This is a genomic window from Nesiotobacter zosterae, assembly GCF_033843645.1.
Lineage (GTDB): Bacteria > Pseudomonadota > Alphaproteobacteria > Rhizobiales > Stappiaceae > Pseudovibrio > Pseudovibrio zosterae.
On sequence record NZ_JAWXVZ010000001.1, the window covers coordinates 397436 to 453808 of the forward strand.

53 protein-coding genes (2 of these 53 only partly in view) are annotated in these 56373 nt (G+C 56.2%); 33 read left to right on the plus strand and 20 right to left on the minus strand.

Annotation, left to right across the window (positions count from 1 at the left end):
• Window positions 1-72 carry the final stretch of a peptide-methionine (S)-S-oxide reductase MsrA gene (gene msrA / locus Q3Y58_RS01890; protein ID WP_274218158.1) on the plus strand. It extends 435 nt beyond the left edge of the window, so 72 of the gene's 507 nt are visible here — the last part of the coding sequence; its start codon lies off the left edge, out of view; the stop codon is at window positions 70-72.
• 88 nt (window positions 73-160) lie between these two features.
• On the opposite strand, the gene Q3Y58_RS01895 is transcribed toward msrA, so the two are convergent.
• The 4 genes from Q3Y58_RS01895 to lepA all read right to left on the minus strand — a co-directional run bounded on the left by Q3Y58_RS01895 (window position 161) and on the right by lepA (window position 4876).
• Window positions 161-1618, minus strand: a complete 1458-nt coding sequence (locus Q3Y58_RS01895) for an Lcl C-terminal domain-containing protein (RefSeq protein ID WP_319620768.1) — start codon at window positions 1616-1618, stop codon at window positions 161-163.
• 192 nt (window positions 1619-1810) lie between these two features.
• Window positions 1811-2242 (minus strand): DCC1-like thiol-disulfide oxidoreductase family protein, encoded by a 432-nt coding sequence (locus Q3Y58_RS01900; RefSeq protein WP_319620769.1) that lies wholly within the window; start codon window positions 2240-2242, stop codon window positions 1811-1813.
• A 146-nt stretch (window positions 2243-2388) separates the two neighbouring features.
• Window positions 2389-2970, minus strand: a complete 582-nt coding sequence (locus Q3Y58_RS01905) for a PhnA domain-containing protein (RefSeq protein ID WP_319620770.1) — start codon at window positions 2968-2970, stop codon at window positions 2389-2391.
• A 100-nt stretch (window positions 2971-3070) separates the two neighbouring features.
• Window positions 3071-4876, minus strand: a complete 1806-nt coding sequence (lepA, locus tag Q3Y58_RS01910; protein WP_274218162.1) for a translation elongation factor 4 — start codon at window positions 4874-4876, stop codon at window positions 3071-3073.
• A gap of 379 nt (window positions 4877-5255) precedes the next feature.
• Between lepA and Q3Y58_RS01915 the strand changes: the two genes are divergently transcribed.
• Entirely contained in the window at window positions 5256-5789 is a 534-nt protein-coding gene (locus tag Q3Y58_RS01915) for a GNAT family N-acetyltransferase (RefSeq protein ID WP_319620771.1), read from the plus strand.
• A gap of 38 nt (window positions 5790-5827) precedes the next feature.
• On the opposite strand, the gene Q3Y58_RS01920 is transcribed toward Q3Y58_RS01915, so the two are convergent.
• The 3 genes from Q3Y58_RS01920 to Q3Y58_RS01930 form a co-directional block, all read right to left on the minus strand.
• Window positions 5828-6550, minus strand: coding sequence for a hypothetical protein (locus Q3Y58_RS01920; RefSeq protein WP_319620772.1), 723 nt, complete (start codon window positions 6548-6550; stop codon window positions 5828-5830).
• Window positions 6551-6829: 279 nt separating this feature from the next.
• Entirely contained in the window at window positions 6830-7804 is a 975-nt protein-coding gene (gene mepA, locus Q3Y58_RS01925; protein ID WP_413697770.1) for a penicillin-insensitive murein endopeptidase, read from the minus strand.
• An 82-nt stretch (window positions 7805-7886) separates the two neighbouring features.
• Window positions 7887-8942, minus strand: a complete 1056-nt coding sequence (locus Q3Y58_RS01930) for a patatin-like phospholipase family protein (RefSeq protein WP_319620774.1) — start codon at window positions 8940-8942, stop codon at window positions 7887-7889.
• Between the two features lie 347 nt (window positions 8943-9289).
• Here Q3Y58_RS01930 and Q3Y58_RS01935 point away from each other — a divergent pair, with 347 nt between their 5' ends.
• Complete coding sequence (locus tag Q3Y58_RS01935; protein WP_319620776.1) at window positions 9290-11119, plus strand: bifunctional metallophosphatase/5'-nucleotidase; 1830 nt, start codon at window positions 9290-9292, stop codon at window positions 11117-11119.
• 63 nt (window positions 11120-11182) lie between these two features.
• On the opposite strand, the gene Q3Y58_RS01940 is transcribed toward Q3Y58_RS01935, so the two are convergent.
• Window positions 11183-11977 carry an alpha/beta hydrolase gene (locus tag Q3Y58_RS01940; RefSeq protein ID WP_319620777.1) on the minus strand — a complete coding sequence of 265 codons (795 nt, stop codon included), beginning with the start codon at window positions 11975-11977 and terminating at the stop codon, window positions 11183-11185.
• A gap of 133 nt (window positions 11978-12110) precedes the next feature.
• Here Q3Y58_RS01940 and Q3Y58_RS01945 point away from each other — a divergent pair, with 133 nt between their 5' ends.
• From Q3Y58_RS01945 to Q3Y58_RS01965, 5 genes are all read left to right on the plus strand, one after another.
• Entirely contained in the window at window positions 12111-13262 is a 1152-nt protein-coding gene (locus Q3Y58_RS01945; RefSeq protein ID WP_319620778.1) for a glycosyltransferase family 4 protein, read from the plus strand.
• Between the two features lie 193 nt (window positions 13263-13455).
• Entirely contained in the window at window positions 13456-13998 is a 543-nt protein-coding gene (gene infC, locus Q3Y58_RS01950) for a translation initiation factor IF-3 (RefSeq protein WP_274218309.1), read from the plus strand.
• A 279-nt stretch (window positions 13999-14277) separates the two neighbouring features.
• Window positions 14278-14475, plus strand: coding sequence for a 50S ribosomal protein L35 (gene rpmI / locus Q3Y58_RS01955; RefSeq protein WP_274218170.1), 198 nt, complete (start codon window positions 14278-14280; stop codon window positions 14473-14475).
• A 30-nt stretch (window positions 14476-14505) separates the two neighbouring features.
• Window positions 14506-14862 (plus strand): 50S ribosomal protein L20, encoded by a 357-nt coding sequence (gene rplT, locus Q3Y58_RS01960; RefSeq protein WP_274218171.1) that lies wholly within the window; start codon window positions 14506-14508, stop codon window positions 14860-14862.
• Window positions 14863-15109: 247 nt separating this feature from the next.
• Window positions 15110-16597 (plus strand): methyl-accepting chemotaxis protein, encoded by a 1488-nt coding sequence (locus Q3Y58_RS01965; RefSeq protein ID WP_319620779.1) that lies wholly within the window; start codon window positions 15110-15112, stop codon window positions 16595-16597.
• A gap of 64 nt (window positions 16598-16661) precedes the next feature.
• Here Q3Y58_RS01965 and Q3Y58_RS01970 read toward each other — a convergent pair whose 3' ends face one another.
• Both Q3Y58_RS01970 and Q3Y58_RS01975 read right to left on the minus strand, forming a co-directional pair.
• Window positions 16662-17120: a YtoQ family protein gene (locus Q3Y58_RS01970; protein ID WP_274218173.1), complete on the minus strand. Its 459-nt coding sequence runs from the start codon at window positions 17118-17120 to the stop codon at window positions 16662-16664.
• Window positions 17121-17151: 31 nt separating this feature from the next.
• Window positions 17152-17805 (minus strand): DUF2799 domain-containing protein, encoded by a 654-nt coding sequence (locus tag Q3Y58_RS01975; RefSeq protein WP_319620780.1) that lies wholly within the window; start codon window positions 17803-17805, stop codon window positions 17152-17154.
• Window positions 17806-17946: 141 nt separating this feature from the next.
• Here Q3Y58_RS01975 and Q3Y58_RS01980 point away from each other — a divergent pair, with 141 nt between their 5' ends.
• Window positions 17947-18348 (plus strand): GFA family protein, encoded by a 402-nt coding sequence (locus Q3Y58_RS01980; RefSeq protein ID WP_319620781.1) that lies wholly within the window; start codon window positions 17947-17949, stop codon window positions 18346-18348.
• A gap of 15 nt (window positions 18349-18363) precedes the next feature.
• On the opposite strand, the gene Q3Y58_RS01985 is transcribed toward Q3Y58_RS01980, so the two are convergent.
• Genes Q3Y58_RS01985 through Q3Y58_RS01995 form a run of 3 tightly spaced genes read right to left on the minus strand, consistent with a single transcriptional unit; the run spans window position 18364 to window position 21041 of the window.
• Window positions 18364-19227 carry an SDR family oxidoreductase gene (locus Q3Y58_RS01985; RefSeq protein ID WP_319620783.1) on the minus strand — a complete coding sequence of 288 codons (864 nt, stop codon included), beginning with the start codon at window positions 19225-19227 and terminating at the stop codon, window positions 18364-18366.
• Window positions 19228-19251: 24 nt separating this feature from the next.
• Window positions 19252-20091 carry a TrmH family RNA methyltransferase gene (locus Q3Y58_RS01990; RefSeq protein WP_319620785.1) on the minus strand — a complete coding sequence of 280 codons (840 nt, stop codon included), beginning with the start codon at window positions 20089-20091 and terminating at the stop codon, window positions 19252-19254.
• The gene (locus Q3Y58_RS01995) at window positions 20091-21041 is read right to left on the minus strand and encodes a class I SAM-dependent methyltransferase (protein ID WP_274218178.1); all 951 of its coding nucleotides are present in this window, start codon (window positions 21039-21041) and stop codon (window positions 20091-20093) included. Before Q3Y58_RS01995 ends, Q3Y58_RS01990 begins: the two co-directional genes overlap by 1 nt.
• Before the next feature lie 319 nt (window positions 21042-21360).
• Here Q3Y58_RS01995 and Q3Y58_RS02000 point away from each other — a divergent pair, with 319 nt between their 5' ends.
• From Q3Y58_RS02000 to Q3Y58_RS02015, 4 genes are all read left to right on the plus strand, one after another.
• Window positions 21361-22041: an SRPBCC family protein gene (locus Q3Y58_RS02000; RefSeq protein ID WP_274218179.1), complete on the plus strand. Its 681-nt coding sequence runs from the start codon at window positions 21361-21363 to the stop codon at window positions 22039-22041.
• Between the two features lie 164 nt (window positions 22042-22205).
• Window positions 22206-22694, plus strand: a complete 489-nt coding sequence (locus Q3Y58_RS02005) for a (2Fe-2S)-binding protein (RefSeq protein ID WP_274218180.1) — start codon at window positions 22206-22208, stop codon at window positions 22692-22694.
• Window positions 22695-22789: 95 nt separating this feature from the next.
• A complete protein-coding gene (locus Q3Y58_RS02010) occupies window positions 22790-25153 on the plus strand; it encodes a xanthine dehydrogenase family protein molybdopterin-binding subunit (RefSeq protein ID WP_319620786.1) in 2364 nt (787 codons plus the stop codon).
• A gap of 88 nt (window positions 25154-25241) precedes the next feature.
• The gene (locus tag Q3Y58_RS02015) at window positions 25242-26042 is read left to right on the plus strand and encodes an FAD binding domain-containing protein (RefSeq protein WP_319620787.1); all 801 of its coding nucleotides are present in this window, start codon (window positions 25242-25244) and stop codon (window positions 26040-26042) included.
• A 64-nt stretch (window positions 26043-26106) separates the two neighbouring features.
• Here Q3Y58_RS02015 and Q3Y58_RS02020 read toward each other — a convergent pair whose 3' ends face one another.
• From Q3Y58_RS02020 to Q3Y58_RS02030, 3 genes are all read right to left on the minus strand, one after another.
• Window positions 26107-28068 carry a methyl-accepting chemotaxis protein gene (locus tag Q3Y58_RS02020; protein WP_319620788.1) on the minus strand — a complete coding sequence of 654 codons (1962 nt, stop codon included), beginning with the start codon at window positions 28066-28068 and terminating at the stop codon, window positions 26107-26109.
• Window positions 28069-28358: 290 nt separating this feature from the next.
• The gene (locus tag Q3Y58_RS02025) at window positions 28359-30794 is read right to left on the minus strand and encodes a methyl-accepting chemotaxis protein (RefSeq protein WP_319620789.1); all 2436 of its coding nucleotides are present in this window, start codon (window positions 30792-30794) and stop codon (window positions 28359-28361) included.
• 217 nt (window positions 30795-31011) lie between these two features.
• Window positions 31012-31773 carry an SDR family NAD(P)-dependent oxidoreductase gene (locus tag Q3Y58_RS02030; protein ID WP_274218185.1) on the minus strand — a complete coding sequence of 254 codons (762 nt, stop codon included), beginning with the start codon at window positions 31771-31773 and terminating at the stop codon, window positions 31012-31014.
• A gap of 114 nt (window positions 31774-31887) precedes the next feature.
• Here Q3Y58_RS02030 and Q3Y58_RS02035 point away from each other — a divergent pair, with 114 nt between their 5' ends.
• Both Q3Y58_RS02035 and bfr read left to right on the plus strand, forming a co-directional pair.
• Window positions 31888-32097 (plus strand): (2Fe-2S)-binding protein, encoded by a 210-nt coding sequence (locus Q3Y58_RS02035; RefSeq protein WP_274218310.1) that lies wholly within the window; start codon window positions 31888-31890, stop codon window positions 32095-32097.
• A gap of 55 nt (window positions 32098-32152) precedes the next feature.
• Window positions 32153-32638, plus strand: coding sequence for a bacterioferritin (gene bfr / locus Q3Y58_RS02040; protein ID WP_274218186.1), 486 nt, complete (start codon window positions 32153-32155; stop codon window positions 32636-32638).
• 48 nt (window positions 32639-32686) lie between these two features.
• On the opposite strand, the gene hrpB is transcribed toward bfr, so the two are convergent.
• The 4 genes from hrpB to Q3Y58_RS02060 all read right to left on the minus strand — a co-directional run bounded on the left by hrpB (window position 32687) and on the right by Q3Y58_RS02060 (window position 37606).
• A complete protein-coding gene (gene hrpB / locus Q3Y58_RS02045) occupies window positions 32687-35146 on the minus strand; it encodes an ATP-dependent helicase HrpB (RefSeq protein WP_319620791.1) in 2460 nt (819 codons plus the stop codon).
• A 61-nt stretch (window positions 35147-35207) separates the two neighbouring features.
• A complete protein-coding gene (gene glk / locus Q3Y58_RS02050; RefSeq protein ID WP_274218188.1) occupies window positions 35208-36218 on the minus strand; it encodes a glucokinase in 1011 nt (336 codons plus the stop codon).
• 21 nt (window positions 36219-36239) lie between these two features.
• The gene (locus tag Q3Y58_RS02055; RefSeq protein ID WP_274218189.1) at window positions 36240-36662 is read right to left on the minus strand and encodes a methylglyoxal synthase; all 423 of its coding nucleotides are present in this window, start codon (window positions 36660-36662) and stop codon (window positions 36240-36242) included.
• A gap of 131 nt (window positions 36663-36793) precedes the next feature.
• Entirely contained in the window at window positions 36794-37606 is an 813-nt protein-coding gene (locus Q3Y58_RS02060; RefSeq protein ID WP_319620792.1) for a DUF1194 domain-containing protein, read from the minus strand.
• A gap of 664 nt (window positions 37607-38270) precedes the next feature.
• Between Q3Y58_RS02060 and Q3Y58_RS02065 the strand changes: the two genes are divergently transcribed.
• The 18 genes from Q3Y58_RS02065 to Q3Y58_RS02150 form a co-directional block, all read left to right on the plus strand.
• Window positions 38271-39254 carry a sugar-binding transcriptional regulator gene (locus Q3Y58_RS02065; RefSeq protein ID WP_274218191.1) on the plus strand — a complete coding sequence of 328 codons (984 nt, stop codon included), beginning with the start codon at window positions 38271-38273 and terminating at the stop codon, window positions 39252-39254.
• A 100-nt stretch (window positions 39255-39354) separates the two neighbouring features.
• A complete protein-coding gene (locus Q3Y58_RS02070; protein WP_413697774.1) occupies window positions 39355-40308 on the plus strand; it encodes a BMP family lipoprotein in 954 nt (317 codons plus the stop codon).
• A gap of 183 nt (window positions 40309-40491) precedes the next feature.
• Window positions 40492-42066 carry an ABC transporter ATP-binding protein gene (locus tag Q3Y58_RS02075; RefSeq protein ID WP_319620793.1) on the plus strand — a complete coding sequence of 525 codons (1575 nt, stop codon included), beginning with the start codon at window positions 40492-40494 and terminating at the stop codon, window positions 42064-42066.
• 97 nt (window positions 42067-42163) lie between these two features.
• Window positions 42164-43267: an ABC transporter permease gene (locus Q3Y58_RS02080; protein WP_274218194.1), complete on the plus strand. Its 1104-nt coding sequence runs from the start codon at window positions 42164-42166 to the stop codon at window positions 43265-43267.
• 10 nt (window positions 43268-43277) lie between these two features.
• A complete protein-coding gene (locus Q3Y58_RS02085; protein ID WP_274218195.1) occupies window positions 43278-44246 on the plus strand; it encodes an ABC transporter permease in 969 nt (322 codons plus the stop codon).
• The gene (gene cdd, locus Q3Y58_RS02090; RefSeq protein WP_274218196.1) at window positions 44246-44641 is read left to right on the plus strand and encodes a cytidine deaminase; all 396 of its coding nucleotides are present in this window, start codon (window positions 44246-44248) and stop codon (window positions 44639-44641) included. The genes Q3Y58_RS02085 and cdd overlap by 1 nt, the downstream gene beginning before the upstream one ends.
• Before the next feature lie 10 nt (window positions 44642-44651).
• Window positions 44652-45458: a purine-nucleoside phosphorylase gene (locus tag Q3Y58_RS02095; protein WP_319620794.1), complete on the plus strand. Its 807-nt coding sequence runs from the start codon at window positions 44652-44654 to the stop codon at window positions 45456-45458.
• 13 nt (window positions 45459-45471) lie between these two features.
• On the plus strand, window positions 45472-46251 hold the full coding sequence (gene deoC, locus Q3Y58_RS02100; RefSeq protein ID WP_274218198.1) for a deoxyribose-phosphate aldolase: 780 nt from the start codon (window positions 45472-45474) through the stop codon (window positions 46249-46251).
• Window position 46252: 1 nt separating this feature from the next.
• A complete protein-coding gene (deoA, locus tag Q3Y58_RS02105; RefSeq protein WP_319620795.1) occupies window positions 46253-47569 on the plus strand; it encodes a thymidine phosphorylase in 1317 nt (438 codons plus the stop codon).
• Between the two features lie 108 nt (window positions 47570-47677).
• A complete protein-coding gene (locus Q3Y58_RS02110) occupies window positions 47678-48898 on the plus strand; it encodes a phosphopentomutase (RefSeq protein WP_319620796.1) in 1221 nt (406 codons plus the stop codon).
• Between the two features lie 171 nt (window positions 48899-49069).
• Window positions 49070-50074 carry an adenosine deaminase gene (locus Q3Y58_RS02115; protein WP_319620798.1) on the plus strand — a complete coding sequence of 335 codons (1005 nt, stop codon included), beginning with the start codon at window positions 49070-49072 and terminating at the stop codon, window positions 50072-50074.
• Window positions 50075-50161: 87 nt separating this feature from the next.
• The gene (locus Q3Y58_RS02120; protein WP_319620799.1) at window positions 50162-51424 is read left to right on the plus strand and encodes a GTP cyclohydrolase II; all 1263 of its coding nucleotides are present in this window, start codon (window positions 50162-50164) and stop codon (window positions 51422-51424) included.
• Window positions 51414-52655, plus strand: coding sequence for a URC4/urg3 family protein (locus tag Q3Y58_RS02125; protein ID WP_319620801.1), 1242 nt, complete (start codon window positions 51414-51416; stop codon window positions 52653-52655). Before Q3Y58_RS02120 ends, Q3Y58_RS02125 begins: the two co-directional genes overlap by 11 nt.
• 124 nt (window positions 52656-52779) lie before the next feature.
• Window positions 52780-53409, plus strand: a complete 630-nt coding sequence (upp, locus tag Q3Y58_RS02130) for a uracil phosphoribosyltransferase (protein ID WP_274218204.1) — start codon at window positions 52780-52782, stop codon at window positions 53407-53409.
• Between the two features lie 106 nt (window positions 53410-53515).
• A complete protein-coding gene (locus Q3Y58_RS02135) occupies window positions 53516-54181 on the plus strand; it encodes a phosphoribosylanthranilate isomerase (protein ID WP_319620802.1) in 666 nt (221 codons plus the stop codon).
• Window positions 54182-54311: 130 nt separating this feature from the next.
• Window positions 54312-55229: a ribokinase gene (locus Q3Y58_RS02140; RefSeq protein ID WP_274218206.1), complete on the plus strand. Its 918-nt coding sequence runs from the start codon at window positions 54312-54314 to the stop codon at window positions 55227-55229.
• 38 nt (window positions 55230-55267) lie between these two features.
• Window positions 55268-55795, plus strand: a complete 528-nt coding sequence (locus Q3Y58_RS02145) for a retropepsin-like aspartic protease family protein (RefSeq protein WP_319620803.1) — start codon at window positions 55268-55270, stop codon at window positions 55793-55795.
• 132 nt (window positions 55796-55927) lie between these two features.
• Window positions 55928-56373: the start of an aldose epimerase family protein gene (locus tag Q3Y58_RS02150; RefSeq protein WP_319620804.1), read on the plus strand. Its footprint extends 499 nt past the window's final position; 446 of the gene's 945 nt are visible here — the first part of the coding sequence; it begins with the start codon at window positions 55928-55930; its stop codon lies beyond the right edge, outside the window.

A 56373-nucleotide genomic window follows, 5' to 3' on the forward strand; every position in this document is an offset into this window, starting at 1 on the left:
ATCCCGAACGGGTATACCTGCCACTATCCGCGCAAAGACTGGGTGCTGCCAAAGCGGAAAGCAGCCGAGTAAGAGACACGGAAAAGAGGCCCGATAACCGCCAGGTAAGCGGCGTGACTACCGGGCCTCAAGGGTATCCAGGCCTCATGGGCGGCGCAGGTCAGTGCCAAAGTGGGCGTTTGCCTCTGGGCGCATCTGGCCGCTTATGGCCCGGAGGTGGAGGGCGTCGTCCCTCACCTGCATTCTGGGGCCGCTGCCTCTGAGCGCTCTGTGAGACCTCATAGGTTTCTGCAGGACGCCGCGTCTGTTTGGGCTGGGCAACAAGGATTGCGCCACCTGCAACGCAGCGGGCAAAGTTTTCAATGCGAATGGCATCCCCTTGCGGGCCAAAGCCCTGAGCGTAGTCCTTGGCGTTTCCGGTGATCGGGTCACTGCGCTGCGAACCTGCCCCATGTACATCCAGCCAGCTGCCGCGCATGTTTACAAGGGACCGGCCAAAGGCAACATACGCCCCACCGAATTTGCGTGACGTGGTGCGGTGAATGGTGCTGGACCAATATTGAGCAAAGTCCTGCTGCCCGGCTTCATTGCGGATAGGCGTTGCTTCAAAAACGGTATTGATGGCGGCACTGCGGCTGGTATCCGGAGAGCGGGAATAGTCCACGATTGATTGAAGCTCTTTGACGTTGGGAAGACGCCAGTCGTTGCGACCGCCAAGGCGCAAGCCTTCGCAGTAGGCCAGTGCTTCAGTCCACCTCAAGGCTTTGGTGCTGTCTTGCTGTTGCCACGTGAGGCCGGTGGCGCGATCCAGTACCGTACCATCTTTCTGATCCCTGAAGGCGTTGCGGCCATAGGTCGTCTTACCCCGCACCAGCAGCACATAGAATGTCTTCTCACCGCGCGGGGATGAGGTGCCATAGCCCTTGATGCGACCGTCGATGAAGTTCACACCAAAGTAGGTGGTGTCGCCGCGCATGGTGGTGGAGACATAGCGGCTGGAGGTGATGAACAGGCTGTCGATGAGGCGTTCTCCCGACTTCGTATCACCGGGCCCGAAACCGAACACGCGGCTGTCGATGAAGGGAATTGCGGAAAGGGTGCGGGACCGGCTGGGGCCGCTTACATCCTGACCATCAAACTGAATGAGAGAGTATAGCTCTTTGATGGTGGGCAAGCGCCAGTCTGAGTGACCGCCAATCGTTGCGGCATCAGCATAGCGTTTGGCCTCCGCAACAGTGAGCTTGTCGGAGGCGTTGATCGCGCCGTCGCCATTCAGGTCTGTTGTTTGGCTCCACATCAGTTGGGTCACGTTGTCGGTCACCGTGCCGCTACCTTTGGAATAGCTCGGGGCGTTGCCCTGATACTGCGCATCTTGACCAAAGGCGGTTTTGCCCACGCCAGGGCACGACGGCAACTCACCGTTTGTCCCGAAACACAGCGAGGCGCCGGTGTCCACGATTGGGTAGGACAGCGAGCCTTGCGTGGCCTCTGCGGCTTCAACGGGAAACAGCGTTAGCGAAAGGCTGGCGGCAAGAAGGTTGTTGATGAGCCATGCGCGGGGCTTCGAGCGAGGCTTCGGTCGGCTGTAGGGCAGCAAGGGCCGAATAGGGGCGGGCATAAGGGGTCCTCCTTGGGATAAAAGGAAGCGCCACCACCGTTGGTTCAGAGCAAATCAAAGGTGGTGCCGCCAATTCCTGAGGCAAACCCTAAGGAAGGCGCTGGGCCGATCCTATCGAAACCTTGTAAGAAAGTGCATCAACCAAAGCTGTGTCTGTTACAGTTTCAGAACGAGACGGGAACAAACCCAGCATTAACTGCGGATCTTGCGGTGCCCAAGCAGTTTCAAGGTGCCATTGCGAAGTGCACGCAGCACCGGGTAGGCCAGTCGTGCGCGCTGCTGCGAGCGAAACAACCAGCGGTTCAGGCGGTTGAAACCAGTAGAGCCGGTGGCCAAAAGCGCGATGAGATGGAGCGCGTCGCTGCCCGCATACTCCCGGCCCTGATAGTGAGCGACCATGGTTTGATCAATATCGATGCCTCTGGAGATGAGGTCTGCGACGACCTGCGGATGAGCGCGGGCATCAATCAGTGTGACCGTGCGCCCTTCCTCTCGCAGCTCAAGCAAAGTGGTGTAGCGCTGGCAAAACGGGCAGGCCCCGTCGTAAATCAGCGTGAGGGTGTCGGTGGCCCCGTCATGAAGCAAGCGGCTGTGCGTGTCTGGAATGCTCTTGCTGTTGCTCATAGAGGTTCTGCCCAACGCGCCCCAGGTGTTCTCAAATCCATACTGCGCTTGCACAGTGTTTCGCTTTCGGCTGGGTAAGCGTTGCAGCGAAAACTACGTTTGTAGTCCAAATATAGCGGCGGCCGCAGGGGCCGCCAGCTCTGTTCTTAGTTCTTCTTCACAAACTCGGTGAGGATGACAATGCGTTGGTCGTTGACACGGCCTTCAATGTGGCTTGCGTTGTCTGGCACGAGGGCAATATTGCGTACTGCGGTGCCGCGCTTGGCTGTAAAACCTGCGCCCTTTACTTTCAGATCCTTGATGAGAGTGACGGTGTCACCAGCGCTCAAAACGGCACCATGGGTGTCCTTGTGAACGATGGCGTCTTCGTCGTCACCTGCGGCCTCAAGACCTGCTTCCGCCCAGCTCTGGGTTTCTTCATCCAGATAGATCATCTCAAGAAGATCCTGTGCCCAAGTCTCTGCGGACAGCTTTTTCAGCATGCGCCATGCGGTGACCTGAACCGGTGCCTCTGTGCTCCAGGCGCTTTCGTTGAGGCAACGCCAATGAGTGCCGTCCAGCTCTGCTGCACCCGTCATCTGATCACTGCAGGTTTGGCACGCAAGAAGCGCACGGTCTGCCGTGTCGTCTGCGTCCGGTCCAACCGGAAACACGCTCAGGTTTTCGCTGGCGCCACACAATTCACACTTGTCTTCGGCGCGGGCGCGCAGGTCTGTTTCCAATGACATGGTCTAGGTACCTTTCCCGATCTCTCTGGGCTTGAAACGAAAAGACCGGCCTCTTTGCAGGCCGGTCTCTTTATGCTGTTAGCGGCGCAACGGCTGTTGCTCAGTCATCCATCTTCAGGGCCTGAATGAAGGCTTCCTGAGGGATTTCCACCTTGCCGAACTGGCGCATCTTCTTTTTACCCGCCTTCTGTTTTTCCAGAAGCTTGCGTTTACGGGTGGCGTCACCGCCATAACACTTGGCCGTCACGTCCTTACGCAGAGCCGCAATGGTTTCACGGGCGATCACCCGGCCGCCAATGGCTGCCTGAATAGGGATCTTGAACATGTGACGTGGGATCAGATCCTTCAGCTTCTCCACCATGGCACGGCCACGACGCTCTGCCTGAGAGCGGTGAACCAGAACGGAGAGCGCATCCACCGGCTCTTCGTTGACAAGAATGGACATCTTGACCAGATCGCCTTCGCGATAGTCGCTGATGGTGTAGTCAAAGGAAGCGTAGCCCTTGGAGATTGACTTGAGGCGGTCATAGAAGTCGAAGACCACTTCGTTGAGCGGCAGGTCGTAAACAACCATGGCGCGGCTGCCCACATAGGACAGATCAATCTGCAAGCCACGACGTTCCTGACAAAGTTTCAGGATCGGGCCGAGATACTCGTCCGGCGTCATGATGTTGGCGCGGATCCAAGGCTCACTGATGTCGCGGATCTTCACAATGTCAGGCATGTCTGCCGGGTTGTGAAGCTCAACATCCGTGCCGTCGGTCAGCGTCATCTGGTAGACCACCGAAGGCGCGGTCGCAATCAGGTCCAGATTGAACTCACGGGACAGGCGCTCCTGAATGATCTCAAGGTGCAGGAGACCGAGGAAGCCACAACGGAAACCAAAGCCAAGCGCAGCCGAGGTTTCCATTTCGAAGGAGAACGAGGCATCGTTCAGGCGCAGCTTGCCCATGGCAGCGCGCAGGTCTTCAAAGTCGTTGGCGTCAACCGGGAACAAGCCGCAGAACACCACCGGCTGGGCAGGTTTGAAACCTGGCAGAGCTTCGGTGCATCCCTTTTTGTCCGTGGTGATGGTGTCACCCACGCGCGTATCTGCCACTTCCTTGATGGAAGCCGTGAGCACGCCGATTTCACCCGGACCGAGGCGGTCCGTTGCCACGAAGGCCGGGGTCATGACACCGACCCGATCAACCGGGTACACGGCACCTGTGCCCATCATCTTGATGGTGTCGCCCTTTTTCAGCTCGCCATCAATGATGCGAACGAGCACCATGACGCCGAGATAGGTGTCGTACCAGCTGTCCACCAGCATGGCCTTGAGCGGTGCATCCGGATCACCCTGCGGTGCTGGAAGCTGGGTGACGATTGCTTCCAGAACATCTGGAATGCCAAGGCCCGTCTTTGCAGAAATCTCAACGGCGCTGGACGTATCGAGGCCGATGACGTCCTCAACCTGTTCCTTGATGCGCTCTGGCTCAGCGGCAGGAAGGTCTACCTTGTTCAGCACCGTGACGATCTCGTGATCGTTGTCGATTGCTTGATAAACGTTAGCGAGGGTCTGCGCTTCCACGCCCTGGGAGGCATCAACCACGAGCAGGGAGCCTTCAACCGCAGCGAGGGAGCGAGAAACTTCATAGGCAAAGTCCACGTGACCTGGTGTGTCGATCAGGTTCAACGTGTATTCAATGCCGTCATTCGCCTTGTAGATCAGGCGAACGGTCTGAGCTTTGATGGTGATGCCGCGCTCACGCTCGATATCCATGGAATCGAGCACCTGCTCCTTCATCTCACGCTGGGTGAGAGTGCCGGTGGACTGGATGAGGCGATCAGCCAAGGTAGATTTACCGTGGTCGATGTGCGCGACAATAGAGAAATTTCGAATATTGGACAGGGTTTTCGTCGTCATGGCCGCTCAATTACCACCGCTTGGCAGGAAGGCAAAGCGGATAATAGGAGGAAGCTGCGTTTTTTTGGCAGTTTTTCAAGAGCTCTGTATACGAATTCTTCGTCTTCGGGCAAACGAAAAAGGGGGGCAAGGATGCCACCCGTCGTCAAGTCTACACAAGCCGCGATCAGAAGTCGTCGCATAGTGCCTTCCCAACTGTGTGATCTTCGAGATCGGGGCTGCCCGAAATGCTGCTTGCAGTGCCACCATTGCTTGCTGGGGCCTTGATCTCGAAATCTATCGAGAGCGAGCAGCATCCGCAGAGGGTGCTGAAGTACCTCCCCTGCTTGCATGCCAATTGTGTCTCGCGGTAAGAGAAGAAAAACACGATGGGGATGCAATGAAAATTCGCTCAGCAACATATGACGACCTGCCAGCGCTGTTGATGATCCATAACGATGCGGTTCGCAACTCGGCCGCAATCTGGCTGGTACAGGAAGATACACTGGAGGAGCGCAAGGCTTGGCTAGAGGGGCGCTGGGCCAAAGGATATCCGGTGTATGTGGCTGAAAGCGATGACGGTACTTTCCTTGGCTACGCGTCCTTCGGGCCGTACAAGGAAAAGTCTGGCTATGACCTGACGGTGGAGCATTCCGTTTATGTGATGGCGGAAGCGCAAGGAAGCGGCGCGGGTTCAGCTTTGCTCAACGCGCTGATCGAAAAAGCAAAGGCCGATGGGTACCATGTGATGATCGCTGGCATCGACAGCGAGAACACCGGTTCGATCCGCTTTCACGAGCGTTTTGGCTTTCACACGTCGGGCGTCGTGCGAGAGGTCGGCTTCAAGTACAACCGCTGGCTCGATCTCGTGATCATGAGTCTCATTCTCGATGAGACAGCAAAGCCTCCCGTGCACAACTACGTCCAGCCCTGAACCAAGTTTGGAAAGGCACAATCCGAAGCCCGCGGTGCTTATTGCTCCGGGGCTTCTTCTGGGAGTTGCCAGGTGATGTAAAAATTCAAGTTCTTGGCGAGACTAAGATAGGTCGCCTGTTGGCCTGTGTACTTGTCAGTGCGCCTGCCGTCTGCACCGGCAACCGTAAGGTCGTTGAACAAATCATGCGCGTTAAAATAGTCGCCAACGTAGGAAATGTTGGATAGGCCGAATGCGTAACCTCCAAACCCATCGATGTATGTAATGTAGTTGGACTTCGTTTCGAGGCCGTAGTCGGCCATATCTTCGATCTTCAGAAGTCCAGCTTTCTGGGCTTCCAGCATCTCCTTAAAGAGCTCGGAGCCCGCCTCTGCTCCCTCAGTTAGCATCCGAGCCAGCTCGTCTTGGACGGCTGCGCTGTTTGGGTCAGTCCAGTCTTCTGCGACGTTGAAGAAACGCTCGACCGCTATGTCAAAGTTTTTAAGGCCCTCGGCGATTTGTCCCGCGTAATGTGTGGACTTGCCAAGCTCTACACCAACAAGAATGTCGAAGATTTTGCTCACTGCTTCCTTTGACGCAGTGTAGGGGCCTGCATTTTCATGTGCGGCCCGAGCCCGAATGATCTCGTTATTGGCGGTGTTTTCGAGGACTTCATTAATCAGAGCTACGGAAGTGGCACGCTGTGTCTTGATTGGTGCGGGGTCGTAATTTCCGGCCAGGTTTGTGAACGAAAAGGAGAGGCGTGCGCCATAGGGATCCATTTTGGTGTTCCATTCATTAGGTGCAAGTCTGTCCCTAAGCGAGGCTGCGGAAGCGCCGAAGAGCATAGGAAATTTATTGAGAACGTACTTTCAAGTAATATAATAGTAAATAAATAATATAAATGCAACCTCAGATTGAGGTTGTATTGATTATAAGTTATAAGTCATTATAATTTTACGCAAATAATACTGCTTTATTGCATTAAATGCCGCGCTTGCTGCGTCAGGCCTGTTTTTGAGGTCGCTTCTGGTGATATGTGCGCCTAAACCTTGAGTGGGTTAAGGTTGTGCAAGTACCGTGCGGCAAGCGGCAGGAAGATCTTGAAGCGTGAGTTGTGGCTTCGGTTTCACCGGTTTTGGCGGCTCGCCGGGCTGAGGCTTTTTCGGTACCCAAGGTTCGTCTGAAAGCCACCAGGCCAGCTCTGCGCCGCACCCGTCGCCACGTGGAGGGGCGGCTTGGTTCGTGCACGCTGTGTTGCCTTCTGGGCATTTTAGCCGAACGTGGAAGTGATAATGGTGACCCCACCAAGCACGAACGGTACGCAGCCAGCTTCTGTCTTCCGTCTCAAACTCGCACAAGGCTTTCTTGATGGCAGGGCTGACGAAAATGCGGGCCACCCGTGGGTCTTGTGCTGCACGGCGAATGAGGCGCGCATGAGCGTCTGTCCAGCGGTCTGGATGCACGGAGCGGTCCGCGCCAGGAAGCTCCATGTTCCCCTTTAGCATGGAGATCGCGCTGACGTTCTCGCGCTCCCAATTGCTGTAGCGCTTGTTGGGCATTGGCCGCAGCCAGATGTCTGCATCAAGCCCAATCTGGTGAGAGGCATGGCCGGACGTCATTGGGCCGCCGCGCGGCTGAGCAAGGTCGCCCACCAGCAGGCCGTTCCAGCCCAGATCCGGGGCGTCTTTGGCCAGATCTTTCAGGTAGGTGATAAGGTCCGGATGGCCCCAGTTGCGGTTGCGAGACAGGCGCATTACTTGCCAGGTCGGCCCATTAATGGGCATGGCTTCTGCCCCGGCAATACAGCCCTTGCTGTAGCTGCCATAGCTTGCAGGCGGGAGCTGAGCCGGGGTCGCTTTGGCGCCAAAGAGCTGCTTGGCTGGCTCGGTCAGCGCAACGGAAGGCACAGCAGTGGTTTTGACTTCAAAGCTCTCGGGCTTGGCCTTGGGAAATGGCATGGCATGGCCGCTGGTTGCTGTCAAAGCAACGCCTAGACCAAATGTGAAAACAGTGATAAGGCGGCGCGCGCGCATGCAAGGCCCTCGTCAATTCGTGTTGCGTCGCATGATAGTCGGTCCGCAACACGAATTGAATAAAGGCGCTATAGAAAAATGATCAGAAGCCCGGTCCGTCCACGCGTTCCTCTATCAACGCCGCCAAAGTATTCAAGTCGTCGTTGTGAGTGGTGATGATGCTATCGGCAACCGAGTTCAGCTGCGTCATGGTCTTTGGACGGGTATTGGTCGCATCTTCCAGACCAAGGGGGAGGTCCGCATTGAGTCGCAGATAGGTGAGACCCTTGATGTCCTTGAAGATGGCATTTGCCTGATGAGAGGTGGCTTGGCTCTGGCCATTAGAAAACTCGGTGAGCAAAGGCGTGCCCTTGTCGGGAGACATCCATGTGCTCGCGCCCCAGGCTGCCACTTCTTCAAACTTGCGTTTGTGTTTGGAAAGACGACCTGTGCCAATGGAAAGGATGATCATGTCTTCAGTCGCCCAGCCCCGGCGGCGGCCTTCAGAATAAGCACTGAGAACCGGGTTCGTCATGAACGCCCCGGCATCAATCATGATCTGCTCCTCGCCCGTGCGCAGGTTCTCAACGCGGGCAGGCTCCAGCCAGCCGGGAGCCGAGATGGTGGCGCGGACGGCCTGCCAGAAATAATAGTCGTCATGCGTCCGGTCCGCTGTGGGCATGTTGTCGGTCATGAGCACAAGCTTGCGGGTGTTCAGGTCGTAGGCGGAAAGCATGATGCCTGTAAGGCTGCTGGCCATTGAGGTCCAGCCCAACGTGTCTTTCAGGATCTTTTCAAAGGGGCGCTCGTGCACACCCTTGTTGTACTGGCCGAAAGGGGAGAATACGGCCCGGCTGATCCGGTTGATGCGGTTGGTGTTGTAGTACTCACGCAAATCGTCTTCAAAAAACGAGCGGAGCTCCTTGATGGTCATGGCGTGGTGGCCGCGGTACTCGCCCTCAGGCTTGGGCGCTGTAAGGCCCGCCGCAATGATGCCGCCACTGGCTGTGCCGCAGACAAGATCGAAGTACTGATGCAGCGGCTTGTCCTTGCCGTTCTGCTTCAGTCTGCTTTCCAGTGCTTCAAGAAGACGAATGGGGATGAGCCCGTGCGCTCCGCCACCATCGATAGAGAGGATCAAGCGTTTTCTTTTAGTCATATGTCTTCCCGGGGCCAGATGATCAAAGAGAATTGTTCAGTGCGCTATCTTATTTTCTGAATGATAAATAAGGACAACAGATGGCGGAACCCTCAGAAAAACCACTGAAAATTTCGCCTGATTAGTAAATGGTAAGTGTCCAATACCTGTCAAATATCAGGCTAATAAAAAGCGGGAATGATGTCTGCGGCGAATGGTCCTTGCAACGCGCTGGGGTTGCGCTGGCGGCCGCCGGGGGGAGAATGGGCAAAGGCGTTTTGCCCATGTTTTCGGCGGCGCTTACCCTGTGTAACTCGCGCTTCATAATATCAATCTAAGATTATGCAATCTTAGATTGAGGCAAACCCATGACGATCATGAAAAAGAAAACCCTATTTGTCACGTGCTCCCTATTGGCATTCACGACTGCTGTCGGCGCTAGCGTGGCAGCTGATCTGCCCGCTGCTGGCAAGGCAATAAATGTAAGCGTGCTGCATACGAACGACCACCATTCCTATCTGGACAGCTCCACCTACACGCTTAAGCTTGATATTGATGCCGAGCGTGAAGGGGCGGAAAGCCTCCGGGTTCAACTTGGTGGGTTCTCCCGCATCGCGACGGCGATCGGTGAATATCGCGGGCCGAACAGTCTTGTGTTGAACAGCGGTGAGCTGAACGGGACGCTCTATTTCAGCCTCTTTAAGGGCGAAGCAGATTTCAAGGTTTTCAATGCGCTGGGCCTTGATGCCTATCAATTGGGAAATCATGAGTTCGACGAAGGCGACGAGCATCTCGCATCGCTGATCGAAATGGCTGATTTCCCGATCCTGAGCAGCAATGTGCATCCTACCGAGGACAGCCCGCTCTATGGGGCCCCTATCAAGCCCTACATCATCAAGGAGATCGAGGGCGAAAAGGTTGCTGTTGTTGGGGTGCTGAAGGTCGAAAAAACACAGGCATCCTCAATGGTCAGTGATGCAGTGGAGTTCAGCGACGAAATCGAGACGGTTCGCAGTGTTGTCGGTTCTCTGGAAGCTCAGGGCATCAACAAGATCATCGTTCTCAGTCACCTGGGCTACAATTTTGATCAGACCCTTGCAGCGCGCGTCGACGGCATTGATGCAATCGTTGGCGGAGACACACACGAAGCGCTCGATTCCTCGGATGAACTGGCGTCGATGGGCATTGATGTTGCAGGCTTCAATCCAACCACAGTGCGGAACCCAAGTGGTGAGCCGGTCTACATCACGCAGGCTTGGGAGTACGCCAAGGGCCTGGGCCAATTGAACTTGGCTTTTGATGCAAATGGCAAAGTGACCGATGTGAAGGGCAAGCTTGAGCTTCTTGTTGGTCAACCCTACCAAGTGCAGGATCAGGACGGCCAGTATCAGCCAGCAACGGATGCGCAAGTTGCCGCCATCCAAGAGGTGATCGCAGGTCTTGAGAGCATTCGTGAGATCGAGACCAGCGCTGAAGTTGACGAGATCATCAAGCCTTACCGCGAAGAGATCGAGAACTACCGCAGCCAGACCATTGGTTCTGTTGAGCAGACCATGCCATTTGAACGCTTCCCTGCAGACTTTGAAGCGGGTGAAGTGCCAACCGGAAGCTATGCGGCACAAGTGGTGTCTGATGCCTTCCTCACCTACCTTCCGCAGGCAGACATTTCCATTCAGAACGCCGGCGGCGTGCGCGCGGAAATCAACAGCGGCGCATTCACCGTTGGCGATGCCTACACGGTTCTGCCGTTCTCCAACACGGTGGTCACGGTGGACATGACAGGGGCGGAAGTCGTCAAGGTGCTTAATGAGGCGCTGGACTACTCGCAGGGCCTCTCCGGCTCAACGGGCGCGTTCCCTTATGGCTCTCACATTCGGTATGACGTTGTGTTCGGCGCCGAACCGGGTACCGGCATTCGCAATGTGGAGGTGAAGGACAGAAACTCAGGCGAGTGGTCGGACATCGATTTGGAGGCTGTGTACTCGGTCGCCACAAACTCGTTCACGGCAACCGGCAAGGATGGCTATCAAACCTTCGCGGACGTGATTGCTGCCAATCCTGAGGCGCTGGTGGAGTCCGATGTTGCCTACACCATTCCGCTGATCGAGTACCTGCGAGATGAGCTGGAAGGCGGCGTCCTTCCGAAACTTGATGCGCAGAACTATTCGGTCAAGTCTTCCCGCGGCCGGGCTGGATAGCAGCCGCCTGCAATCGGAAAAAGAAGCAAAAAGCCCCGCACTCGGCGGGGCTTTTCATGGGTGTCAGCTGTTGCTCTCGACCAGCTCCTCAAGAGCTTTGATGAGGCGCTGCAAATCTTCCGGGCGGGACAGGCGATGGTCTCCATCCTTGATCAGCGTCAGGATGACATCGTCACTGGCCATGGCCTCGACGATACGCAATGCGTGATCCCACGGCACGGAATCGTCGTTCTGGCCTTGCAAGATGATGGTCTTGCAGCCGGTTTCAACAGTGCCGCCAAGCAGCAGGTTCTGACGGCCATCCTCGATCAGATCACGGGTGATGATGTAGGGGCTGTCGTCATATTCAGAAGGGCGCTCAAAGCGGCCGGTCTGCATGATTTCCTGCTTGATCTCCTCAGTGAACTCCTGTTTCCACATGAGTTCCTCGGTAAAGTCTGGCGCAGGCGCGATCAACACCATGCCAGCAAGGAAGCCGGAGACCTCGGTCTTGCGCTCGATCAGGGCCTTGGCCAGCAAAAGCGCCATCCATCCGCCCATGGAAGAGCCGATAACGATGGTCGGGCCCTTGCAGTACTCCGTAAAGACCGCCAGTACCTCTTCCAGCCATTTGGAAATGGTGCCCTCAGTGAACTCTCCCTCAGATTCACCGTGGCCAGAGTAATCCATGCGTGTGCAGGTAAGGCCTTTGTCTTTGGCCCAGTCGGCTATCACCTCGGCCTTCGTGCCAAGCATGTCTGATTTAAAGCCGGAGAGCCACAAAACACCAAGGTCGGACCGTTGATCGTGCCGCACAGCGATTTTGCGCGCCTGATCCCCTTTGCCAACACTAATGAATTGCGGTATTGCAGCGCTCATAATTTACTGCCTCCAAATTCCTAATGTGCGGTTCTGCCGGCGAGAGAAAGCGACACCCCCTGTGCCTCACACTGCCTCGAACACAATTGTTGCCCCGATTAATCGATTATCGAATAGCGACCATCCAACCATTTTGCAACTCGTTCCAGACTTGCGCACCGGCGGCGCGGAAAGAACAACGGTTGATGTTGCTGAAGCCATCGTAAAACGCGGTTGGCGCTCTCTTGTTTTGTCTGAAGGCGGACGCCTCCTTGATGAGCTTAAATCAACAGGTTCTGATCACATCGAATTTCCTGCAGGGACCAAGAACCCCTGGAAAATGTGGCGAAACTCCTATGCCATCGCCAAGATTTGCCGGGAATACAATGTTTCCCTCATTCACGGACGCAGCAGAGCCCCGGCATGGTCCGGGTTGTGGGCTGCGCGCCGTCTCAACTTACCTTTCATTACTACATATCACGGCATCTACAAACAAGGTAACCGCTTCAAAGCCTTTTACAACTCTGTGATGACGAGAGCAGATGGGGTGATCGCCAATTCGCGGTACACCGCCGATCTGATTGCACAGCGAGACCCTGCGGCGAAGCAGCGCATTACGGTGATCTACCGTGGGTCGGACCTTGAAGCCCTTGCGCCAGAAAACGTTTCTGAGGAACGCCGCTCAGCACTCCGCGCTGCATGGGGGCTTACGGGCAAAGAACGGGTGGTGCTGAACCTTGCCCGGCTCACAGCGTGGAAAGGCCACGCTGTGCTCATTGATGCCTTCCGCGCTCTGGCACGGGATAGCGCCATGCAGGATGTAGTGGTCATTCTGGCGGGCGATCATCAGGGCCGTGACGAATACAAGGAGACATTGGAGCATCACATCGTCAACGCAGGTCTGGAAGGGCGGGTTCGTCTTGTCGGCCACTGTGCTGATGTGGGCGCAGCACTGGCGATCTCGGATGTATCCGTCGTGGCATCCATCGAGCCGGAGGCCTTTGGCCGGGCGGCGGTGGAAGCGCAAGCGGCTGGCGTACCAGTGATCGTAAGCGATATTGGCGCTGTTCCGGAGACGGTTTTGGTGCCGCCAGTTGTGTCGGAAAACGAGCGGACCGGGTGGCATTTTCCAAATAGAGATGTGTCAGCTCTTGCAAGCCGACTGGAGGAAGCCCTATGTATGCCTCAGGAAGCTCGGGTGTCCATGGCAGAACGCGCTCGTTCTCATGTGGCCTACAAGTTCTCCAAGCAGGCAATGTGTGACGCAACGCTGGATTTTTATGAGCAACACCTCAAAACTTCCTGATAAACGGCAGTTCTGCCGCGATGTCAGGGCAAAAGAAATGTTGACTTATCCCGTGTTTTTCAAGATCTTCTAGTGGAGCATCCGCGATTTAAGGCAGCCGCGACGTTTATTCGGTAGACGTAGCGCTTGTTGTGAGTCATGGAGCTGCCAGCTACTTTCACAATGATCGGCATCTATAGAGGAGACTTTTACCATTCGCCGTCCATTTCGCGCACCGCCCCCCACAAAGGAGGGGCCGCGTACCAACAAAGAAATTCGTGTTCGCGAAGTCCAGTTGATTGATGCCGAAGGTGAAAACCTCGGCCCCACACCAACCGAAGAAGCTCTGGCCATGGCCCAAGAGCAGGGGTTGGACCTTGTAGAGATCGCGCCGAACTCCAGCCCACCGGTCTGTAAGATTCTGGATTACGGTCGCTACAAGTACCAAGCGCAAAAGAAAGCCGCAGAAGCGCGCAAGAAGCAGAAGGTCGTCGAGATCAAAGAGATCAAGATGCGCCCGAACATCGACACTCATGATTATGAAGTGAAGATGAAGAACATGCTGCGCTTCTTCGAGGCAGGCGACAAGGTGAAGGTCACTCTCCGTTTTCGCGGACGTGAAATGGCGCACCAGGACCTTGGCATGAAGCTGCTGATGAAAGTGAAGGATGAGACCGCCGATATCGCAAAGGTGGAGTCCCATCCAAAGCTCGAAGGCCGGCAGATGATGATGGTACTGGCACCAATCAGCCGATAAGCTTTTGACCAGTTTTGTTACCCGGCGCACCCGCGTCGGGTAATTTTTTGTAAGGGTTGCGCCTGTTTCACTGATTTGGCGCGAACAGGACTTGCATTTTACGCGCGTGGAGCCTATACCACCGCGGTTCAAAGTCGCCCGGCTATAAACGGGCAGATACCCAACTCTTTAAAAGAGTGAAGCATCCCCGTTTTCCATAGGGCATGCCGTGGCGGCTTATGATGCATCCCAGATGTAATTTTTGATTGGGTCACCAATCATGAAAAGAAAGGACGCAAAATGCCCAAGTTGAAGACGAAGTCTGGAGCGAAGAAGCGCTTCAAGCTGACTGCGACTGGCAAGGTAAAGACCGCTCAGGCCGGCAAGCGCCACGGTATGATCAAGCGCACGAACAAGTTCATCCGTAACGCACGTGGCACAACCACGCTGTGTGATCAGGATGCACGTATCGTGAAGAAGTTCCTGCCTTACGGCTAAGCCTAAGCAACTGAGAATTAGGAGTTACCTATGTCGCGTGTAAAAAGAGGCGTTACCGCCCACGCTCGTCACAAGAAAGTTCTTAAGGCCGCCAAAGGTTACTACGGCCGTCGCAAGAATACGATCCGCACCGCTAAACAGGCTGTCGAAAAGGCAGCACAGTACGCTTACCGCGACCGCAAGGCTCGCAAGCGTAATTTCCGTGCTCTGTGGATCCAGCGTATCAACGCTGCAACCCGTGAACATGGCATGACCTACGGTCGTTTCATCGACGGTCTGAACAAGGCTGGTATCGAAGTTGACCGTAAAGTTCTGTCTGACCTGGCCATCAACCAGCCAGAAGCCTTCAAGGCTCTGGTTGACAAGGCTCAGGCTGCAGTTGCTTAAGTAGCGCTGCTTTACGGCTGATACTTTTAAAAAGGGTGTTCCCGTTCGGGAGCGCCCTTTTTTGTTGCGGCTTCTCTTGGGGGCGGCAACAAGCGCAACAATGCGAAGCGTTAAGTATTTTCAATTACTTCGCCAAATACTCTGAGGAAAAAGACCGGGTTGTAGAGATAAAGCAACCTAACCAAGAGTTATGCTTAAAGTTTATTAAGGGTTCCTGTTTGACCGTCTTCTGGACAGGAGGAAGTCTATGAGAACTCTCTTTAAACGGCCTGCCGCTGATCTTGCTGAACAAGCGGTGGCGGCAGGGGAGGCCGTGCAAACAGCGTCCGTGCATGAATTGGCTGCCGGTGCTGAAACCGTCGCGATCGATCAGGGTGAGTTGCTGACGGATCTGGACACATTGGGCCTCGATATTGCCGAGGCAGCGGGCCGCGTGACCAACGTCAGCTCCACCGTGGATGAGCTCAACCAAGCCACCGAAATGCTGCTGCAATCTTCTCGCAGCGTGGAGACCAGCAACGCGGAGGTGTCTCAGGCGGTTGATGCGACCGCAGAACAAACTGATGAGGCCCGGCACTCGGTTCAGCAGTCGCGAGAAACCATCAATGCTGCAGTGGCGAGCATCAACTCTCTGACCAGCGCGATCAACAACATCAACAAACAGCTTGAAGGCCTGCAGGCGTCCTTTGCCAATGTGAGGCAGTTCTCAAGCTCGATTGACGCCATCGCCCGGCAGACCAACCTGCTTGCCCTGAACGCCACCATTGAGGCCGCGCGTGCTGGAGAAGCAGGCAAGGGCTTTGCCGTTGTGGCCAACGAAGTCAAGGCACTGGCAACGCAGACCACCAAGGCCACCGAACAGATTGACCAGACCATCGCCCAACTGGGCATAGAGGCTGATACGTTGGTGACGCTTGGCAATGATGCGTTGGAGACGGTTGGCGATGCAGAGCAAGCGACAGCCTCCATCAACACGGTGTTTTACCAGCTGGAAAGTTCCTTCGACAGCATTGCGCACAACACGTCAGCCATCAAGGCGGCCTGTGCTTCCAATGATGCGGACACGGAGCAGCTGTTGGAGAGTGCCCGCGATCTGGAAGGTATCGTCAGCAGCAACGCCAGCATGATGAATGAAGCCGCCTCTCAAATGGAAAGAGCGGTAGGTCAGGCCGATCACCTGCTGGGCGACATGGCCAGCAAGCTGAACAGTGATGTGACCGCGCGCATGATCAATGAGGCCAAGGTGGTGGCCGCCGAGTTGGGCGCAGTTCTCGAAGCGGAAATGGTGGGCGGACGCCTTTCTGAAAAGGATCTGTTTGACCATGACTACGCGCCCATTTCGGGCACCAACCCGCAGCAATACATGGCCAAGTTCACCAAGGTGACAGACCGCGTCTTTCCGGCGATCCTGAACCCGGTACTGCGCAAGGACAAAGCCGTTTACACTTGTGCTGCCGTGGATACGCAGGGCTACTTGCCAACCCACAATGAGGCCTTCTCCAAGCCGCAAGGGCATGATCCGGTCTGGAACGCGTCTCACTGCCGCAATCGCCGGATTTTCGACGACAAGGTGGGGCTCAAGGCAAGCAAATCCACCAAGGACTTCCTGCTGCAGACCAACCGCCGCGATATGGGCGGTGGCAACTACGTGGTGATCAAGGAAATTTCGGTGCCGATCTGGGTGAACGGTCGCCATTGGGGGGCCGTACGCCTGGCCTATCACGGCGCGCGCTGACAGCGCACCATGATGACTTTCTCCGGGAAAGGGTGTCCAGTGGGCACCCTTTTCGCCAAGAGGCTTAGCGCTTCAGGTTGCCGGTGATCACATAGCGCAGGATTTCAACGACCTGAGCGGGCGTCTCGGCGGTGGCGAGTGCTGCGGCGTCGATTTCCTTCAAAGGATGATTGAGCGCAGGGTCATGCTGCACGATCAGAGACTTGCCCAACGCGGAGGCAATGCCCGCATCAAAGGCGGCGTTCCACTGCTTGTACTTGTCGCCGAAGCGCACGACCACAATGTCTGCTTCGCTGATCAGGGTACGGGTGCGGATGGCGTTGACCTTGGCGCCCTTGTGGTCATACCAGAACTTGTTGTCCTCGTGGCCCAGAATGACAGCGCCGCAATCATCACTGGCATCGTGGTCCGTGACCGGAGCATCAAAGTGTACCGGCAGGTTCGCGGCCTTTGCGCCTTCTTCGATCTGTTCACGCCAATCCGTGTGAATTTCACCAGACAGATAGATTTTCCAAGTCTTCATAGGTCGTTCCATGGGTGAATACCCGCTTGAATTATTGGTACTGGGCTTCAATCACAAAGCCCGGTGCGATGTAACTCATTTCGGATATAACACGTTCTCGAACAAGTTCTAAATTTGCTTGCGCCTGAAGAATTTCGAGCCGCGCGAAGGTGACGTCCGAGCGCAGGTCTCTGATTTCATCGCGTTTGTCCCTGAGAACGCGGCGGCAGTTCTTGCCCTCTTTTCCGGAGGCGCAGCTGGTGCTGGCAATTTCGTAGCGCAGGTCATCAATGCGATTTTCGGCATAGGAAATGCGGCTTTCCACATCATCCAGCTTACCGTGGGCGTTGCGCAGCTCGAAACCGAGGGAGTAACCCTTCTGGAATGCGGGGGCCGTCGCGCTGGGGCAGGCATCGGAATAGGAGCGGCCCATGCGCCCCTGTTGGAAACCCGAGGGAATGGTGCAGTAGGATTTCAGGCCAATGGAACGCCCTGCCTGATAGGAGGCAAGGTCTGGCGATACACCGTATTTGCTGCAAGCCTTTCTGTGGTCTTCAATGCGGCTGGCAGGCTTGCCCGCCATGCCGTCCTGCACGCCAATGCCCTTCCAGTCGCCCGCTGTGCATTCGTCTTTGGAGAGGGACGCGCACCCTGCAAGAAGCACAGAGAGCACAAAGGTGGCGGAAAGCACGCGAAGTGTAGACATGGTAAAATGACCTGAGAAGAAGCGAGAGTTTTGAAACATGCGGCGGTGGGTTAGGTTGACGGCAACCTAGCGGGGAGTGGATGAACTCAACCTGAACGGGTTGGTCATGTTAGACAGGCAAGCAGTTTAAGAGGAGGAGAGATGGCTTATCAAGGGGGATGCCTCTGCGGAAAAGTGCGCTACACCGCCAATACGGATCGGCAGGACCTGAGCCGATGCCATTGCAAGCAGTGCCGCCAGTGGGGTGGTGCCTTCGATTCACTGGGGCTGAAGCACGCGAACCTCACCATCACCAGTGGTGAAGAGCTGATCAAATGGTATTTGTCCTCTGATGTCGCCCGTCGCGGGTTCTGTCAGGAGTGCGAGACCAATCTGTTTTGGCAGGCGGACCGGCATCCGGAATGGTCGCAGTTCATTGCCGTTTCTGCGGGCACGCTGGATGAACCTACCAACACCGCGCTAACCAAACACATTTTTTGCGCGCACAACGGCGACTACTACGAAATCACCGATGATCTGACGCAATTTCCAGAGGACGGGTAGGCACGATGAAAGTGGCTACTTGTAGCCATCGCGCCAAAGCGCATCCAGCGCCACCCGGTAGGTGGGGTAGGCGAACGTGTAGTTCATGTCGCGTTTGACCTTGGCATTGTCCACGCGTTTGGTCTCGCCGTAAAAGGATCGGCCCATGGGCGACATGTTGGCCTCTTCGAAAGGAACTTCCGGCGGCGGGGCAACACCCATCAGCTCTGCTGCGTAGGTGACCACGTCCTGCGGTGGGGCCGGTTCATCATCGCTGACGTTGTAGATGCCCGCTGCAGAGGTGCCAAGGGATGCCTTCAGGACGCCCGCAATGTCCTCTGCGTGAATGCGGTTGAACACCTGCCCCGGCTTGATGACGCGCTTGGCGGTGCCGCGTTCCAGATTGACGAACCCGTTGCGCCCTTTGCCGTAGATGCCTGAAAGGCGCAGGATCAAAAGGCGGGTGTTAGTGTCGTGCGCAAACTGGAGCCACTGGCTTTCAGCTGCAACACGCTGACGAGAGCGCAGCGACACAGGCTTGCACTCGGTCTCTTCAGTTACCCATGCGCCATCGTGATCGCCATAGACGCCGACCGTGGAAAGGTAGGCGATCCATTGGGGCTGAGCCTTGGCTAGGTCGGCCAGAAAGGCATTCAGAACCGGGTCGCCGCCGTCGTTGGGCGCAATGGAAACAAGGATATGGGTTGCCGTGCGCAAGGCTTTGCGAATGGCATCTGTCGCGGCCTCTCCATCAAACAGAAACGGCTCAACGCCCATCTCTTTCAACTGCTCGGCCTTTTCTTCGGAGCGAGTGGTGCCGCCGATCCAGTCGAACTGATCGCTTGCTGCCTCGACAAAGGCCTTGGAGGAAAAACCCACTCCGAAGATGAAGAGCCGCATGGAAACCCCGTCTGATTTTGTGGTTTAGAGCTTTAGGTGCGTGCGCCGCACCTCAAACAACATAACTGCGGTTGCAATGGCGAGATTCAAGCTGTCCGCCTGACCTTCCTGAGGAATTTTGACAAGATCGGAGCATGCATCCGCCAGTTCGTCGGAAAGGCCAGCCTGCTCGTTGCCCATCATCAGGAGAACGGGTTCCTTGTAGTCCACGTCGCGGTAATCCTTGTCGCCGCGCAGGTGGGTGCCCACAACGGGCCCCGGCCAACTCTTGCGGAAGGAGATGAACTCCTGCTCTGAACAGCGCACCAGCGGCATATGAAACAGGGAGCCCATGGTTGCGCGCACGGCTTCAACGGCGAACGGGTCGGTGGTCTCGCCAATCAGGATGATGCCGCTTGCGCCAACTGCATCGGCGGTGCGGATAATGGTGCCGAGGTTGCCCGGATCTCGGACCCGGTCAAGGCACACCCACGTCTTGGACTGGTCTGGATCAATCGCCCGCAGGGGCAAGGTCTTCTGCTCGTAAACACCAACAACCATCTGCGGGTTGTCGCGGCGGGTGAGGCCGGACAGGATCGCGTTGTTCACTTCCAGAATGAGAGCGCCGCGTGCCTTGGCCTTGGCCGCCGCTTCCAGCGCCATCTTGTTCTCACGGCCTTCCGGGCCAATGGCAAGGTAGCGCACACCCCAGCCCGCTTCCATGGCGTCGGTGGCCAGCTTCAACCCCTCAGCCACAAACAGGCCGCTATCACGGCGATGTTTGCGCTGCGCGACAAGCCCTTTGATTTCTTTGACGATCGGGTTCGAATGCGAGGTGATCTGCTTGACGGAGCCCTGACGCTGAGGCTTGAAATCTGTGCTCATTACTTTGAAGCCCCTTCAGGATTGCACCAACGGCTGAATAGTGATGTGGAGAGGAAGCGTGGGCTGTCCTTCTCGCGGATTGCCAACTCGCCAGACTCAATGGTGCCCGGCAGTCCGTCCAGATGCTCCTGCATCAACTCGTGGGAAGCAAGGAAAGAGGCGCGAATGGCGTAAGAGGTCAGGATGAGAAAGCGGGATTCCTCGGTAAGCAACTGACGCAGACAGGCCATCATCTCGGGCATGCTGGTGAAAAAGTCCCAGACTTCGCCTTTTGTGCCGCGCCCATACTTGGGCGGGTCAAGGATGATGCCGTCATAGGTGTTGCCGCGGCGAACCTCGCGCTGGACGAACTTGAGCGCGTCCTCGCAAATCCAGCGAACCGGCTTGTCGCCAAGGCCCGACATCTCCTGGTTCTCACGGGCCCAGCCGATGGCCTTTTTGGAAGCATCCACATGGGTGACCTGCGCCCCTGCTGCTGCTGGCAAAAGGGAGGCCATGCCGGTGTAGCCAAAAAGATTGAGGATCTTGAGCTGACGGCTGGACTGCTTGATTTGTTCCTGAACCCAATCCCAATGCGCGGCTTGCTCCGGGAAAACGCCCACATGGCGGAAGGACATGAACCGGCCGTTGAAGGTGACCGGACCATACTTCATCTGCCAGGTCTCAGGCAGTTGTTTGTTGAAACGCCAGCGGCCCGGACCCTCTTCTTCAACGTCGCCAGTGAAGATGGCGTCGGCGCGGTCCCATTGCGCTTGAGGAAGACGCGGCTGGCCCATGGCCTGAGGCTCAGGGCGGACAATGGTGAACCGGCCGTAGCGTTCCAGCTTGAGGCCGTTGCCCATGTCCAGAAGGGCATAATCCTCCCAGCCATTCATTTCCAACAGGGTGGGCAGGATAGAGTGCGGTGTGCGCCCGTCTGATCGCGGGCTTGCGGGTGTTGGACGTGTCACGCTTTTTCGCCTTTGGCAGTTCTTTGTGTGGCCGCACCTGCTGCAGGCGTTCTCCTGCGCTGGTTGCGGCATCTGTTGGCCACCGGATTAAGGCGGCTCGGGCTTGGGGTCAACATTTTCTGCGGCAAAGAACGGCCAACAACAGAAATTGACGGTCTCATGCGGCGGTCGGGCAGGCAGGTTGCTGCAAATTTTCAGTTTTTACGCAACGGCCGCTTGCCAACTCTGTGATATCTCTGACAATCTCTTGTTTATGGGGTTTGGGCCTTGCACGCCTCAGGCGAGGCATGGACCCAACGGCGAGGAGAGGACAACAACAATGGAAATGACGGGTGAACAGCACATTCCTGCCAGCCGCGAGAAGGTATGGGAGGCGTTGAACGATCCAGAAGTTCTCAAGCAGTGCATTCCGGGCTGCGAGACGCTGGAGAAGAAATCCGAAACCGAGCTTAGCGCCGTTGTTATGGCCAAGGTCGGCCCTGTCAAAGCCAAGTTCAACGGTGAGGTAAAGCTTCAGGATCTGGATCCGCCCAACTCCTACAAAATTGTTGGGGAAGGCAAGGGCGGTGTCGCGGGCTTTGCCAAAGGGGGCGCGCACGTAACCCTCAGCGAGGCCGAAGGCGGCACGCTGCTGTCTTACAACGTGGATGCCAAGGTGGGCGGCAAGCTGGCTCAGCTCGGCAGCCGACTTGTCGATTCGACCGCAAAGAAAATGGCAGAAGAGTTCTTCTCCAAGTTCACGGAGATCGTGGCCGGACCGGCCACCCCGACGACCGGGCCAGCTGTTCAGGACGTGGAACTGGATGCGGGCGTAATGGAAGAAGCCAAGACCATTGCCACCGAGCACGTGGTGGAGGAAGCGGTCCATGAAGTCGAGGAAGTTGTTAAGAACGTAGAAGAAAAAGTCGAAGTTGCAGCCGCGAAGAACGTTTTGGGAGGCCCCATGATGTGGGGGTTTGGCGCGCTTCTAATCCTTATTGCGCTCTATCTCATGTTCTAAAATTGCGCTGCAGAGTAATTGAGAATGTGCACGTGGCTCCTTCTGGAAATGACCTAGAGGTAATCTAAGTTATAGGTTACGGTGAAGCCCGGTTATGGGGCACTGTAACCTTTGCTTGACGCCATGACGCGATGGCTGAAAGTTTCAGAGGGAGGAAGAAATCTATGACAACTGTCTCCATGACAGTCAACGGTAAGACTGTCTCTGGTGAGGTGGAAGACCGCACCCTACTCGTACAGTTTTTGCGGGAAAATCTTGAACTCACTGGCACGCACGTGGGCTGCGATACTTCGCAATGCGGCGTCTGTGTCATTCACATGGATGGCAAGGCCATCAAGTCATGTACCACCCTGGCCGTTCAGGCCTCCGGTTCTACTCTGACAACCATCGAGGGTCTTGCTCCCGGGGATGAACTGCACCCTGTGCAGAAGGCATTCCGCGAGCACCACGGATTGCAGTGTGGGTTCTGCACGCCTGGTATGGTGATGGCAGCCGTCGATATGATTGACCGCCTTGGGCCCAATCTGGATGAGGCAACCATTCGCCACGAGCTGGAAGGCAACATTTGCCGTTGTACCGGCTACCACAACATCGTGAAGGCGATCAAAGCTGCAGCAGATGAAATGGCTGCCCTGCCACAAGCGGCCGAGTAACGCACTACAAGCCCTTTCGTTTCTTGCCCTAACACAGAAAAACAGGGGAACAGGGCCAAGGAGCGCAGGCTACAGACTTTCTGGGAGGAAAGCCTATGTCCAGTGAAGGAATTGGCGCACGCGTTTTACGCAAGGAAGACAAGCGGTTCATTACCGGTGCCGGCCGCTACACCGATGATATGGCGTTGCCGCGCATGGGATATGCGGCCTTTGTCCGGTCACCTCATGCACATGCCAAAGTGAAAAGCATTGATGCTTCTGCGGCGCTGGAAATGCCCGGCGTGGATGCAGTGCTTGATGGCCACCAGCTGGTGGGTGATGGAATTGGCAACATCATCTGCGGATGGATGATCCACTCCAAAGACGGAACGCCCATGAAAATGGGTGCATGGCGCGCACTTGAATCCGAGGTGGTTCGCCACGTTGGGCAGGCCGTGGCCGTTGTTGTGGCCGATACGCAGCAACAAGCCCGTGACGCCGCCGAGGCGGTGATGGTGGACTACGAAGAGCTGCCAGCAGTGGTGGACAGTCTGGATGCGCTGGCGGACGGCGCGCCGCAGATCCACCCGGAGGCGGAAGGCAATCTTATCTTTGATTGGGAGATCGGAGATGAGGCAGCCACCAACGAGGCCTTTGCCAAGGCCAAACACATCACCCGTCTCGAGATCGACAACAACCGTCTGGTGCCAAACCCAATGGAGCCGCGCTCGGCTCTTGCCAGCCATGACAAGGCAGAGGAGCACTACACCCTCTACACCACATCGCAGAACCCGCATGTGGCGCGCCTTGTTCTTTCCGCGTTTTACAACGTGGCACCGGAGCACAAGCTGCGCGTGGTCGCGCCGGATGTGGGTGGCGGCTTTGGCTCCAAGATCTACATTTACCCGGAAGAGATTGTCTGCCTGTGGGCGTCAAAGCGCGTTGGGCGCCCCGTGAAGTGGACCAGTGACCGCACCGAAGCGTTTTTGACCGACGCCCATGGTCGCGATCACCACTCAACGGCGGAACTGGCTCTGGATGCAGATGACAAGATCATCGGGTTCCGTGTCAGCACAGCGGCGAACCTTGGCGCGTACATGTCGTTGTTCTCTTCTTCGGTGCCGACTTACCTCTATGCCACGCTGCTTTCCGGGCAGTACAACATCCCTGCGATCTATGCCAACGTGAAGGCGGTTTATACCAACACCACGCCCGTGGACGCCTATCGGGGCGCAGGGCGACCGGAAGCAACCTATCTGGTTGAACGTATCATCGAGACCGCGGCACGTGAGCGCGGATTGTCGCCAGCAGAGTTCCGCCGCAAGAACTTTGTGCGCGAGTTTCCGCACCAGACGCCGGTGATCATGTGTTACGACGCTGGTGATTACGAGGCCTCCTTGGAGCTGGCCATGAAAGCCATTGACTATGACGGCTTTCCGGCGCGCCGGGCGCAGTCTGAGGCAGAGGGCAAGCTGCGCGGGATTGGCATGTCCTGTTACATCGAAGCCTGTGGGATTGCACCGTCAAAGGCGGTGGGCTCCCTTGGTGCGGGTGTCGGGCTTTGGGAGTCCGCTGAGGTGCGGGTAAACCCCGTTGGAACCGTTGAGGTGCTGACCGGGTCCCACAGTCACGGTCAGGGTCACGAGACGACCTTTGCGCAGCTGATCGCCGATCGGTTTGGCCTGCCAACGGCCAATGTGTCCATCGTTCATGGCGATACCGACAAGGTGCAGTTTGGCATGGGCACCTACGGCTCCCGTTCAGGGGCTGTGGGCATGTCGGCCATTGTAAAGGCACTGGACAAGGTGGAGGCCAAGGCGAAGCGCATTGCAGCGCACCTGATGGAAGCCGCAGAAGGTGACATTGTCATTGAGGATGGCGAAGTGAAGGTTGCGGGCACTGACAAGAAGCTGAGCTTCACGGAAGTGGCGCTGGCCGCGTACACCGGCCACAATCTGCCGGAGGGCATGGAACCGGGCCTCAAGGAAGGGGCATTCTACGACCCTACCAACTTCACCTTCCCGGCGGGCACACACATCTGCGAAGTGGAAGTGGATCCCGAAACCGGCCAGGTCACCGTTGTGAACTTCGTTGCGGCCGATGACTTTGGCCAGATCATCAACCCGATGATCGTGGAAGGTCAGGTGCATGGCGGACTTACACAAGGCATTGGTCAGGCATTGCTGGAAAATGCCGTCTATGACGATGAAGGGCAGCTGCTGTCGGCGTCTTACATGGACTACACCATGCCGCGTGCCGACGACGTTCCCTCTTATATCGTCGATACCACCACAACACTGTGCCCGGGCAATCCGCTGGGCATGAAGGGGTGCGGTGAGGCCGGTGCCATCGGCGCGCCGCCTGCGGTGATCAATGCAGTGACCGATGCCATTGGCGACAACAGCATGAGCATGCCAGCGTCGCCCGCCAAGGTCTGGTCGGCGCTTCAGAAGGGCGGCATGAAGCAAGCTGCCGAGTGAGATGAGCAAGCTGGGGGAGCGCACCTGCGTTCTCCCGGTTCACGAGTTTGATAGATGCCACCCAGCACAGAAAAGTGGAGGGCTTTGAATGTACGAAACCAACTATCATCGCGCAGGCTCGCTCGCAGAAGCAGAGAGCGCGATCGCAGCGGCTGAGGACGGAAAGTTTCTCGCCGGTGGTCAGACCTTGATCCCAACCATGAAGCAACGCCTTGCTGCCCCAACCGACCTTGTGGACCTACGCCACCTTGGTGAGCTGAAGGGCATATCCAAGCAGGGTGATGGCTCCATCCGCATTGGTGCGGGAACCTGTCACGCCGATGTGGCGGGAAGTCCGGAAGTGCAGGCGGCAGTGCCGGGGCTTGCGGCGCTCGCAGGCATGATCGGCGATCCACATGTGCGCTACATGGGCACCATTGGCGGCTCAATTGCCAACAATGATCCGGCTGCGGACTACCCGGCGGCCTTGATGGCGCTCGATGCCAGCATTGAGACCAACAAGCGGACGCTTGCGGCGGAAGACTTCTTCACGGGCATGTTTGAAACTGCTCTGGAGGATGATGAAATCGTGATCGCAGTCACGTTCCCTGCTTGTGCCGAGTCGGCTTATGCCAAGTTCCCAAACCCGGCCTCACGCTATGCCATGGCAGGTGTCTTTGTTGCCAAAGATGACGCCGGCGTTCGCGTTGCCGTGACCGGCGCTGGGCAGGACGGCGTGTTCAGGGCTGGCGATATGGAGCAGGCGTTAGGAGCGAATTGGTCTGCCGATGCGATTGCCGGTATCGAGGTGCCTGCGGACAACATGCTTTCAGACATCCATGGTTCGGCTGAATACCGGGCCAATCTGGTGAAGGTGATGGCCAAACGCGCCGTTGCCTCACTCAGCTAGCACCTGAAACAACAAAAGGCCGCCAAACGCGGCGGCCTTTTTAGTGCGTTTGGAAGTGTCTGTGCTAGCCGACACGGGATACGGATTCCAGGAAGCCGTCGACTTCCCGGCGCAGTGCATCTGACTTTTCCGTTACTGCAGAGGCAGAGGTCAGCACGCTGTTGGACACCACCGTGGTGTTCTGCGCGGACTTTGATACCTGCGCCATGTTCTGGTTGGCGCTTGCAGACCCTTCCGCTGCCAGATGCACGTTTCGGCTGATCTGCGTTGTCGCAGCGCCTTGCTCCTGTACCGCAGCGGAGATCGCGGTGGCGTAGGAGGTGACCTCTTCCATGGTGCGGGTGATTTCCTGAATGGACTCAACTGCGTCATGGGTAGAGTTCTGGATTGCGCTGATCTGGGCGCTGATTTCCTCAGTTGCCTTGGAGGTCTGGTTCGCCAGACCTTTCACTTCCGCGGCAACAACGGCAAACCCCTTGCCCGCTTCCCCGGCGCGCGCCGCTTCAATGGTGGCGTTCAAGGCAAGCAGGTTGGTCTGTTCTGCGATTGCCTGGATAAGGCTGACGACTTCGCCGATCTTGCTTATGGACTGTGCGAGTTCATCAATGCGCTCGTTGGAACGGGTCGCATCGACGGAAGCGCGGTCAACAACCTGAGTTGTTGTATCCACCTGCACGGCAATTTCCTCGATGGACTTGGCCAGCTGTTCGGCAGCTGCAGAGGCTTCCTGAACGTTGTTGGTTGCTTCATCGAAGGCCGCAGAGGCCTGATCTGTCTGAGTAGCCGTATCCGTTGCCATTTCCGCCATTGTGGTGGCGGTGGAACGCATGTCTTGCATGCTGTCGTTGACCGAGTTCAACAGAGACTGCGCAGTGCCGCGGAACTCTGCGATCAGCTGCTCGACCTCTTTTTGCTTGCGCGACTGTTCAGCCTGAACCTGCGCCTGTTCTTCCGTCAGACGATCGCGCTCTGCTGCGTTCTCTTCGAACACAACGATGGCGTGATTCAGATGCTTCACTTCACTGGTCGCAAACCGCGAGTCCTTGACTTCAACATCTTTGCCTGATGCCAGTGCCTCCACGGCCATGATGGCGTAGCGCAGTGGGCGAACCACGCCCCATGACAGCCAGAAAGCGATGACGCTACCCAGAACCAGTGAGGCGATACCGGCAAAGATCGCAGATTGGGAAGTCTGCGCGCTGCGATGCTGGATCGTTTCAATCAGATGGTCCTGCTGGGTAATGATATCGCCGCGAAGCGCCAGAACAGCCTCATGGGCAGAGCCCAGGCCTTCCTGAAAACGTTCTTCTTCGCGAATGGCACCGTTTAGTGCGCCGAAAAACTGGTTGGCGTTCTGTACAAGCTGATCACGATCGCGCGCCGCAAAACGGTGCGCTTTGCGATCATTGCGGCTCATGCCCTTCATGAGATCCTTGATCTCGTCCAGCTTGGCACCCATTTCGCTAACGCTGGCCTGGAAGGTTTCGCGTGCCTCTTCTGTTGGAGACAGGGCGAACTTCAATGAGGCTGCCAATGTGGTATTGGAGATGGCTGTCAGTTCCTGAGCGGCTTTTGTCTGCTCTGGTCCCATGGTTGAAAGCAGGCGGCGCAGCTCGGAAGTTGTGCCAGCGACCGCAGCCGAATTCTCTGCCAGAAAGCCTTGCGCCACATCACGGGCGCGGTGCGCTGCAAGCAGTGTACGAAGCTTCTCTGGAAGTTCTGCGGCAAAGGCTTGAACCTGCTCTGCGGTTTCTGTGTTCCCGCGTGCGATCAACCACTCGGCGAGAGAATTGGTGCCATCGATGGTGTTTCGCAGAACATCGTTGATGATGCTGTCGTCTTCACTTGCATACTCAGATGCTTCCAGCGCTGCCACGTCGCCGCCAAGCTGCCCATAAGCTTCTGCAAGATAATTGACCCGCATCACTCCGTCCTCCTGGACGGAGATGTGTTGAATATCGCCTGCAATCTTCTGCGACTGATAATAGGCAATCGCTGAAATTGCGGCGGTTAGTACAATGATCAATACCAAACCCAGACTCACTTGAGTCTTGAGCGTATTGGAATTTTGTAAAGCGCCACGCAACATAGTTAAAACCCACCCCGTTTGATAGGCGGGATGGTCTGCCGCAATGATTAACAATCGTTAAATTATTGATGAAATTTAGATGACAATATGAGGTTAACTTACTTCACGTCCTTTGAATTATCGATTTTCATTTAGTGATATGTTTGACGTAAAGATAAGTGAAATTATTTAATGAAATAAATAAAGGGCGGAGACCGCCCTTTATTCAAAGCTTGCTTATGGTTTTCTTAGCCCGTCTTGGCGACCGCTGAAAGGAACTGATCAACTTCGTTGCGAAGTTCTTCAGATTTCTGGATCACTTCCGAAGAAGAGCTGAGTACCTGACTGGAGGCCGCGCTCGTCTGTTGTACGGAATCCGCTACCCGTGAGATGTTTTGATTTACGTTTGCGGAGCCAGTGGCTGCTTCCTGTACGTTACGGCTGATCTCTGTGGTTGCCGCGCCCTGCTGCTCAACTGCGGTAGCAATGGCAGAGGTGTATTGAGAGACTTCATCCATCGTCTGGGTGATGCCGGAGATCGTTTCCACCGCCTCGTCCGTAGATGACTGAATTGCGCTAATTTGGGCGCTGATCTCTTCAGTTGCCTTTGAGGTTTGGTTCGCCAGTTCCTTAACTTCTGCCGCAACAACAGCGAAGCCCTTGCCGGCCTCTCCAGCGCGTGCCGCCTCAATGGTGGCGTTGAGGGCAAGCAAGTTGGTCTGTTCGGCAATCGCCTGAATGAGACCTACAACCTCACCGATCTTGGTGGTTGCGCTGGCCAGCTCAGTAATGCGCTGGTTTGACTGGTGCGCGCCATGGGTTGCTTTGCTGACCACTTCAGAAGCGGCGCTGAGCTGACGTGCAATCTCTTCAATGGAGCTGGAAAGCTCCTCAGCGGCAGAAGACACCATCTGGACGTTGGAGGCTGCCTCGTTTGAGGAGTCTCGCGCCATTGTGGTTTCGTCTGCGGTCGCCTGAGCGGTCTCAGACATGGCATTTGCCGTCGTCACCATCTGGCTCATGCTGCTGTTAACAGAGTTCAGAAGCGACTGAGACGTGTCACGGAAGTTCGCGATGAGGCGCTCAACTTCCTGCTGCTTTTCAAGGTTCTCGGCCTGGGCCTGTTCCTGTTCGCGGCGCAAGGCAAGACGCTCGAGCGCGTTGTCACGGAACACCTGAACGGTGCGGCTCATTTCGCCGATTTCGTCCTTGCGATTGGTGCCCGTCACTTCAACGTCCAGATCGCCATCGGCAAGGCGTGCCATGATGCCGTTAAGGCGATTGGTTGGTGCGGTGATCGCGATGGAAAGGGCAATCGCGAGGATCGCGCCAATGAGAACACAGACGCCAAGAGTGGTCGCGATGGTTACCATGGCAACCTCGCTCTCCGCACTAACCTTGGCGGCTTCAGACGCAGCAAAGGCACCGATGGCGTTCTGAACGGCGGTGCTTTCCGCGCTCAAGGTCGTGAGCTGGGCCGCCAGATTGTCTGTCGCATTGGCCATGGTGTTGAAGATGGCCTGAGCAGAAGCAATCAGTTCCACCATGACGGCTGCATCCTGATTGATGCCGTCCAGATCCGCAACGCGTGAAGAAAAAGCCTGTGCTTCCTCAAGCAGCCATGCGAACTGATCATCCACTTGCTTGGCTGTCTTTTCGCTGCCAGGGCGAATGAAATCCAGCGTCTGATTGGATGTGTTGAGTGCATGCTTGGAGAGCTTGTTCGCTGCCTCGGAGAACTGTTCGAGGTTTGCGCGACGTTGGCTAGCCTCTTCCTGCACAAGACGTGCATCGTCGATGGAGCGATAGGCAAGGCCCGTCACGAAACGGGTCATGTCATTCAGCGTCTTGATGCTGGTGCGAATGTCGCTGCGCAGCGTGTAGATCTTGGTAAAGTCTTCCGTCCCGTCCATCTCGGTGAGCTGTGCGATGAGGTTGCTGTTCACCTCTGCCAGCTTGTCAACGGTTTCCCGATCGAGATGTTGAAGTGAGATGGACTTGAGTTTTTCGATCTGCTCGCCAGCATTTGCGGCGTTGATGCGCACGTTTGCCATCAACTGCTCATTGGAGGAGTTGTAGGCCATCTGGAATTCGTTCTGAAGGGTCAGGCCCAGCTTTTGCAGGTCGGCAACAATGCGGCCTGCCTTGTCGGCCTGTACCAGCTCGGCGTTGGCTTCGTTGGCCATGTTGTCCGCGATGCGCATGATCTGCGTCACCTGGCCCTGAACACTATCACCAGCAAACAGGAGGTCAGCCGTCGTGGTGATCATGTCGTCCAGTGCGCCCTGTTGAAGCTTGATCGAGCCACGAACTTCATCAAAGGTGGAGGAGAAATCCTGAACCAGTGTCAGAGTTTCCGCAAACTCTGCGGTGTCGCGGTCTGCAGCTTCCATCTTTGCGATGGCCGCTCCGACATCTTCGCCCAACTTGGCGATGGCGGCCGCTGCAATGTCACCCTTTTCCGGGTCGAGATCGCGAAGAAACGCTTCACGGGCGGAAGATGCCGCCTGCAGCTGCTGAGTAAGGCCGGTCGTTGCGCTTGTGATCTCAGTCTGCTTGGAAAGCTGGAAGATGGAGAAGATGCCCATGGCGCCGATGGCCAAGGACAATAACAGTACCACGAAAAAGCCGCCGCCAATCTTGACCGACAGCTTTAAATTATTGAGGAAGCTTAAAGCGCCCATCTAAAATTCCCCCGAAATGAACTGGTCAGATCCTAGGGGTTATTTTCATAAGCAAACGTAAAGAGGGTGTTTAAAATTGTGTCCTGAAACCATGAAACTCCGCTGTTTTCCATGGTTTTCTGTGGGACATCAAAGGCGTATCAAAACGAGAATAGTTAAAATTATCTCAGGGGAAGTGCATGTAAAACACTACCCCTGGTATTTTTTCTTTAGCCAACTATACGTGCTGGCCGCCATTAATATGGATCTCCGCGCCGCTTACGTAAGTGGAAGGGGAAGAACAGAGGAAATAGATCGTTTCTGCAACTTCTGTGGTGGTTCCCAATCGGCGAAGCGGAATGTTCTCGATCAGCTTCTCTGTGCCCGGTGACAGGATGGAGGTATCAATCTCTCCCGGAGCAATCGCATTGACGCGAATCCCGTGAGGGCCAAAGTCGGCTGCCATCTCGCGGGTGAGGGCCGCGAGCGCGGCCTTGGAGGTGGCATAAGCGGTTCCTGCAAACGGATGAACACGGCTCCCAGCAATGGAAGTGACATTCACCACCGATCCGCGTGCGTTGCGCAGCTCGTCAAACAAGCCGCGTGCCAACATGATGGGGGCAAAGAAATTCACCTGAAAAACCGACCGCCACGTGTCCATGGGAGTGGTCAGGGAATCAAGGCGTTGGCCCTCTTCATCCTTGGGGCTGATTCCGGCGTTGTTAACAAGGGCATGCAACTGCGACCCATTCGCAATCAACCGGTCTTTGATTTGCAGCACAGCCTGTTCTAAGTTCTCCGGGTTACCAAGGTCGACCTCGATATGATCTTCGGGCCCGGATGGCCACGGGCACTTCACGGAGAACGGGTGCCGGGAGCACGTGATGACGCGATATCCAGCAGACGAAAACTTCTTGACGGTTGCGTGGCCGATGCCGCGGCTGGCACCTGTCAGGACAATTGTCTTTCTTTCATCAGTGGCAACTGAAGGGGATGTCATGAAGCATGTCCGTGATTGTCAGAAAAGAAACTGGAATTTTTGAGTCTAGTTTTTATATGCAACAGAATATACATAATCATTCAAGTTAAAAAGAAGAGTCTCGGCGGCCTCCCCATGATCGTATGCCACTGCAATGTTATCAATGACGATGATCTCCGCCAAGCCGCAGAAGAACTGCAAGGCGGACCCAACGGCAGCTTGCCAACGCCCGGTGCACTTTTCCGAAAACTGGGGCACAGACCTAACTGTGGTGGTTGCTTTCCACGTGTAATCGACGTTGTATATGCACTTGAAAATAAAGAGGACGTTGAGTCTGGACAGTAAATTAGAACTGTTCTAAATAAGTGCAGGACGCGATTATCCTAAAGGAGTAAGCCGCATGAAGGGCGAACCTAAAGTCATTGAGTATCTCAACAAGGCGCTGCGCCATGAGCTCACCGCTGTAAACCAATACTGGCTTCACTATCGCCTGTTGGACGACTGGGGGTTCACCAAGCTCGCCAAGAAAGAGCGCGAAGAGTCCATCGAAGAGATGCAGCACGCTGACAAGATTATCGAGCGCATCATTTTCCTTGAAGGTCACCCGAACCTTCAGAGCCTCGACGCACTGCGCATCGGCCAGTCTTTGAAAGAAGTTCTGGAATGCGATCTCGCTGGCGAGTACTCCGCACGCACCCTCTACAAAGAAGCGCGTGAAATCTGCCGCGACCATGGTGACTACGTGACCATGCAGCTCTTCCAGGATCTGATGGCTGACGAAGAAGGTCACATCGACTATCTGGAAACCCAGCTGGAGCTGGTCGAGAAGATCGGCATCGAGAAATACGGCATGCTGCAGGCTGGTTCTGCTGACGAAGCTGAGTAAGCGCGTTTTAAAAAGCCTTTCGAAAAGCCGGTCCTTGGGCCGGCTTTTTTATTTGGCCGGACGTGACTTTGCCCTGCGGGTGGCTTCTGCTTCGAGCGGGTTGTCTGGCCAATGGTGCTTTGGGTAGCGCCCGCGCATATCTGCCTTCACATCTGCCCAAGACCCTTGCCAGAAACCGGGCAGGTCCCCTGTTACCTGAATGGGGCGCTGCGCAGGCGACAGCAGCTCCAAAAGCAATGAGATTTTGCCGCCACACACACAGGGGTGTTCTGCAAGGCCAAACAGCTCTTGAACACGGATAGACAGCATGGGCTGCTCTGGGCGACTGTAGTCGATTGGTACGCGGGAGCCGGTCGGTGCTTGAAAATGCGAAGGTGCAAGCTCATCAAGCTGGGTCATCCTGCCCCACGGAAGCAGCGTCGAAAGAGCATCTCCCAGGACCTTGGCCGATATCTGATCCAGCGAGGTGAGGCCAAGAGTGAAGGGGCGCAGCCAGCTGAGATCTTCTGAAAGGGCGTCATCTGAAAGATCGGGCCAGTCCGGCCCATCGGTTCGGCGCAGATAGCCAACCCGGTCCCTAAGCCGTATCTGATCCTTCGTCCAGTTCAGGCGGCCGATACCTCGGGAAGCAACGAGCTCCAACAGCGCATCCGTGACCACTTCCGGATCAGGGTGGGCGATCTTCTTTTCATCAAGCACCAGTTTGTCCAAACGCCGTTGGCGGGTGGCCTTGACCGCGCCTTCAGGGGTTATGATGGCGTGATCCGCTTCCACGATGTGCGCTGCATAGCGCGCCTCAAGCTCACTACGGGAATAGGGGGCTGCCAATAGAATGCGACTGCGTGCGGCGCTGCCCTGCATCTCGGCAACCACAAGAAAGGCGTTGGTGGAAAGCGCTGCTTCGCTGGAAAGCTCTGCCCCCCGGCCATTTGCAAGGCGGTAACGCCCTGTTGCACCGCGTTGCTGAGCAATACGATCCGGATAGGCCAATGAGAGTATGTCGCCAGCTTCTTCGGTGTTGATATCGATGTTTTCGCCGGAGCCAACCATGGAGCGCCAGCGCTTTGCCTGAGCCTTGGCGGCTTTGGCACGAGGGCTGCCGTCTCGCTTCAAGCCTGCGAGGCGGTCACGAAGGTCCGGGCTGCGCCCACCAAGGCCGGGCTCGGATATGATGGCGGCAATTTGAGCGGCCAAAGCCTCTTTGCCTTCTTTCGCTGCTTCCCGGAGCATGTGCCCAAGGCGCGGATGCAGGGGCAGAGTGGCCAGCGCCGCTCCGTCCTTTGTCAGGGTGCCATCAGCGTTGAGCGCATCAAGTGAGATGAGCAGCTCGCGGGCTTCCTTCCAAGCCGCCTTTGGCGGTGGTGTCATGAATGACAGCTCTGCAGGATCCGTGACGCCCCAGTTGGCCACATCGAGAACAAGACCGGAGAGGTCACTTTCAAGGATCTGCGGTTTCTCGTCCTGTGGCAACGCTTTGGTCTGTGCTTCTTCCCAAAGCCGATAGCAGATGCCTGGCTCAGTTCGTCCCGCTCGACCCCGCCTCTGATCCGCGGTGGAGCGTGCACAGCGCACAGTGACAAGGCGGCTGAGGCCGAATTGCGGATCGAATTGTGAAACCCGCGAAAGCCCGCTGTCGATGACGATGCGAACCCCGTTGATGGTAAGAGATGTCTGCGCAATGGAGGTCGCCAACACCACTTTCCGCATGCCGTCCTTGGCCGGTTTGATCGCGGCATCCTGCTCCCTGGGACCCAGAGCGCCGTAAAGCGGGCACAGTGCCACGTTGGCGGGCAAGCGTCCTTCCAGTTTGGATAGGGTGCGCAAGATTTCGCCTTGCCCGGGCAAAAAGGCGAGGATGGAGCCCTCTTCCTCTGCAAGCGCCTGACGAATGGCGCGGGCCATCTGGTCTTCCAGTGGCTTGGAGCCGTCACGCCCAAGGTAGCGTGTCTCTACCGGATATTGCCGCCCTTTGCTGGAGACGATTGGAGCCCCGCCCAGAAGATCGGACACGCCAGCATGATCCAACGTGGCAGACATGGGGATAAGGCGCAGATCTTCGCGGAGAGCTTGTTGGCAATCTAGGGCGAGCGCGAGCCCCAGATCGGCTTCAAGCGAACGCTCGTGGTATTCATCAAACAGAACGGCAGCAACGCCATCCAGCTCCGGGTCATCGAGGATTTGGCGCGTAAAGACGCCTTCTGTAACAACCTCCACGCGCGTCTTTTTCGAGACGGCGGAGTCCATTCTCACTCGATATCCCACGGTCTCGCCGGGCTTTTCGCCAAGGGTTTCTGCCATGCGCCGAGCCGCTGCACGAGCAGCAAGACGGCGTGGTTCCAGAACAATGATCTTCCCGTCTCCACGCCACGGGGCATTGAGCAGAGCAAGCGGAATTCGGGTGGTCTTGCCTGCCCCCGGTTCCGCTACGACGACGGCATTGGCGGTGCGCTCCAAATGCTGAAGAAGCTCAGGCAGGATTTCATCAATGGGAAGATCAGATGCGCTCATGAGAGCTGTTTACTGGTCTTCCCATCTGATTTGCAATCGCGTTTTCATGCCTTCAGCAGGCTTACGCGGTCCAGTAGCGTCCGGTCAGATCGACCAGATACGACTTCGGCGCTTTGGCGAAGGCTGCAAGCCCTTCGAAGGCCGGGTTCTCGTGTGTCACAATGTAAGTCGGTATGGTCGCCATCATCGCAGTGTGCGGGGCTTTGGCCTCAAAGCTCTCGCGGAAACCGCCTTCCTTCAGCCAGCCTGCAATGCGTGGTGGAATGCCGCCTGCCAGATAAACACCCCCGCGGGCCAATGTGATCAATGCATAGTCGCCCGCAACACGTCCAAGGGCGCGGCAGAATAGGCGGATGGCCTTGATGCAGATCTCATCCCCGTCATCGGCGCCCTGAGTGATTTCAGAGGCTTTGCTGAATGTACGATCGATGCCTTCTGCGGCTGCAACGGCGTTGCCTAGATTGGGTAGGCCCGTACCCGACAGAATTTGCTCTGCGCCGATGCGCCCACCTTGCCGTTGAATGTGAGGCCAGACTTTGTAATCTTCCTCTGATACGGGGCCAATCTCAACGTGGCCGCCTTCGCCGGGAAGCGGAATCCATGTCTGGTTGGCACGGGCCAGCGTTGCTGCGCCAAGGCCAGTGCCCGGCCCAAGAACGAACTTGCCCGCATCCGCCGGTGCCAGCTCTGGTCCGATCCGGTCAAGATGAGCAGCGGTCAGGGTTGGCAGGGCAAAGGCCTGCGCTTCAAAGTCATTGACCAGCGCAACCGAAGACAGCTTAAGCGCGGTGATGATATCCTTTGCCTTGACCACCCATGGTGCGTTGGTCAGAGCAATCTCTTCGCCAACAACAGGACCGGCAAGTGCAATGACGGCAGACCGCGGTGCTGCGCTGGTGCCGCTGGCTTCAATACAGGCTTGAGCCGCAGCTTCAAGGCTTGGGTAGTCGGCGGTTGCCACTTGCCCCAGCAACAGTGGCGCGCTTGCGGCATCGGCAACACTGGCAAAACGCGCGTTTGTGCCGCCGATATCCGCAATCAGGACGGGAAATTCAAAATCTGAAAGTGACATGTGACAGGTGTACCTGCGGAGTTAGGCGAGAGATTCTGGTGTTTCGGAGGTGGTGCTAAGGCCTTGCAATCTCGATGAACGCAGCACGATGTGCGCTGTAGAGCGGTTCAGGGCCATCGGGAGATCATAAACCAAGGCCAAACGCATAAGCGCCTTCACGTCGACATCGTGCGGCATTGGAGATAGGGGGTCTACAAAGAAAAACAGGCCGCTAAGTTCTTGCTCAGCAATGAGTGCGCCGATTTGCTGATCACCGCCCAAGGGGCCGCTTTTCAACCGGTGAATCTTGAGCTCAGGGCAGGCCTGAAGAATGCGCCCCCCTGTGGTGCCCGTGGTGTAAAGGTCGTAGTTGGCGAGCTTTTCTCGGTGGGCCAAGGCAAAGTCCACCATCTCGTCCTTTTTAGCGTCATGTGCAATCAGTGCCAATTTCTTACGCGCGCTCATACATAGCTCCCGATGAGGCATTGCGGTGTGCCGGCCTGATCGCGAGCGGATCGGCTCGACGTGAGTATGGCCCGCGATGGTAAGGCGCGAACCATATGCCCATTACTTTACAGGGAGCTTCCCATTAGACGCTAGTCGAATAATGAGCACTTCACCGGTTGACGCGTTTTTGCGCGAACAACTCGGGGTTTTTCCTGAGTCAGACCGGCAATTTCCAGCACAAGCTTCATGCGAACAGCGTCGCCAAAGGTTTTTTTGGAGCGGACCGGAATCGAAAATGCGCCAGGACCGCCAATAACGCAGTCCTCATAGTAGTGATCGAGATGCAGCATGGACTGCCATGAAATGCTCTCGGCCTTGAGCATGAGCGGCAGACCGTTGATGGTCACGCCCGAGGACAAGGCCGCGTCGCGCGCACGGGTAACAGCTCCACCTTGGTTGTTGGGGCCGTCTCCGGAAATATCAATGACCCTGCGTGTGCCATGATATGGATTTTCCATGACCATCGCGACGGCTTGGCCAAGAGCGGAGGAGATCGAAGTGCGCTGGACGCGGCGCAACGGCGCTTCGGCAATCCTGGAGGCAAAAACCTGTGCGGACTTCAAGTCCGAGATGATGGCCCAGTCTGCAACGATGAAATGCTCATCCTTTCCGCCCCATTCCAGATAGGCGACGGCGATGCGTCCTTTCGGGCCATACTTTACCGCCTCGATGACCTCATCGGAGGTGAGGGCGGCTACATAACCTTCGCGCTGTACCCGTTGTTCATCCGTATCCATCGATTGGGAAATGTCTACCGCCAGCACAAGCTCCAAATCGACGTTGGCGCGTTGGAAAGGCTGCTCTGAGGTGCTTTGCGCATAGCCGAAGGAAGTGGCGCCGGCCAAGAAAAGTGAGCCGATGGCGAGGGACGTAATACGGTTAAACAAGCGGGTAAATCGCATGGGGCGAGCCTCCTTTTGCAGGCAGCACGTGTTGATGTGCTCCTGTTGCTTCTTATTGGCGCCCCATGTTCCCCTCTTTTGCCTTCTTGGTTTTTAACTTTTGGGGGAGTTTGAAGGGCGGGTTATAAGCTCTCTAGCAATATCATTGATGTAGATATTAGAGCATTAAAGACGAGGCCTGCAATTTATTTGCTAACTTAACCTATAGTAATTGGAGTCAAGTCTCTGAATTTATTTGTAGAGAATTTGTTTTGGTGGGGGAGGTTTTCATGAGTGCGAGCCGGAGGGCTCAAGCAACTCAGCTTACAAGTAGTTGCAGAATTTGTCAGTGATGTTGCGGTTTGGTTGCAATCTGACCATAAGTAAATCTACTCTAATTCGCTGAAATCACGCAGTTTTTTGATTCTTGGTTCTAGTTTTTTCTTGTTGTGCGCCGTTTTTTATAGTTTTTCTAGAAGATCGATTTTTTCTTATGACTCAAGTGTTTTCGCCAGAAACTCGTTTTCAACGTCACGGAATGGTCAAAAATATTTTATGAAAGCGCGCGAAAAATCTTGACCGCGCGGCCCCACTGAGGCATGAAGGTGAAATATTTCACGCGCCCTGAATAATTATTCGCTGACGCAGGGTGGGAGGAAACTGGAATATACCTTCGAGGTGAGCAATGGCGGCAGAAGATTGGACAACATCTCTAGCGATCCGCGCGGCGTGGCTTTCATTCATAGGCCGCCGTACGCAGGGCGAAATTGCTGAGATTCTGGGCGTTTCTGCAGCAAAAGTGCATCGCCTGATCGCACAGGCTCAGCGTGAAGGGCTGATCAAGTTTTTCGTCGAGATGCGCCCGATCGATTGTATCGAGCTGGAAAGCAAGCTTTGTGAACTCCTTGGTCTGAAGAACTGCTTTATTGCGCCAGACCTGAGTTATCAAGGTAACCGCGACGCATTTGGTGCAACGGCTTCTTTCGCGGGCCAGTTTCTCCACGGACTTCTGTCTAATGGATCCGTTTCCTGCATGGGCGTTGGTATGGGGCGTACGCTGACCGCCACTGTTGAGGCCATGCCAAAGCTGCAACGCTCCGATTTGGCAATCGTCTCCATTACCGGTTCTCTGACGCGCCGTCTCTCTGCCAACCCTTATGATGTTGTACAGCCACTGCAGGCCGCAACCGGGGGGGAGGGGTTCTATTTGCCAGTTCCCTATCTTGCCGAAACTGTTGAGGAAAAAGAGATGTTCCATGCACAGCGATCTGTGCAGGATCTGATCGGCCGTGCTGAACAGGCGGACCTTTTCGTCATCGGGATTGGCTCGGTCAGCGCCGAGGGGCACCTTCTCCAGCGAAAGCTTGTGACCAAGCAAGAGGCTGATGAGCTGGCTGCGAGCGACGCTTGCACCGATATGATGGGGCGCTTCTACGATCGCAATGGCGACGAAGTTGATGTGAGCCTGAACGACAAGGCCGTTGGTCTGCACCCGGAAAAAGCGCGTGGTTCGCGCGTTGTGGCCGTAGTGGGTGGGGCAGACAAGGCCGAAGCCACGTTAGGTGCGGTGCGCACCGGCGTTATTACTGATCTGATTATGGACGAAGTCTTGGCGCGTGATCTGCTTGTTCTCGCCCAATCAAAAGAGCTGGCCGAAGTCGCGAAGTAGTCAGCGGCCAGTAAACTGTACCAACCAAGAGTGTCCTAAAGCGGAGGACTGATCTGTGAAGAAAACAACTGCGATCTGTGCAACCCTGCTAGCAGGCTTGATGTCTACTGCAGCCCTTGCTGAAACCATCAAACCAGCCGTTGTCTACGACTTTGGCGGCCGAAATGACCGATCCTTCAACGAAGCTGCGTTCAATGGCGCGCAGGAGTTCAAGGAGCGCACCGGTATCAACTACCGCGACTTCGAGATTCAGAACCCATCCCAGCGTGAACAGGCTCTGCGTAACTTTGCGCGTCGTGGCATGGACCCAATCATCACCATCGGCTTTGCGCAGGCAGCCGCTCTTGAGAAAGTCGCGAAAGAGTTCCCTGACACGCGCTTTGCAATTGTAGATTCCGTTGTCGATCTGCCAAACGTGCGCTCAATCGTGTTCCGCGAAGAGCAGGGCTCCTACCTCGTTGGCATGCTGGCAGCGATGGCCTCTGAAACCGATACTATCAGCTTTGTGGGTGGTATGGATATCCCGCTGATCCGCAAGTTCTCTTGTGGCTACAAGCAGGGTGCAAAGGCCGTTAACCCAGACATCGAAATCATTGAGAACATGACCGGCACCACCGGTGCCGCATGGACTGACCCAGTAAAGGGCGGCGAACTGGCACGTTCTCAGTTTGCACGTGACTCCGATGTTGTCTTCCACGCTGCTGGCGCTACTGGCATGGGCGTGCTTCAGGCTGCCGCCGACGAAGGGAAACTCGGCATTGGCGTGGATTCAAACCAGAACCACCTGCACCCGGGTCAGATCCTGACCTCCATGGTGAAGGCGGTAGACGTTGCAGTTGATGCAACCCTGACCGATGCGCAGGAAGGCAACTGGTCAACTGGTGTGCAGGTTATGGGTCTCGCCGAAAACGGTGTGTCCTGGGCGCTGGACGACAACAACGCAGATCTGATCAACGATGAGATGAAGGCAGCTGTTGAGGCCGCCAAGCAGGACATCGTTTCCGGTAAGGTGGAAGTGCACGACTTCATGGTCGACAACACCTGCCCATTCTAAGAACGCTTCTCTGCCCGCGGGGGTCTCTTGCGGGCAGAGGCTATTCCATGACCCAGCGCTTTTCCAAGTTCATCCAGGCAGTAGTCAGGTTCGCGGGGTCAAGGGGGGAGAGACGGCCACTGGCCACAGACCTGCGCGGCAGGGCTGAGTCTCGACGAGGAACACTAACGCGGAGTTGCGCAGGTGACCATCAGCTTGGACAATCAAAGTGTGAGGGAAGCTTCAACGCATAGCGTTGCGGCAATCGAGCTTAAAGGCATCAACAAGAGCTTTGGCCCGGTTCACGCTAACAAGGACATTGATCTGGTAGTCGGCAAGGGGTCCATTCACGGTATCGTGGGGGAGAATGGTGCTGGCAAATCAACATTGATGTCCATTCTCTACGGTTTCTATACGGCGGATACCGGTGATATCATCGTCGATGGGAAAACGGTTAAAATTCCGGATTCCAAGACGGCCATTGAAGTGGGTATCGGCATGGTGCACCAGCACTTCATGCTGGTTGATCCATTCACCGTCGTTGAGAACGTCATGCTTGGCGCCGAAGGCGGTGCGATGCTGTCGGAAGGCATCGCGCGGGTTCGAAAGGAACTCGGCCGACTGGCAGACGAGTATGACATGAAGATTGATCTCGACGCCGTGGTCGGTGAGCTGCCAGTTGGCTTGCAGCAGCGCGTCGAAATCCTGAAAGCGCTGTATCGCGGTGCCGACATTCTAATTCTGGATGAGCCTACCGGCGTTTTGACACCAGCAGAAGCGGATCACCTGTTCCGTATTCTCCGGGTTCTGCGCGATGAGGGCAAGACCATCCTGCTCATCACCCATAAACTGCGCGAAATCATGGACGTGACCGATCAGGTTTCCGTCATGCGTCGCGGTGAAATGGTGGCAAGCCGCAAGACCGCTGAAACCTCCATGTCTGAGCTCGCAGAGCTGATGGTTGGCCGCAGCGTTCTTCTGGAAGTGAACAAGCAACCTGCTCAGCCGAAGGACGCACTCCTCAAAGTCGCAAACCTGAACGTGAAAGACGATCGTGGCGTGATGCGCGTCAAGAACGTGTCACTTGAGGTCAAGGCAGGGGAAATTCTCGGTATTGCAGGTGTGTCCGGCAATGGTCAGTCTGAGCTGCTCAAGGCGCTTTCCGGTATTACACGCGCCGAAACCGGCTCCATGGAGTTGGTTGGCAACACCATCGACCTGACCAAGAACCACAGCTCCAGCGACTTCCGCGAGCTGGGTATGAGCCACGTGCCGGAAGATCGCCACCGCATGGGCTTGGTCAACGCTTTCTCAGAGTACGAAAACTCAATTCTCGGCTACCACCGCGAACAGAAGTACTCAAACGGCATGTTGCTCAACGTCTCTGGCATCCGCGAGGAAGCCAAGGAGCGGATGGAGAAGTATGACATTCGTCCGCGTGACACCGAGCTCAAGGCCGCCAAGTTCTCTGGTGGTAACCAGCAGAAAATCGTTCTGGCGCGCGAAATCGAATGCGACCCGGACGTGCTGCTGATTGGCCAGCCAACACGCGGTGTGGACATTGGCGCGATCGAATACATTCACAAGCGGATCATCGAGATGCGGGACGCCGGAAAGGCCGTGCTGCTGGTGTCCGTGGAGCTGGATGAAATTCGCTCACTGGCCGACCGGATTCTGGTGATGTTCGACGGCAACGTTGTCGGCGAACGCGGACCAGACGCAACTGAACAAGAGCTGGGTCTGCTGATGGCCGGCGTAACGGACGAGGCGGCAGAGTAATCATGATCATCGCTATTCGTTACGACGTTCAGCAAGTGAACTCGCCAATTATTGACTGTGACAGTGGGGCGCCTGCCCCATTCAAGGGGGGCAAGCAATGAGCAAGGGGCAACTACCTCGCTGGGTAGACTTCGGTCTTCTTCCCGCGATCAACTTGATTGCTGCGTTTTTGGTCTCAGGTCTCGTGGTTATTCTCATCGGGGAGAATCCACTTGAAGCCGTTAAGTGGCTTGTCTGGGGCGCTCTTGGATATGGGGAAGGCGTTGGCTTTACCCTGTTCTATGCAACAAACTTCATCTTCACCGGTCTGGCCGTGGCGGTCGCATTCCACGCGGGTCTCTTCAACATTGGTGGTGAAGGTCAGGCCTACGTGGGCGGCCTCGGCGTTGCGCTTGCCTGTCTGGCCATGGACCAGTTCGTGCCTTGGTACGTCACGCTCCCCATGGCCATTATCGGTGGTGCTGCCTTTGGTGCCGGTTGGGCCTTCATCCCAGCCTATCTCCAGGCTAAGCGCGGCTCCCACATCGTTATCACAACGATCATGTTCAACTTCATCGCCTCATCCTTGATGGTGTATCTGTTGGCCAACGTTTTGCGCCCAACCGGATCCATGCAGCCATCGACCCGTGGCTTTGAAGAGGGCGGACAGCTGCCACTGCTGCGTCACTTGTTCCCGGCCTTTGATCTGGGACAGTCTCCAGTAAACCTCGCGCTGTTCGTTGCCCTGATTGCCTGTGTGCTGGTCTGGGTTTTGATCTGGCGCACCAAGCTGGGCTATGAAATTCGCACATTCGGTGCCAACCCAAATGCTGCGGTGTACGCAGGGATCTCTCCGGTGCGCATCACCGTTGTCACCATGCTGATTTCCGGAGCTCTGGCAGGTCTCATGGGTATCAACGAAGTGATGGGCGCGCAGGCACGTTTGCTGCTCGACTTCACCGCCGGTTATGGCTTTGTGGGCATTGCTGTGGCGCTTATGGGGCGCGGTCACCCAATCGGGATCATCCTCGCTTCCATTCTGTTCGGCATGCTCTACCAGGGCGGCGCGGAACTGGCCTTTGAAATCCCAACCATCACCCGTGACATGATCGTTGTCATTCAGGCTCTGGTGATCCTGTTTGCGGGGGCTCTGGAGCACATGTTCCGTCCGGCTGTGGTGGCCTTTTTTGACCGGTTCGCCGGTGCAAAAGCTGTAGCGTAAGGAGGCGAAGATGTTAGACGTTATCATTCTCGTACTCGATAGTACTCTTCGTCTGTCCACGCCGCTGCTGTTTGCATGTCTGGCTGGCTTGTTCTCCGAACGCTCCGGTATCGTTGATATTGGTCTGGAAGGTAAGATGCTCGGCGGCGCGTTCGCTGCAGGTGCCGTGGCTTACTGGACCCAAGACCCTTGGCTTGGCCTGCTGGCTGCGATTTTCGTATCCGTTCTGCTGGCGCTGATCCATGGCTTTGCTTCCATCACAAACCGCGGCAACCAGGTTGTTGCCGGTGTGGCCATCAACTTCCTCGCAGCTGGCTTGACCGTTCTTTTGGGACAGGCCTGGTTTGCTCAGGGCGGCCGTACCCCGCAGCTGGATATGGACTGGCGCTTTAGCCCAATCACGCTGCCATTTGCGGAGAGCATTCAGAATGTGCCATTCATTGGCCCAATCTATGCCGACCTTCTTTCTGGTCACAACATTCTGGTCTACGCCGCTTTCGTGGCTGTGCCTCTGACCTGGTGGGTTGTGTTCCGCACACGCTTTGGCCTGCGCCTGCGCGCGGTGGGTGAGAGCCCTCAAGCGGTTGATACAGCAGGTATCTCCGTTGCATGGCTGCGTTACAGGGCGGTTATCATTTGCGGTGCGCTCTGTGGTTTTGCCGGTGCCTATCTGGCGATTGCACAGTCCGCTGGCTTCATCAAGGACATGAGTGCAGGTAAAGGCTTTATCGCACTGGCTGCGCTGATCTTTGCCAAATGGAAGCCCGTGAACGCCATGTTCGCATGCTTGCTCTTTGGCTTCCTTGATGCGGTTGCCAACCTGATGCAGGGCCAGTCCATTCCGGGCGTTGGTGAAGTGCCGGTCCAGTTCTTCCAGGCTCTGCCATACATCCTGACCGTTGTACTGCTGGCAGGCTTCATTGGTCGCGCAATTCCGCCCAAAGCTTCTGGTATTCCTTATGTGAAGGAGCGGACCTGATGAGCGCTTTTGAGAAACTCTTCGACGAAGCTAAAGCGGCCCACGCGACCGCCTATGCACCCTACTCAAATTTCAAGGTGGGGGCCGCGCTCCTCACCGAAGACGGCAAGGTTGTTTCCGGTTGCAACGTAGAAAACGCGGCCTACCCGGAAGGAACCTGCGCCGAGGCTGGGGCCATCGCGGCCATGATCCGAGGCGGGAGCACCCGCATCAAGGAAGTGGTTGTTCTGGCTGATGCCGCTCTTTGCACCCCCTGTGGCGGCTGCCGCCAAAAACTCAAAGAATTTGCTGATGGGGATGTTCAAGTGCACGTGGCCAACCTCGAGGGCCTGCGAAAGACGTTCAAAGTAAGTGAGCTTTTGCCTGCCGGGTTTGAGCTTGTGAGCAGCGAGTAAAGGAAAAGAAATGAGCGGATTTGGTAAAGAATGTGCGGATGTCGTTCGCGCAGCCCGTTCTGGCACCTATAAGGTAGGCCTCATCCTGGGTTCCGGCCTTGGTTCTCTGGCCAGCGAAGTGGAAGATGCAACCCGTATTCCTTATACAAAGTTGCCTGAATTCCCGGTTTCCTCCGTAACGGCTCATGCCAGTGAATTGGTTGCAGGTATGCTGGAAGGCGTGCCGGTGGTGATCCTGTCCGGCCGTGCGCACTACTATGAGAGTGGCAACCCTTCCATCATGCGCACGCCACTGGAAACCCTGAAGGAGCTGGGCTGCGAAACTCTCATCGCAACGAACGCAGCAGGGTCTTTGCGGGACCACATAAAGCCCGGTTCTCCAATGCTGATCAACGATCACATCAACTGGTCCGGCCTTAACCCTCTGATTGGAGAGGAAGACGAAAGCCGCTTCCTCGACATGTCCACCGCCTACGATCCAGAGATCCGCGAAGCATTGAAGGCCGCTGCCAAGGATGTTGGCGAAGATCTGGAAGAGGGCGTTTACATGTGGTTCTCAGGCCCCTCTTTCGAAACACCTGCGGAAATCCGCATGTCTCAGGTTCTGGGTGCCGACGCCGTTGGCATGTCCACTGTTCCCGAAGTCATTCTGGCGCGCTTCCTCGGCATGAAGGTTGCTGCCATCTCTACCATCACCAACATGGGTGCAGGGCTTCAGGCACATGGTTTGTCGCATGATGAAACCAAGGAAATGGCCCCACTGGGTGCGGCGAAGATCAAGAAGATCCTTCGCGCCTACATGAAGTCCATCGCGTAAAGGAAGCGGACCTATGAGTGAGACAGAACTGCAAGTGGCTGCCAAGCGCGCCCTTGGTCTGATTGATCTGACCAATCTGAATGATGACTGCACACCAGCGGACATCGAGAAGCTGATTGAGCGCTCGAGCACACCACATGGGCATGTTGCTGCAATCTGCATTTATGCGCCATTCATCAAACAGGCTGCCGAGCTGCTGAAGGGCTCTCCGGTTCGCATCGCAACCGTGGTAAACTTCCCTCATGGCGGTGAAGACACACTGGCGGTGGTTAAGGAAACAGAAGCGGCATTGGCCGATGGCGCTGATGAAATTGATCTGGTCATGCCTTATCGCGCCTTCATGGACGGTCGCCGGGGTTTCGCTGAAACCCAGATCTCCGAAGTGCGCAAGGTGATTGGCGAGCCAGCCTTGTTGAAAGTCATTCTGGAAACCGGCGAAATGCAGGATCCCCGTCTGATCCACGTCGCGTCGGAAATCGCGATCGCGCAGGGTGCTGACTTCATCAAGACGTCCACCGGCAAGGTTAAAGTGAACGCGACGCTCGAAGCTGCGGAAATCATGCTCAACGTGATCCGCGAAATGGGCAAGGAAAACCACCGCCCGGTTGGCTTCAAGCCAGCAGGCGGCATTCGCAGCGTGGAAGACGCGAAAAACTATCTCGATCTGGCAGATAAACTCATGGGTCAAAATTGGGTGTCTGCTGCAAGTTTCCGCTTTGGTGCCAGCGGCCTGCTGGATGCTGTATTGGCGGAAATCGAAGGTCGTACAAATCTGAGCACGGAGACCTACTAGTATGCTGCCCCAGGAAATCGTCCGCCTAAAACGTGATGGTGGAACTCTCAATCCAGATCACATTCAGCTGTTCGTGAACGGCATCACCGATGGTGGTGTGACTGAAGGACAGGTTGCGGCTCTGGCCATGGCCATCTTCTTTCGTGGACTGAGCATTGACGAGCGTGTAGCGCTGACCCTTGCCATGCGAGACAGCGGTGATGTTCTGGACTGGTCCGACATCGAAGCGCCAATCGTTGACAAGCACTCCACCGGCGGGGTGGGCGACAACGTTTCCCTGATGCTCGCTCCGGCACTTGCTGTTTGCGGTGCCGCAGTTCCAATGATCTCCGGCCGCGGCCTTGGTCATACCGGTGGCACCCTCGACAAGCTGGAGAGCATTCCAGGCTACACCGCAAAGCCTGACAACACGCTGTTCCGCAAAGTGGTGAAGGAAGTCGGCTGCGCCATCATCGGCCAGACCGCCAATCTCGCCCCAGCAGACAAGCGCTTCTACGGCATCCGTGATGTGACCGCGACAGTTGAGAGTATTGACCTCATCACCGCGTCCATTCTGTCAAAGAAGCTGGCTGCCGGTCTTGAAACACTGGTTCTCGACGTGAAGTGGGGAACAGGTGCGTTCATGGGCTCTTATGAGGAAGCCAAAGCGTTGGCTGAAAGCCTCGTATTGGTGGCTAACGGTGCCGGTCTCAAGACAACCGCGCTTCTGACGGACATGAACGAGTCTCTGGCTTCCGCAGCTGGTAACGCCGTTGAAGTCCAAAACGCGGTGGACTTCCTGAAGGGCACACACATCGACAACCGTCTATGGGATGTAACTGTCGCCATCGGTGGTGAAGCTCTGGCAACTGCGGGTCTTGCGGCCAATCCGGAAGAAGGCCGCGCGAACATGTCTCGTGCCTTCGAAAGTGGCGAAGCCGCAGAGGTGTTTGGCCGCATGGTAACCGCCCTCGGTGGCCCGGCAGACTTCATGGACAAGCCTGAAGTGTACCTGCCGAAGGCCCCTCTTGAGGTGCCGGTTTATGCTCCAGAAGCAGGCATCGTGACCAAGGTCGATGCACGCACCGTAGGTGTTGCAGTTGTTGAACTGGGGGGTGGCCGCACCGCACCTGAAGATGAAGTCGATCCAGCTGTTGGCATCATCAACATCGCAGGCGTTGGCACCACCGTCGACAGCGACAACCCGATTGGCATCATCCACGCGCAAAACGAAGATCAGGTGCGACGTGCGCAAGATGTGCTGCTCAGTGCTTACACTGTCGGTGAGGCTTCTGAGATTGCCGAGTTTGACACTGTTCGAGATCGCATCGCCAAGTAGTCGATGATGTTCGCTTTATAGAGGCAATAGCTGTGGCTGGCGGGGTCCGTACTCACCCAAAAACGGGGGCTGCCAGCAGACAGCAATAAGAAATTTGAAGGAAAACTCATGCCCCGCGCAATACTGTGTGTACTAGACAGCTTTGGTATCGGCGCTGCAGACGATGCAGATAAATTTGGTGATGTTGGCTCTGATACTCTAGGCCATATTGCGGACGAATGTGCGGAAGGCAAGGGCGACAAGGAGGGCCTTCGCAAAGGGCCGCTAGCGCTGCCGAATATGGACCGTATGGGTCTGGGAGCCGCAGCCAAGCTCTCCACCGGCAAAGATGTTGCTGGCCTTGATTTCGCCGGAGAGCCAGAGGGGCTCTGGGGCTATGCTCAGGAACTCTCAAAGGGCAAGGATACCCCTTCCGGCCACTGGGAAATCGCTGGTGTGCCAGTAGAGTTCGAGTGGGGCTACTTCCCGAATGAAGTGCCATGCTTCCCGCAGGAACTGCTCGACAAGATTTACGAGCGCAACAACCTAGAGGGTGCTCTGTGCTTGGCGCATGGGTCCGGAACGGTTGTTATTGAGGAATTTGCAGAAGAGCACATCAAGACCGGCATGCCGATCTTCTATACATCCGCAGACAGTGTTTTCCAGATCGCAGCGCATGAAGAGACCTTTGGCCTCGAACGTTTGCTGAAACTGTGCGAAGACGTCCGTCAGCTGCTGGATGACTACAACATCGGCCGTGTGATTGCTCGCCCATTCGTTGGCTCGGTTGAGAGCGGCTTTGAGCGTACCGCGAACCGCCGTGACTATTCTGTTCTGCCACCGGCTCCAACCGTTCTGGATCGTCTGAAAGACGCTGGCCGCGAAGTCATTGGCGTTGGCAAGATCTCTGACATTTTCGCCCACCAGGGTGTGACGAAGCTTCTAAAGGGCGCCGGTAACGATCAGCTCTTTGAAAAGACATTGGAAGCCATGGAACTGGCCAAGGATGGTGACTTGGTGTTCTCCAACTTCGTTGATTTCGACATGCTCTACGGGCACCGCCGTGATGTGCCTGGTTATGCCGCTGCTCTGGAGCACTTCGATCGACGTCTGCCGGAAATGATCGAGGCAATGCAAGAGGGCGACTTGCTTGTCCTCACCGCGGACCATGGCTGTGACCCAACCTGGCGCGGCACGGATCACACACGTGAACACGTGCCTTTGTTGGCGTTGATCAAAGGTCAAAAGGGCGGCGCGATCGGTGCGCGCAAATCTTTTGCCGATATTGGTGAAACCATTGCCAAGTTCCTTGGCGTTGAGCAGGGCAAGGTGGGCGTCTCCTTCCTTTAAGGCCGCCCACAAGCGAGCGGAGGGGAACGCGGAACCCCCTCTGCTCACCATTTCCATTTTGATCCGGGGTGTGCCCGTGCTGCCCGTTACCCGCGTTTGAGACCGAAGCCCTATTCCGAAGGAAATGGCTTCGTTTCCGCGTATGGCAGACCCGATGAGAGGTTTTAAGCAATGATACCGAAGCCACCTGTTGTGCCACGCGCCGAGTTGCACTGCCATATGGAAGGGGCGGCACCACCATCATTGGTGATACAACTGGCGGAGCGCTATGGCGTTGCGCTGGACGGCCTTCTGGACGCAAATGGCAACTACAGCTGGCATGATTTCACGACCTTCTTGAAAACATATGATGTGGCAAGCGCCTTGTTTCGCTCGCCTGAAGACTTCACCCTTCTTGCCGAGACATACTTCGGCATGCTGGCAGCAGAAGGGGCCATCTACGGCGAGGTCTTCATCTCTCCCGATCACGCGGTTCAATCGGGTTTGACCTACAAAGCCTATATGGACGCGATCGGCGAAGGCATCATGCGGGCCAATGAAGCCACTGGCATTGAAGGCCGCATGATCTCCACTGGCGTTCGCCATTACGGGGTGAAGGCGGTGGAAATGGCGGCTTTGACGACCGTCAACAACCCGCATCCGCTTCTGACCGGCTTTGGCTTGGCGGGTGATGAGAGAGAAGGTCACCCTTCCAATTACCAGAAGGCCTTCAAGATTGCTCAAGAGGCAGGCTTGGGTCTGACCGCCCACGCTGGTGAGTTTGGTGGTCCTGAAAGCGTGAAGGGAGTTCTGGACTTCCTCCATGTGACGCGCATTGGGCATGGCGTGCGCTCTGTCGAAGATCCGGCGTTGGTACAGCGCATTGTAGAAGAGGGTGTAACGCTTGAAGTATGCCCCGGTTCCAACATTGCTCTTGGTGTGTACTCGAACCTGCGCTTCCATCCGGTCAACATTCTGCGTCAGGCAGGGGTCAAGATCACGCTGAGTTCTGATGATCCGCCCTTCTTCCGGACAACCCTGGGTCACGAGTACGCCGAGACCTCACGGGTGTTTGGCTGGGATCGCGCCATTCAGAAAGAGCTGACAGCCAACGCCATCAAAGCCGCCTTCTGCGACGACGACACAAAGGCACGTTTGTTCCAGCAGCTTGAAGAGGCGACACGGGATACGAACTAACACCTAGAAAACGCTTTTCATTTGTGGGCAAAAGGCGCAAACTGGTCTCCTACGCAACGTTAGGGAGCGGTTTGCCGCCGCGCAAAAATGGAAAGTGGAGTTAAACGACCAACACACATTCGGCTCTCAACCCATCCAGGTGCGCAGGATCCTTCGCCCTACAAGCTTAAGTGGGGTGAGGTTGATCCCCAACAGCGCGGGCCAGTGATCGCCAGCCCAAACCAGCCGGAAAACCGAAACACCATTGGTGTTCACGGGGGCTCGTATTCCCTTTACAAAGCGCTCGCCGTTTCTTCCGGCAGCCTCGATCCAGACCGTCGGCCGGACTACAACAACACCCATCCAATGGTCGAAATCGGTCCATACCCGCAATGGTCGGAGCCGGGAAAGATCGTGTCTCTCGATCCATTTGGCGCGATGACAGCCGACCTGTTCGGCGATCTGATTGCAAAGGGCGTGGACATTCGGCCGACCATCGCCATCACCAAAGCAAAACTGGATATGCCGGAGCTGAAAACAGCGATTGCTGCGGGAGCCTTGAAGGTTGATGGCGCTATCGTCAACGCTCGAGGAGAGGTGAGTGTCACCAAAGCGGCCATTGATCCGGTCTGGCACCTTCCGGGAATTGCAGCGCGGTTTGGTGTTGAAGAAGATGCACTGCGCCGCACGCTGTTTGAGCAGACAGGCGGCATGTATCCAGACCTCATCACGCGCTCTGATCTGGAGGTGTTCCTTCCGCCCATCGGGGGCACCACACTCTATGTGATTGGCGATGTCGAAGGGCTGACCGCAACGGACGGTTCCGTCACCTGTAGAGTGCATGACGAATGCAATGGATCAGACGTTTTTGGGTCTGACATTTGCACCTGTCGCCCGTATCTGCTGCACGGTCTTGTTGAATCCATCCAAACCGCCCAAGCAGGTGGCACAGGTCTGATCATCTACAATCGGAAAGAAGGCAGAGCACTGGGCGAGGTGACCAAATTCCTCGTCTACAACGCTCGCAAGCGGCAGGAAGGCGGAGATTCCGCTGCAACCTATTTCGCTCGCACGGAGTGTGTGGCAGGCGTTCAGGATGCGCGCTTTCAGGAATTGATGCCCGATGTGTTGCACTGGCTCGGGATAACTCGCATTGGCCGGTTCATTTCAATGTCAGACATGAAATACAATGCTCTGATAGAATCCGGTATTTCTATCGATGAGCGTGTCGCATTGCCAGATGAGCTGATTCCAGCCGATGCTCAGGTGGAAATGGAGGCCAAGAAGGCCGCAGGTTACTTCAGTAATGCGCCTGCACCTTCTGGTGATGAACTCAAACAGATCCACGGTCGGTCAATCGATGACTATTGATAGTAAAGAGTCTGACGCTCTGTCCCTGTTGAATGCGGGAGCAGTACGTCAACGCGCACACACGCTTTTCGATCTTGGCGTAAAGGGGGAGCTGGAGCATTTCACAGTGGACATGAAGCGCCTGGCAGAAGCGGCCAGACGCACGATGTCAGCCACTGAAAATGCTTACCCCGATATGCAAATCCCGTTTCACGCTCGGTGGCGTCACTTCGAGGCAGGCGGGGTTGACCGCTGGGCGATGCTGGCAGGCGCGCGTCGCTTCTCCGACGTGCGGGGCATGGGCAGAGCCGCGTTTGATCTGGCGATACTGTCCGTTCTGATGGATGCGGGGGCCGGACCTGATTGGTCTTTCCACGAAGCCGTTACCGACGAAAACTATAGTCGCTCGGAAGGCTTGGCCATAGCTTCCCTGTTGATGTTCTCCGGCGGCATGTTCTCCGGCAGTCCGCTGGATCCGTTGCGGGCAGATGCAGGTGAGTTATTCCGTGTTGATGAAGATGAAGTGCGCGAAGGTCTGCAGGTCTCTGAAACGAACCCGATCGTGGGGCTGAAGGAGCGGGCAGCCCTTCTTAAAAGCCTTGGAGAGGCGGTATCCCTGAGGCCCGACTTGTTCGGGACAATGGACGAGCCCCGCCCGGGTGGTTTGTTTGATGTCCTGTTTGATGAGGGGCAGGCCAAACCATTGCCAGCACCCCGTATCCTTGAAGTCCTGCTGGATGGTCTTGGGCCTATCTGGCCGGGCCGGGAGGAGATCGACGGAGTTGGCTTGGGCGACACATGGCGACATTCCAAAATTGTAACCGAAGACAAGACCAATAATCTCATGCCGTTCCACAAGCTGAGCCAATGGATGGCGTATTCGTTGGTTGAGCCGCTGGTTTGGGCTGGGGTTGAGGTGGTTGATCTGGATGGCCTGACCGGCCTTGCAGAATACCGCAATGGCGGTTTGTTCATCGATACCGGTGTGCTCAAGCTGCAGGATGAAAGCAACCTTCTGAAGAGCCATGGGGTGGACAGTGAGCTCATCGTGGAGTGGCGTGCTCTCACGGTTGCGCTTCTGGACAAGTTGGCCGACTGGATCCGTACCGACCTTGGCGTCAACGCTGAGCAACTGCCCCTGGCCTGTGTACTTGAGGGCGGAACATGGGCTGCCGGTCGGCAGATTGCTCGGGAAAAACGTCCCGGAGGGGAACCTCCATTGACCATAATCAGTGATGCCACCGTTTTTTAATGGCACGGCACTGGACAGAGGCGTGATGGTGAGTCACAAGCCTGTCTAAATGAAGAGAATTCAGTCTGCATGTGCTGCTTTCATAAGTCACCGCCGCCCTGCAGAATAAAACAATGAGGTAAAGATGCCTGGCGCAACCGTAATTGACCACCCGCTCGTTCAGCACAAACTCACCCACATGCGCATGAAGGAAACTTCCACGCAGGGCTTCCGCCGTCTGCTGCGTGAGATTTCCCTGCTGCTGTGCTATGAAGTGACCCGTGACCTTGAGCTGGTCAATGCATCCATCGATACGCCAGTCTCCGAAATGAGCGCGCCAGTTCTGGCGGGCAAGAAGCTCGTGTTTGCGTCAATCCTGCGTGCAGGTAACGGCCTGCTTGAAGGCATGCTGGAACTCATCCCGTCTGCCCGCGTTGCGCACATTGGTCTTTACCGCGACCCCAAGACCCTGAATGCGGTCGAATACTACTTCAAGGCACCGGCGGATATGGACGAGCGTCTAGTGATCGTTGTTGACCCGATGCTGGCAACCGCGAACTCTGCCATCGCTGCTGTTGAGCGCTTGAAGCAGCGCGGTGCGAACAAGATGTGTTTTGTGTGTCTTCTGGCCGCACCTGAAGGTGTTCAGCGGTTCAATGAGGCCCATCCAGATGTACCAATCTATACGGCTGCAGTGGACGAAAAGCTCGACGAAAAGGGCTACATCGTTCCAGGTCTTGGCGATGCTGGTGACCGCATGTACGGCACAAAATAACAACATGAAATGGAAGCCCGGCCTTAGTGTCGGGCTTTCTTTTAGGCTTTTCATGCCTGGTGCATAGCAGTACCTTCTTCTCTCCGATAACCTTATGGGGCGAACCATGATTTCCAACGCCGGGCGGACCCGCATGAAGGTCTGCTGTATTTCGTCGTTCGAAGAGGCGCAGATGGCCGTGGCTTGCGGTGCAGATGCTGTTGGCTTGGTATCAAAGATGCCTAGCGGGCCAGGCGTGATCAGCGATAGCCTGATCTACGAAATAGCGCAGATTATCTCGCCGCCAGTCGCCACGTTCCTGCTCACCAGCGAGGAAAAAGCCGACTCTATTGCTGATCATCTGGTGCATTCTGGTGCGAACACGGTGCAGATCGTAAGCCATGTCGATCCCTCTGAGCATGAACGGTTGCGCAAGAAGCTGCCGCGTGGCCTCAAGGTGGTTCAGGTCGTGCATGTGGAAGACGAGTACGCTGTGGAGCTGGCCCAAGATTATGCGCCCTATGTGGATGCGCTGCTTCTGGACTCAGGCAACCCTTCTGAAAATGAGCTAGGCGGAACAGGTCGCATCCATGACTGGACCCATAGCAAGGCCATTGTGGAGAGCGCAGCAGCCCCTGTATTCTTGGCAGGTGGTTTGACGCCCGAGAACGTGGGTGAAGCCGTCAAAACGGTTGGGCCGTTCGCGGTCGATGTGTGTTCGGGCGTGCGTACCAACGGCAAGCTGGATCCAGAAAAGCTGGCGGCGTTTTATCTGGCCCTCTCTGTCGCTTGACTGCGAGCGCCCATTCGAAAGGTGCCGCTTGCAACGGACGGCACATCATTTAAATAAGACAGAATGCTGCCCCAACTCTTTGGAGTGCGGGGCGGTTTTCTGCCATGCAAGCTCTTAAAGGCGTATTCGAATGATCGTTGTTCTGGGTTCAATCAATCTTGATCTTGTCGTTGCTGTAGAGCGCTTGCCAGTGGCTAGTGAAACGGTTGTTGGCCCGGATCATCAATATTTTGCCGGCGGAAAGGGCGGAAATCAGGCCTTTGCCGCTCGCATGGCAGGCTCAGAAACCCGTATGGTCGGAGCAGTTGGGTCTGATCTGTTTGGCGAGCCCGCACTGGTGAACCTCAAGTCTGCTGGTGTGGATGTGCGCGGCGTGCGGGTTCTGGACGGAGCCACAGGTCTTGCCATGATCGGTGTTGATGCGGCCGGTGAGAACCAGATTATTGTGGCAAGCGGCGTGAACAACCGTGTACAAGCTGAATGGCTTGATGATGTTCTGCATGAAGGCGATACGCTGCTTCTGCAGATGGAAGTTCCTTCCCATGTAACCGCCAAGGCCATCGAAATTGCAAAGTTGAAAGGCGCGCGTGTAGTCTTGAACCCAGACCCCGCGACCAATCCGGCTGTCTCCGAGCTTGTGGAAGCCTCTGACGTAATCGTGGCGAGCCGCAAGGAAGCAGCGGCACTGTCTCGCTTGAACGGCTATCCGGAAGAGCCCGAGGAGTTCATCAACGCGCTGGCTCAGCCCGGCCGGGCCATCATTGTGACGCTTGGCAACGACGGTGCGATTGCCCATGACGGCGAAAAGTTCATTGGTCACATCCCGCCTGCACCCGTAGAGCCAATCGATACAACCGGTGCTGGAGATGCGTTTGTTGGCGCGCTGGTGGCAGCCCTCGACCGCGGGTCTGATCTGAAGCGCGCGCTGTTTGAAGCAAGCGCTGCAGGCGGGCTTGCGTGCACGCGGACCGGCGCTCAGACCAGCGCCCCAACGGGGTCAGAGATCAAGCGTGTTGCAGATCAGTTGGAAGCAACCACTGAGTTCTGACTTCTTGCGGAGCTGTTTTTGGCTTAAGGGAGGAAGACATGCAACGCTATCTGATTGTCCTTGCGTTGGCGGTTATTGCCGCAGTCTTTGGCCCTGATTTATTGCAGAGGCATCTCGGACTGAACGAGCGTGGGTCTGAAGACAGAACAGCTTCGACAACCGATGCGGACAAACCCCAAAAACAGATGAGCAAGACCATCGTGTTGAAGGCCGATGGTCGGGGTCATTTTGTGGCGTCCATTCGCATCAACGGAAAGCCGTCAGAAGCGTTGGTGGACACCGGTGCCACATTTGTCGCGATGCCAATGAAGCTCGCTCGGCGCTCAGGCATCAATGTGGCGCCGAATGACTTCACCGCAGACGCTGAAACGGCCAACGGCCGAATAAAGTTCGCACCTGTTACAATCGATCGGCTGGACGTGGCTGGTGTGCGCATTCGCAACGTTCAAGCGGGTGTGGTTCCGGATGATGCGCTGTCGACCGTATTGCTGGGCATGTCAGCTGTTAGCCGCCTAGGGACTGTGGAGCTGAAAGACGGAAGTCTTGTAATCAGGCACCCTCGGTAAGCCCTTGGCTTTTTTGCTCTACTATGGACTATGCTTATGTCCAGCTTGCCTTGGTGCAGAAATCGAGCGACCATTTTCATGACTTGAAACAGACTTGAGAGGAGGGCAGGTCTCAAAGCTGGGAGTAGGGTCATGACAATCAGGTCTTTCGGGCGACTTGCGGATCAGCAGGAAGTACAGGAGATCAAGATCCGGCGCGGCGAGCTGTCGGCAAACATCCTCACTTACGGGGCCGTGTTGCGACGTTTGAGGTTTGAAGGCCGAGACGTGGCAGTGGGCTTCGATAGCATTGAGGACTACCTTCATCATGCGCCTGAGCTTGGAGCCATCATCGGCCCTGATGGGCCAAAGCTGCAACGAGCGAATGAGGCAGGCGGCAAAAGAAGTGAGGCCACCAGTTTTGCGCGTCACCTCTGGACGCTTGATGAGGCAAGTGCAGACAGCGTTCAACTGTCACTGAATATCCCCTCTCAACATGTGCCTCATACAGGTTTTCTTGAAATCTCTTGCCGTTACACGATCACACCCAACAACACGCTTCAGATTGAGTTGGAGGGGGCATGCGAGCATGAAGTCGT

What these genes read in the sequence shown, in the direction of transcription:
- Q3Y58_RS01895 (WP_319620768.1), bottom strand. Translation starts at nt 1,618, where the DNA reads ATGCCCGCCCCTATTCGGCCCTTGCTGCCCTACAGCCGACCGAAGCCT.
- Q3Y58_RS01900 (WP_319620769.1), bottom strand. Translation starts at nt 2,242, where the DNA reads ATGAGCAACAGCAAGAGCATTCCAGACACGCACAGCCGCTTGCTTCAT.
- Q3Y58_RS01905 (WP_319620770.1), bottom strand. Translation starts at nt 2,970, where the DNA reads ATGTCATTGGAAACAGACCTGCGCGCCCGCGCCGAAGACAAGTGTGAA.
- lepA (WP_274218162.1), bottom strand. Translation starts at nt 4,876, where the DNA reads ATGACGACGAAAACCCTGTCCAATATTCGAAATTTCTCTATTGTCGCG.
- Q3Y58_RS01915 (WP_319620771.1), top strand. Translation starts at nt 5,256, where the DNA reads ATGAAAATTCGCTCAGCAACATATGACGACCTGCCAGCGCTGTTGATG.
- Q3Y58_RS01920 (WP_319620772.1), bottom strand. Translation starts at nt 6,550, where the DNA reads ATGGATCCCTATGGCGCACGCCTCTCCTTTTCGTTCACAAACCTGGCC.
- mepA (WP_413697770.1), bottom strand. Translation starts at nt 7,804, where the DNA reads ATGCGCGCGCGCCGCCTTATCACTGTTTTCACATTTGGTCTAGGCGTT.
- Q3Y58_RS01930 (WP_319620774.1), bottom strand. Translation starts at nt 8,942, where the DNA reads ATGACTAAAAGAAAACGCTTGATCCTCTCTATCGATGGTGGCGGAGCG.
- Q3Y58_RS01935 (WP_319620776.1), top strand. Translation starts at nt 9,290, where the DNA reads ATGACGATCATGAAAAAGAAAACCCTATTTGTCACGTGCTCCCTATTG.
- Q3Y58_RS01940 (WP_319620777.1), bottom strand. Translation starts at nt 11,977, where the DNA reads ATGAGCGCTGCAATACCGCAATTCATTAGTGTTGGCAAAGGGGATCAG.
- rpmI (WP_274218170.1), top strand. Translation starts at nt 14,278, where the DNA reads ATGCCCAAGTTGAAGACGAAGTCTGGAGCGAAGAAGCGCTTCAAGCTG.
- rplT (WP_274218171.1), top strand. Translation starts at nt 14,506, where the DNA reads ATGTCGCGTGTAAAAAGAGGCGTTACCGCCCACGCTCGTCACAAGAAA.
- Q3Y58_RS01965 (WP_319620779.1), top strand. Translation starts at nt 15,110, where the DNA reads ATGAGAACTCTCTTTAAACGGCCTGCCGCTGATCTTGCTGAACAAGCG.
- Q3Y58_RS01970 (WP_274218173.1), bottom strand. Translation starts at nt 17,120, where the DNA reads ATGAAGACTTGGAAAATCTATCTGTCTGGTGAAATTCACACGGATTGG.
- Q3Y58_RS01975 (WP_319620780.1), bottom strand. Translation starts at nt 17,805, where the DNA reads ATGTCTACACTTCGCGTGCTTTCCGCCACCTTTGTGCTCTCTGTGCTT.
- Q3Y58_RS01980 (WP_319620781.1), top strand. Translation starts at nt 17,947, where the DNA reads ATGGCTTATCAAGGGGGATGCCTCTGCGGAAAAGTGCGCTACACCGCC.
- Q3Y58_RS01985 (WP_319620783.1), bottom strand. Translation starts at nt 19,227, where the DNA reads ATGCGGCTCTTCATCTTCGGAGTGGGTTTTTCCTCCAAGGCCTTTGTC.
- Q3Y58_RS01990 (WP_319620785.1), bottom strand. Translation starts at nt 20,091, where the DNA reads ATGAGCACAGATTTCAAGCCTCAGCGTCAGGGCTCCGTCAAGCAGATC.
- Q3Y58_RS02000 (WP_274218179.1), top strand. Translation starts at nt 21,361, where the DNA reads ATGGAAATGACGGGTGAACAGCACATTCCTGCCAGCCGCGAGAAGGTA.
- Q3Y58_RS02005 (WP_274218180.1), top strand. Translation starts at nt 22,206, where the DNA reads ATGACAACTGTCTCCATGACAGTCAACGGTAAGACTGTCTCTGGTGAG.
- Q3Y58_RS02010 (WP_319620786.1), top strand. Translation starts at nt 22,790, where the DNA reads ATGTCCAGTGAAGGAATTGGCGCACGCGTTTTACGCAAGGAAGACAAG.
- Q3Y58_RS02015 (WP_319620787.1), top strand. Translation starts at nt 25,242, where the DNA reads ATGTACGAAACCAACTATCATCGCGCAGGCTCGCTCGCAGAAGCAGAG.
- Q3Y58_RS02025 (WP_319620789.1), bottom strand. Translation starts at nt 30,794, where the DNA reads ATGGGCGCTTTAAGCTTCCTCAATAATTTAAAGCTGTCGGTCAAGATT.
- Q3Y58_RS02030 (WP_274218185.1), bottom strand. Translation starts at nt 31,773, where the DNA reads ATGACATCCCCTTCAGTTGCCACTGATGAAAGAAAGACAATTGTCCTG.
- Q3Y58_RS02035 (WP_274218310.1), top strand. Translation starts at nt 31,888, where the DNA reads ATGATCGTATGCCACTGCAATGTTATCAATGACGATGATCTCCGCCAA.
- bfr (WP_274218186.1), top strand. Translation starts at nt 32,153, where the DNA reads ATGAAGGGCGAACCTAAAGTCATTGAGTATCTCAACAAGGCGCTGCGC.
- hrpB (WP_319620791.1), bottom strand. Translation starts at nt 35,146, where the DNA reads ATGAGCGCATCTGATCTTCCCATTGATGAAATCCTGCCTGAGCTTCTT.
- glk (WP_274218188.1), bottom strand. Translation starts at nt 36,218, where the DNA reads ATGTCACTTTCAGATTTTGAATTTCCCGTCCTGATTGCGGATATCGGC.
- Q3Y58_RS02055 (WP_274218189.1), bottom strand. Translation starts at nt 36,662, where the DNA reads ATGAGCGCGCGTAAGAAATTGGCACTGATTGCACATGACGCTAAAAAG.
- Q3Y58_RS02060 (WP_319620792.1), bottom strand. Translation starts at nt 37,606, where the DNA reads ATGCGATTTACCCGCTTGTTTAACCGTATTACGTCCCTCGCCATCGGC.
- Q3Y58_RS02065 (WP_274218191.1), top strand. Translation starts at nt 38,271, where the DNA reads ATGGCGGCAGAAGATTGGACAACATCTCTAGCGATCCGCGCGGCGTGG.
- Q3Y58_RS02070 (WP_413697774.1), top strand. Translation starts at nt 39,355, where the DNA reads ATGTCTACTGCAGCCCTTGCTGAAACCATCAAACCAGCCGTTGTCTAC.
- Q3Y58_RS02080 (WP_274218194.1), top strand. Translation starts at nt 42,164, where the DNA reads ATGAGCAAGGGGCAACTACCTCGCTGGGTAGACTTCGGTCTTCTTCCC.
- Q3Y58_RS02085 (WP_274218195.1), top strand. Translation starts at nt 43,278, where the DNA reads ATGTTAGACGTTATCATTCTCGTACTCGATAGTACTCTTCGTCTGTCC.
- cdd (WP_274218196.1), top strand. Translation starts at nt 44,246, where the DNA reads ATGAGCGCTTTTGAGAAACTCTTCGACGAAGCTAAAGCGGCCCACGCG.
- Q3Y58_RS02095 (WP_319620794.1), top strand. Translation starts at nt 44,652, where the DNA reads ATGAGCGGATTTGGTAAAGAATGTGCGGATGTCGTTCGCGCAGCCCGT.
- deoC (WP_274218198.1), top strand. Translation starts at nt 45,472, where the DNA reads ATGAGTGAGACAGAACTGCAAGTGGCTGCCAAGCGCGCCCTTGGTCTG.
- deoA (WP_319620795.1), top strand. Translation starts at nt 46,253, where the DNA reads ATGCTGCCCCAGGAAATCGTCCGCCTAAAACGTGATGGTGGAACTCTC.
- Q3Y58_RS02110 (WP_319620796.1), top strand. Translation starts at nt 47,678, where the DNA reads ATGCCCCGCGCAATACTGTGTGTACTAGACAGCTTTGGTATCGGCGCT.
- Q3Y58_RS02115 (WP_319620798.1), top strand. Translation starts at nt 49,070, where the DNA reads ATGATACCGAAGCCACCTGTTGTGCCACGCGCCGAGTTGCACTGCCAT.
- Q3Y58_RS02120 (WP_319620799.1), top strand. Translation starts at nt 50,162, where the DNA reads ATGGAAAGTGGAGTTAAACGACCAACACACATTCGGCTCTCAACCCAT.
- Q3Y58_RS02125 (WP_319620801.1), top strand. Translation starts at nt 51,414, where the DNA reads ATGACTATTGATAGTAAAGAGTCTGACGCTCTGTCCCTGTTGAATGCG.
- upp (WP_274218204.1), top strand. Translation starts at nt 52,780, where the DNA reads ATGCCTGGCGCAACCGTAATTGACCACCCGCTCGTTCAGCACAAACTC.
- Q3Y58_RS02135 (WP_319620802.1), top strand. Translation starts at nt 53,516, where the DNA reads ATGATTTCCAACGCCGGGCGGACCCGCATGAAGGTCTGCTGTATTTCG.
- Q3Y58_RS02140 (WP_274218206.1), top strand. Translation starts at nt 54,312, where the DNA reads ATGATCGTTGTTCTGGGTTCAATCAATCTTGATCTTGTCGTTGCTGTA.
- Q3Y58_RS02145 (WP_319620803.1), top strand. Translation starts at nt 55,268, where the DNA reads ATGCAACGCTATCTGATTGTCCTTGCGTTGGCGGTTATTGCCGCAGTC.